Below are 57,671 nucleotides of genomic sequence, written 5' to 3'. Positions count from 1 at the left end.
CCGACGAACGGTTCATCTGCTCGGCGAGCGGTTTGGTGGCCAGGTTCCAGACGAATTCGCCGGTGGCTTCTATGTTGGTGACGCTGTCTTTACGACCTTCGCTGCAAAAACCGATGATCGCCGGGAAGGTGGCGAACGCGCCGAAGAAACTGTATGGCGCGAGATTCAAAGTACCTTCGGCGTCGCGCGACGAAATCCAGCCGATCAGCCGCGGTGCGACGATGGCTTTGAAGGGATCGTGCGCAAGGCCGTGGCCCGTGGCGGGATCGTAGAAGTAGTGGGACATGGCGCTGAGTCGGCTTGACGGATTGAGCCTGGATTGTGGGCTAGAGGGCATTTATACAGCAGAGCGGCGACCGCTGCTGGGCATGCAACGGCGGCGCGGCATGTCGTTGCTTTTGCCGCGAGGCATGTCGTTGGGATTGCCGCGTGGCATCTCGGTGAACTTGCCGCACCGCATCTCGTTACTTTTGCCGCCCGGCATGCCATGGCATTTCCCGCAAGGCACCCCGCGCCATTTCCGGTGACGCCGTGATGATGCGCAAGAAGCCTCGACCCCGTTCCGGCAATCAGCCGCCGTCGCCGTGTCCGTTCATCAACCGCGACTGATCACGCGGCGGCGTCCTTCTTTCACCTGCGCCAGATGCGCGTCGTCCCATTCGTAGAAACCGGCGCCACTGCGCACGCCCACGCGCCCCGCGTCGACCTGCTCGCGCAATAAGTCGAGCACGTCTTCGTCTTTGGCCAGTTCGGGCATCAGATGCGTGGAGATATCGAGGAAGGTGTCGAGCCCGCCCATGTCCGCGCCCTCGAGCGGCCCAACGATCCCCCAGCGGCGTCCGAGCGACGCCTTCATCACGCGGTCGACCACGTCAGGCGTCGCCGCCCCGGAGCGGACAATGTTCAACGCCTCGCGCAGCACCGCGAACTGCAAGCGGTTGCCGACGAAGCCCGGAATCGCCTTCGCCAGCACCACCGGCTCCATGCCGATCGCGCTCATCAACGCGGCGGTCTGCTGGGTTACTTCCGGCGCGGTCGCCGTGCCAGGCACGACTTCGACGAGCGGAATCATGTGCGGCGGGTTCCAGAAATGCGCGATCACGAAGCGCTCTTTCGCGCGCAACGGCGTGACCAGTTGATCGGGCGGGAAACCGCTGGTATTGCTCGCGAGAATCGCATCATCGGAGAGCAACTCCGTCAGCGCCGCATACAGGCGATGCTTCAGTTCGAGCACTTCGGGAATCGCCTCGATCACGAATTGCGCCGACGCCATCACGTCGAGGTGCGCATGGGTTTCGATGCGCGCCAACGCCGCTTGCCGCGCCGCCTGATCGATGCGCCCGGCGTCGATCAGCTCGTCGAGCACCGCTTCCGCCTTCGAAGCAACGCTCGCAAGACGCGCCGGATCGACGTCGTGGACGATCGTTCTGTGTCCGTGCAGCGCGCTTTGCGTCGCAATGCCGACGCCCATCAATCCTGTGCCAACTACCCCTATGACTGCCTTGTCCACGCCGCTCTCCCGCTGCCGTCGATAAAAGCTTCGAAGCATAGCGCAGCGCGCCGATTCTCAAGGCCGAACGCGACAAAGCCGGTCTTCCGCGAGGAAGGACCGGCTTTGTGCGCTTCACGCCGCGTCGCGCGGCGCCGTCATGCAGCCATTAGTAGCGCTGCGGCGGCGGACGATGGTCGCCGTGGTGGTGCGGGTCGTAATCGTGCGGGTGGTGGCGCATCCAGTCGTCATGATCCCAGTAGCGATGGCCGTCGTAGTAACGATCGCCATGCCAGCCGATATTGATCGACACGCCTACCGGCGTCATGTGCGGCTGACCGTAGACCGCCGGTCCCGGACCGTTCTCCACGACCACCCGTTCCTGGGCGAATGCGCTGCCGGCTGCGAGCAGCGCGCCGCCCGCCAGCAGCGTTGCAATGATCGAACGCGATGTCTTGTTAAAGGTTTTCATAGTGACCTCCCATCAAAGTTTTGTATCAAGCCGGCGTCCGTGCTCGATCGGCCTCGAACTGCAATCTCAGGCTCGAACCAGACGCCGTACGCTTGAGACCAACTTTAGCGGCGCAAACCGCGTGAAGACGTGAGCACTTGTAAGCGCTCATTTCAAAGAAAGGGACGGATGAACGGGCTGCGTTTTAGCGGTCAACGCCCGTCCGTCAGGCCATGCGAGATGATTTGACCGTGCGGCAAACCGGCGCAGTGTCAGCCGCCGTTACATTCATTTCGCGGTAGAAATATTCGGACAGCAGGCCTGCGGGAAAAAAATTGGCGCCAAAAAACAAAAGCCACGGTACGCGTTTCGCGAACTGTGGCTTCAATCAAGCGATGCGCACCCGAAGTGCGCGCCCGAACGCGATAATCCGCGCCTCAGGCCGGTGCAGCGTGGCTTTTAGTCGGTCAGCTTGATGCCGAACAACGTGGCTTGTGCCCTGCGCACGCGTTCTGCTTCGCGGCTGCGTGCTTCGTACGAGTACTCAGCGTCCAGCGGCAGATGGGGCGACGCAAAGAGGTCGCTGACCTTTTGGAACAATGCAAAGATGAAGCTCATGGCGACTCCCGGTTGGTTACTGCATTAGCTAGGGTTTTCCCTTAAGAAACATTATAGGGTTTTCCCTAGAGCAACGCTAGTGCAATGCAGCAATTTTTTGGCGTGGCGTCTTGTCACGGCGCATTTCTCACATTGTGCGTCGCATCATGACAACGTCCCCGTTTTCGGGCATTCAGGGCCGGAAAGGAGCGCCGCGCGCAGCGCGGTCTTTACGCGATTTCTGTTGAAACCGGCTTTGAGAGGGGAAGGGAGCGAGAAAACCGCCGGTCGGCGATCGTTGTTCGGATCGCCGCGGCCGGTGCGTTGCCGGCGCGGCGGTCACTGACCATCACTGCGGAATAACCGCTTTCGGCCTATGCGAATGCTGCGCCCGCGCGGCGCGTTTAGTATGCGCCAACGTGACGGCAGCTTGCGCAGGCGTGGCGGCGGCGGCCGCGCCGGAAGCGGCACTGGCGGCCGCTGCATTCGCCATCGCCATGTGCGTGTCGAGCAAACTCGCCATCGCCGCTTGCTGGTTCTGCATCATCTGTTCGATACGATGCTGCTGGGCAGTCGTTTCACGCGTCAGGCGCATCAGCAACACGGTCTGCGTGATGCCGATCGCAACCGTCACCAGCAACGCGCCCACCACGATCGACAGCATCCACTTCATGCGGCGCGAATGATCGGTCGCGGCGCGGCGCTGATCGGCGATCACGCCATACAGCGCGTCGACGGTATCGGCGAAGGCGGTGGCCCGCGCGCGATCGAGTTCCGGCGCGGCGCGCAGCGCGGCCGCGGCCGCTTCGGCGCGCCGGGCTTCGCGCCACGGCGCGCCGAACTCGGCGCTCGCTTGTGCGGATGCCGATGAATTCGTCGATGTCTGCGCGGCAGGCGTCGGCTCGGCGGATGCAGCGCTCGCCTGCGCCGAAGCGGGTTCATCCACCGTATTCGGGGGTTCAACTGAAGTCGCTTCTCGCGAAGCCGATGCCGATGCCGATGCCGCCTTGGCGAAAGTCGCAGCAAAACGTTGCGGCGCCTTGCTGCCACCCAGGGTCTGCGCGGACGCGGCATCCGTCGACGCCCCCGTCGTCGCCCCCGCCTCGGACGCCTGGCGCAGCGCGGTCACGCTGCGCGCCACGGTTGCTGCCGCCATGGCTGGCGTCAACGGGGCCGCCGGTTTCTCGTCGGCATTAGCATCCGTTGCCGGCTTCGTGTCGCACAAAGCCAGTTCGCCGACCGGCGAAGCCGTCGTCGCCAGCGGCTCCATTTCAAGCCCGCTCAGTTGCGCGTTGACCGGCATCGGCTCATCGGACTTCGCGGCGCGGGGCGCGCGGCGTGCCGGGCGCGCGTCGAGCGACCCGCTGTCGCCGGCATCGATCGCGCCGACCGCCGCCAGCACCACATCGGGTAACTCGAAACCGTGCAGCGTGCCTTGCCGGATGTCGATATTCATCGCTTCCAGCGTGGCGCGGGTGGGATCGTCGGGGAACAGGTCGAGCGTGCTGTCGTCGCGAGAGGCGTCGCTCAGTTGCGCGAGACGTTGTGCAGAGCGCGCGGCGCGCGCCAGCTTGTTTTCAGTTTCGGTCGAGACGGTGGCCTGACGCCGCTTCTTCGAAACTGTGCGCGAAGGCCGGGACTGCGTGGATGCTACGGAATCTGCCATAGAGAAAAAAGCGGTCGTCGCCGGAAAGCGGGCGCCGAGCACCGCTCGTCAATGCCGTTGGAATTTTTCGAGACCGCATTGTCGCATGGCCGCCCGCGCCCGCCGAAGCCATTCGCCGAGGATTCTACGTTTTCACGAAGTCGCGTCGTCCTGCCGGAACTGCTTCACGCCGTGCAGTTGTCGCAAGCGGCCGCAGATCGCCTCATATTCCGTATTCGACACGCGATGCAAGGTGATCATCACCTCGTCGCACTCGGGCGCGTCCTCGCCTTGCTGCATCACGAACTGTTTGACGCGCGGGCTTGCGGCGCCGAGTTCGTCGTGCAGCGAGTGGAAGGTCATGGTGCCGCGCTCGACGATCATCGTCAGTTGGCGCCGCTGCTTGACCGTGATGAAGCGGCGCTCGAGCGGCTTGATGCCGGCAAGGATGATCAGAATGATGATGGTCGCCGCGATCGACGCGGTGTACAGCCCGCCGCCCACCGCCAGCCCGATGGCGGCGACCGACCAGAGGCTCGCCGCCGTTGTCAGGCCGCGCACGATCTCGCCGCGCAGCAGGATCGAACCCGCGCCGAGAAAGCCGATGCCCGATACGACCTGCGCGGCCATCCGCGACGGGTCGAGCACCACGTGCTCGCCGCCCAGCACTTCGGCAAAACCGTAGGCCGAGACGATCATGATGAGCGTCGAACCGACGCACACCAGCATGTGCGTTCGTAGACCCGCGGCCCACGAAAGCCGCTCCCGCTCGAAGCCGATGACACTGCCGAGCGCCGCGGCCAGCCCCAGACGGGCGATGAGTTCGAGATTCCCCAACATTGTTTTTCCTCCTTATCGGCAATTATTTGAGATGTTTTCCGCACCGGCGCCGGAGTGCCGGCGGGACCTGTTTGCTTTATGCTAGGCCGCACGCCGCGAGGCGGGTTGCCAGGCGGTTGCCAGGCGGTTGCCACGCAGGTTGAGCCGGTCGCACTGCGAGTCGTCGTGCTGATTTCGGCTTGGCGGCCGGCAAAGCAGGTAGCATCCGCGCTCACCAGCAGGTTGGCCGGCGAATGCGCCGCGCTGCAACTTTGGCTACGGCACGCGCCCGTAGGCCCTTCGAAATACGCGTTTGACCAATTTGACTATGCAGAGCACGAACCCTTCCGCCGCTTCCACCATCGCCCTCGCGAAGAGGCTGCGCGACCACTTCACAGGCGTGGTGCTGCCCATGTGGCGGGGCCCGGGATTCAACGCCGCACTCAAGCTGCCCTACGAAGCGGTTAGCGCTGAAGGCCATCAGCCGCTACCTGCCGAGCGTTTCCGGGCCATGGCCTGCGCGCGGCAATTGTTCGTCTTCTCCCAAGCAGGCGACGAAGCTCACGCGCAGGTGCTGTTCGACTCGTTGGCGCGTACCTTTCAGGACACCCGCCACGGCGGATGGTTCTACAGCGTCGATTCGCAAGGCGCACCGCTCGATACCACCAAGGATCTGTACACGCACGCATTCGTCGTGTTTGCATGCGCGGAATATGGCCGGCGCTCCGGCAATCCCGACGCGCTGGAACTCGTGCATCGCACGTCGGCGGTGATCCAGTCGAACTTCGCCGCCGAAGGCGATCTGTTCAACGCCGCGCTGACCGCGGACTTCGCCGGCGTGACGGGCACGCCGATCCAGAATCCTTTGATGCACCTGACCGAAGCCTGGCTGGCCGCTCGCGAAGCCACACACGACAACGCTTTCGACGCCGCGTTGCGGCGCCTCGCCGGCGCGGTCGCCCGTCACTTCCTGCACGCGCCTACGGGTTGCATCGCGGAACTGCCGATCGGTGCGGCCGAGAACCGTCTGGAACCCGGTCATCAGTTCGAATGGTTCTGGCTGGTCAAGCAGGCGGGCGCCGTGTTCGAAGGTTCCGGTCTTGCCGAAGCGATGCCGCGAGCGTTCAGCTTCGCGCAGCAACATGGGGTGGACGGGGAGACAGGCGGCGTGTGCGCCTCGCTTGATGAAACCGGGCGGATGAAGGACGCGACCCAGCGGATCTGGGCGCAAACCGAGTATCTGCGTGCGCTGGCAAGCCAGGACGAACAGATAGCGCTCGCCGCGCTGCCCCGGCAAATCGAACGGTTCCAACAACGCTTCCTGCGTCCGCAGGGCTGGTTCGAGTGCAAAACGCCGGCCGGTGAGGTGGCCCGGGCAGACATGCCGTCGACCACGCCTTACCACCTGGCGACCGCCTATGAGGCCTTGCCGGCGTAAGGCCGCCGGTGAGACGCGCATCGTGCGGCTGTCTTGTGTCCGCCAACCAACCTGTCCGACGCTCCCGAGGCCGCTAAAAACTTGACCAACCCCGGTAGCGTCCGCGACTTGGGCACCCGAGCGATCGCGAAGCCGGCTGGCGCCGGCCGCGATCTCACGACGTCATGACGGGTCCGGACAAAAAGCCGACCGCCTGGCCGATCAGTACTCTTCGCGCTGCCAGGTGCTCCAACCGGAGTCGGCAGATTTAAAACGCATATAAGTTGCGCTTTGCCCGGTGGGGGTGTCCGACACGTCGCCATGCGGCTTGCGATCGGTCGTGTGGAGGGCGAAAGCCTGGCGGTCCGCGGTATCGACCGTAATACGGCCGATCGGGTCCGGGGCGCCTTCTTGAGGGGATTTAGACTCCAATATCGCCAGATAGGGGGTCAAACGACTCCAGAACGAGGTAAGTTCTTCTTGCAAATAATGTGTCAATGTTTTTCCTGGAAGAGTAATACAAGCAGTTTACCCTACCGGGCGGAGCGGCCTTCCAATTGCTTCCCAAGCCCGAAAAATGCCGATGCGGGGGAATACCCGAATACTGGTTGGTTGGCGTCCGTCATAAAGACGTGATACAACTCCTACTTCGCGCTCGATCTCGCGTTGAGAAATAGCGGTCGCGAATGCAACACACAACATTTACTGGATTAAAAATGGCAACAGGTACTGTGAAGTGGTTTAACGATGCAAAGGGCTTTGGCTTCATCACGCCGGACGACGGCGGCGAAGACCTGTTCGCGCACTTTTCGGAAGTTCAAGGCAGCGGCTTCAAGTCCCTGCAGGAAAACCAAAAAGTGACGTTTGAAGTTAAGCAAGGCCCGAAGGGCAAGCAAGCTGCGAACATCCAGCCGGCCTAAGTACCGTCAGGTACGTTGAGGCACCCTTAGGCGCTTGCGTCTAATGCAAAATGGCCCGCTTTGGCGGGCCATTTTCTTTGTCTGACGGTTTGGTTTTTAGCGCTTGCGCGGGCTAAATCGCGCGCATGCCGGACAACGAAAAATCGGCTGATGGGCCACGCGCTTCGTCGAATTGTTGCGTGCGCAACACAGATTCCGAAATTTCGAACACGGAAACCGCCTGCTTCAACTGCTGCGTCTGCTGATGCAGCGATGCCGCCGCTGCCGCGGCCTGTTCGACGAGCGCCGCGTTCTGCTGCGTCATCTCATCCATCTGTACTACCGCCTGGTTGACCTGTTCGATACCCGTGCTCTGCTCGAGCGACGATGCGCTGATTTCCGCCATCATCTGCGTGACGCGCGAAATCGAGGCGGACACGTTGCTCATCGCTTCCCCGGCATGCTCGACCAGCGCCGAACCGCCCTGAATCTCGGCGACCGATTCGCTGATCAGCGTCTTGATTTCCTTCGCCGACTGCGCGCTGCGCTGCGCGAGGCCGCGCACCTCGCCCGCCACCACGGCGAAGCCGCGCCCCTGCTCGCCGGCGCGGGCCGCTTCCACGGCCGCATTCAGCGCAAGAATATTGGTCTGGAACGCAATGCCGTCGATCACCGAAATGATCTCGGCGATCTTGTCCGAGCTCTGCGCGATGCCGCGCATCTTGTCGACCACCTCGTTGACCACTTCGCTGCCGCGCGAGGTCGCCTCGAGCGCGGTCTCGGCGAGCACGTTGGCTTCGCGGGCGTGCTCGGCGTTCTGACGCACGGTGGCGGTCAATTCCTCCATGCTCGACGCGGTTTCTTCCAGCGAAGCCGCCTGGCTTTCCGTGCGCGCCGACAAGTCGGCGTTGCCGGTCGCGATTTCGTCGGCGCCGAGGTGGATCGAGTCCGCGGATTCGCGCACGGTTTGCACGGTACGCGCGACGCTCGCCTGCATTTTCGCGAGGCCCGAGAACAGCCGGCCGATCTCATTGGTGCCGCGCGCGGCGATCGGCTGGTTGAGGCGGCCTTGCGCGATACGGTCGAAGTGTCGGCCCGCTTCTTCCAACGGCGCCACCACGCCCCGGCGCAGCGCCGCATAGACGGCGAACGTGCCGGCCACCAGCGCCAGCAGGATCACGAGGCTGACGGCGCGAAACGTCGCCATGCGCGTATCGATCGAATCGAGCGATGCGCGGCTCGCCGCGTTGCCGAACTGCACGAAGTTATGCGACTCGCCGAGGTAGGCGTCCTGGAACGACTGGGTCGGCTGGTCGAGAAAGGCCTGAATGTTGTTCGCGTCGAGAAACTGCACCAGTTCTGCGAGCGCGTCGTGCAGCTTCTTGTAGCGCTCGGCCAGGGCCGCGGCACGGGCGCCGTTCTCGTCGCCGGTCTTGGGGGCGCTCATGAAGGCCGCGAACGACTGGTCGGCGGCCGTCAACTGTTCGCGAGCGTGCTGCACGATGTCGGTCGGCTCGGAGCCACCCCGCACCATGCGCGTGCCGGCGCGCGAGAGATTGATGCGCGCGTCCATCAGATGCTGGGTCGTTTCGTTGACCGCGTCCACCTGCTTCAAGGCGATGTTGGACAGATCGTTCACGTCGTCATGGGTACGCGTGAGCGACCAGAACCCCAAACCGACCGTGACAAGCTGGAAAACGCAGAAAGCGGCCAGAACACACAACAGGCCGGATGCGACCTTGATCTTGCTGAACATCGTGAATACCTGAAGGCAAAGAATAACGGGAGCTACGTCAGGGTTAACGGCATCGCCGAGCCGCGCTTGAGACCAATTCCATCAAAGATCGTCTTACGCCCCCTTTACATCGGCCAACTTCACCATTGCAATCACTTCGCACAACAATGCATGGAGCAAATTACCGATTCCCCTTGACGCGGCGCGTGCGCGCTTCCTAGAGTGGGTAGGGACTGCACGACGCAGGCCAGTGCAGATTGCCATCGCGGGCTATGCCCGAAGGACTCACAATGACCGACCTCCTCGACCGGGCGCGCGGCGCACTGCATGCCCAGCCGTTCAGCATGCTGTTGGGCGCAGAGTTGATGCACACGGGCACCAACGAACTCACGCTGAGTCTGCCGATCCGCGACGAGTTGCGGCAACAGCACGGCTTCGTGCATGGCGGCGTCATCAGCTATCTCGTCGACAATGCACTGACGTTCGCCGGTGCGCTGCTGCTCGGGCCCAAAGTCGTGACCGGGGAATACAAGATCAATTACCTGCGCCCGGCCATCAACGGCACGCTGATCGCGCGCGCAAAGGTCGTCTATGCGGGCCAGCATCAGGCCACCTGCCAATGCAACGTGTTCGTGATGGAAGGCAACCGCGAAAAGCTGATTGCCGTCGCGCAGGGCACCGTGAACCGGATCAGCGAAAGCGGCGAACACGAACACGGCAACTGAGACCGTAGCCTTTCCTGAAGCACATCGCGCCCTCATCGAGGCGCTTGTTCACGTTTCGTCATTTAGCTAATATACGAAACGTTATTCTCCGATGGCTCCATTCGGCGCACTGCCTCATGACAGACGACCTCACGCGCATCAACGCGCTCGCGAATGCCAGCCGGCTCGCCGTCATGCGCTGGCTGAAAGAGCCGACGCTGCATTTCCCGTATCAGGACCACGCCGATATCGAAACGGTCGGCGTATGCTGCACGTTCATCACCGACAAGCTCGGCATCGCACCCGCCACGACCACGCGCCACATGCGCATCCTCGCCGATGCGGGACTCGTTCGCGCGCAGCGGATCGGCAAATTCACCTATTACAAACGCATCGACGCCGAGTTGCAGAAGCTCGGCCGCGACCTCGCCAATCTGTAGGCGCGCGGTATTCACGAGACCGCGCCGCCACCTTCCCGACAGCTTAGGAGCCACATGGACGAACTCACACTTGCCACCGACGCGGACCAGCGCGCGCACGCTTACCTTGCCGGTATCGGCAAACGCCGGGTGTTTCCGGACGCCGCCGCGCTTCAGCAACTCGCGGCCTTCGATGAAGCCTTCCCGCAACACGGCCACGCGCCCGTCGACGTACTGCGCCTGCTCGACGAAAGCGGATCGCCTGGCACGGTCGCGTCGAACGATCCGCGCTACTACGGCTTCGTGATCGGCGCGGTGTTGCCGGCCGCGGCGGCGGCCGAACGTTTGATGGGCGCGTGGGACCAGTGCGCGTCGACCTTCGACAACTCGCCGGTCGCGGCCACCATCGAGAAGATCGCGGCGCGCTGGGTGCTCGACGCCCTCGATTTGCCGCGCGACGCGGCGATCGGCTTCGGCACCAGCGCGACGGCGTGCACGCTCGTGTGCATCGCGGCCGCGCGGCGCGCGCTGCTCGCACGCAAGGGTTGGGATTTCGACAACGACGGCCTGGACGGCGCGCCGCCGGTGCGCGTCGTGATCTCCGAGATGGCGCATATCACGGTGAAAAAGGCGTTGCGCGTGCTCGGCTTCGGCATGAAGCGCGTGATCGCCGCGCCCGTGGATGCGCATGGCCGCATCGATCCCGCGCAGTTGCCGCCGTTCGACGACATGACGATCTTCTGCGTGCAAGCCGGCGAAGTGAACACCGGTGAATTCGATTCGTTCGCGGAAGTGATTCCTCGCGCCAAGGCGGCCGGCGCGTGGGTTCATGTGGATGGCGCGTTCGGCCTGTGGGCGCGCGCCTCGTCGAAACGGGCGCTGACCGAGGGCATCGACGGGGCGGATAGCTGGACCACCGACGGCCACAAGTGGCTCAACACACCGTACGACGGCGCAATGGCGATCTGCCGCGACGCGCGCGCGATCTCGGCGGCGATGAACAGTGACGCGGTCTATCTGAGCGGCGCGCATGACGCGCAGAAGAATTTGAACCTGGAGTTCTCGCGCCGCGCGCGCGGCATTCCGATTTGGGCCGCCTTGCGTTCGCTCGGCCGCAGCGGCGTGCAGGAGATGGTCGACCGGCATTGCGCGCAGGCTTCGCGAATTGCCGAAGGTCTGCGCGCCGCCGGCTTCGAGGTGTTGAACCGTGTCGTGCTGAACCAGGTGCTGGCGCGGGCGAAGACCGATGCGCAGACCGTCGCGATTCGCGAAGCGGCGCAGGCGTCGGGCGAAACGTGGTTCGGCCAGACTGTCTGGCAAGGCCGGCCGGCGTTTCGCATCAGCGTGTCGTCGTGGCGCACGGAAGACAAGCACGTCGATCAGTTGGTGGCGTTGCTTGCGCGTTTGCTCGCCGAGCAGCGCGCCTGAGCGACGCGCCGGCGGCACGCCTGTCGATCGTCGAGCGGCTCCGCTCGCGCAACGGCTCACGGAGCAGCGCCATCAAACCGCAGCGGCGCACACAAAAAAGGCGGTTCCTGCTCGACACAGGAACCGCCTTTCTTCATGCAGCCAAACTCGCCAGCGAGACTTACTCCGCCGCGTAGGTCTTCTGCGTTTGCTCGCCCAGACCTTCAATTCCCAGGCGAATCGTCTGGCCCGGCTTCAGGTACACCGGATTCGGCTTCACGCCCATGCCGACGCCCGGCGGCGTGCCGGTCGAAATCACGTCGCCCGGTTGCAGGCTCATGCACTGCGATACGTACGAGACCAGCTTCGCGACGCCGAACACCATCGTCTTCGTGCTGCCGTTCTGATAGCGATGGCCGTCCACTTCGAGCCACAGGCTCAGGTTCTGCGGGTCGGCGACTTCATCGCGCGTCACCACCCACGGGCCGATCGGGCCGAACGTATCAAAACCCTTGCCCTTGTCCCACGTCCCGCCCTTTTCGATCTGCCATTCGCGTTCCGACACGTCGTTGATCACGCAGTAACCGGCGACGTAATCGAGCGCGTTGGCTTCGTCGATATATTTCGCCGGCTTGCCGATCACCACGCCGAGTTCCACTTCCCAATCGGTCTTCTTCGAGCCGCGCGGAATTTCCACGTCGTCGTTCGGGCCACTGATCGCGCTCGTCCACTTGTTGAAGATGACCGGTTCGGCCGGCACCGGCAGATTCGATTCGGCCGCGTGATCCGCGTAATTCAAGCCGATACAGATGAACTTGCCGATCTTGCCGACGCACGGACCCATGCGCGGATTGCCTTCGACCAGCGGCAGCGAGGCCGGATCGAGCGCGCGCAGCTTGGCGAGGCCTTCGTCGGTTAGCGCGGCGCCGTCGATATCGGCGACCACTTTCGACAGATCGCGAATCTTGCCTTGTGCGTCGAGCAAGCCCGGCTTTTCCTGGCCCTTCGGCCCATAACGAAGCAGTTTCATCCTGACACTTCCTTTGAGTGGTGTTCGGTTCGTGGTTCAGCTTGGGTCGGCGTACCTCAGTTCGACCAGCCGCCGTCGATCACATGCGCGTGGCCCGTGGTGAACGACGATTCGTCGGACGCGAGATACAGCGCCAATGCGGCGATCTCTTCCGGCCTGCCGATACGGCCCATCGGCTGACGGGCGACAAAGGCCGCCTGCACGGCGTCCAGCGTCGCGCCCTGTGCCTGAGCCTGGTCGACGATCCGCTGTTCGAGCGACGGCGAAGCCACCGTGCCCGGGCAGATCGCGTTACAGCGTACACCACGCGTGATGAAGTCGGCAGCAACGGATTTGGTCAGCCCGATCACCGCGGCCTTGGAGGCGCTGTACGCGAAGCGGTTCGGCACGCCCTTCACGCTCGACGCCGCCGACGACATATTGATGATCGAACCGCCGCCGTTGTCCAGCATGGCGGGCAGGAACGCGCGGATCGTGCGGTACATCGCCTTCGCGTTCAGGTCGAACGCGAAGTCCCAATCCTCTTCGCTGCATTCGAGAATGTTGCCCGCATGCACGAAGCCCGCGCAGTTGAACAGCACGTCGATCGCGCCCAGTTCGGCGGCCAGCGCCTTGATCGCCGCGTTGTCACGCACGTCGAGCTTGCGGGCGTCGACCGGCTTGCCGGCAAGTCCGTCGATGCGGATGTCAGTGGCGATCACACGCGCGCCTTCGCGTGCGAAGAGTTCGGCGGTGGCGAGTCCGATGCCTTGTCCTGCCGCCGTGATCAGGGCCGTCTTGCCGGCCAGTCTTTGTGTCATCTACGACTCCAGTTGAATGGGCTGTGCATTTGCTTTTGCTTCTGCTGCTTGTCTCTTCCAGAAATCAAAGTCGATAAAACGCAGCGGCATTGCCGCCGAAAACGGCTTCGCGCTCGCCTTCGCTCAAGGAGCCGAGCAGCGTATTCGCCACCGAATGCCAGAGCAGATAGTCGCCGTTCAGATCGAGCACCGGCCAGTCGCTGCCCCACATCAACCGCGCCGGCCCGAACGACCTCAACAGATGCTCGACATACGGCTGTAGCGTTGCCTCGGTCCAACCGGGCGAGGCCTCAGTCACGAGACCCGACAGTTTGCAATGCACATTCGGCAGTTTCGCGAGCCGCGTAATCGCGTCGGCCCAGCCTGGATAACCGGCGTGCCCGTAGCGGATGGGCGGCTTCGCCCCGTGATCGACCACGATACGCAGCGCCGGAAAGCGCGCCGCGAACGTTTCGAAAGGCTCGACGTGTCGCGCGTAAATCAAGCCGTCGAACGCGAGGTCGTGTGCGATCAGCGCTTCGATCGCGGGGGCGAGATCGGGGTTGGTGATCCAGGTATCGTCGGGCAAATCCTGCAGCATCGGCCGCACGCCCTTGAACTTCGGCTCGTGCGCCAGCGCTTCGATCACGGCCGGCGCCGTGGGCAACAATAGCGGCACCCAGCCGACCACCCCGGCAATCGACGACTCATGCCGCGCGAGGTCCAGCAAATAGCGTGTTTCGTCGATGGTCGGGGCCGCCTGCACCACCACCGTCCGTTCAATGCCCACGCGCTCTCGCAACGGTTTGAGATCCGCCGGGCCAAACGTCCGGTACAAAATCTTCAGTTCCGGCGTGAGCCACTCGTAGTCGCCGCGAGCGGGGTCCCAATAGTGCTGGTGGGCATCGATAAGCATCGTCAAATCAACTCTCCGGCGCGGGCGCGCGGTTGTCGAGCAAGCCTTCGTCACGCAACGCGGACCACAAACCCGCGGGGATCGGCTGCTCGAACGACGCCGCGTTCTCGCGCAATTCGTCGGCACTGCGCGCGCCGGTCAACACCGTGGCGACCGCCGGATGCGCATACGGAAACTGCAAGGCGGCGGCCGCCAGCGGCACACCGTGCGCACGGCACACCGCTTCGAGCCGCGCGACGCGCTCGATCACTTCGCGCGGCGCCTCGCCGTAATTGAATTTCAGATCACCTTCGACGCCGCGCGCCAGAATGCCCGAGTTGAACGCGCCGCCTAACAGGATGCTGACGCCGCGTTCTTCACAGGCCGGCAACAGGTCGTCGAGCGTGGTCTGTTCGAGCAGCGTATAACGGCCCGCGAGCAACGCGCAATCGATATCGAACTCGGCCATCGCATCGAGTATTACCGCGCCTTCATTGACGCCGAGTCCGACGGCCTTGATCGCGCCCGCCGAGCGCAATCTGTCCAGCGCGCGAAACCCGCCGCCTTCGGTCAGTTGCCGCCAGTAATGGGGATGATTGTCGCCATGCGTGGCGCGGCCGATATCGTGCACCAGCAGAATGTCGATATCGACGATACCGAGGCGCTGCTGGCTGTCTTCGAACGAGCGCAGAATGCCGTCGTGCGTATAGTCGTAAATGGCTTCGAAAGGGAGCGGGTTTTGCCAGCCTTCCTTGTCGTCGAAAGGCGTGGTGCGCGGCACGAAGCGGCGGCCCACCTTGGTGGACAGCACGTAGTCGCCGCGCGGATAGCGCCGCAAGACGTCGCCCAGGCGATGCTCGGCCTTCGTGTTGCCGTAATGCGGCGCGGTGTCGAAATAACGCACGCCGGCGTCCCACGCGGCGGCGATGGTGGCGTGGGCTTCTTCATCGGACAGGTCGCGGTAGAGGCCGCCCAAGGGCGCCGTGCCGAGTCCCAATCCGCTCACCTGCACCGCCCCACGGCCGATGCGGCGCCGCTGCCCGATCTTCGATGCGATCGTTGCCGTCATTCAGCGCGTCTCCAGTATCGACCGGAGTTGACGCTTCAGCGCTGACTCCGGTTCCATTCGTGTTTTACCATGCACGCGCAGCATGTGCCCGCAGCGTGTACGACCTGCTTGCCGGAAGGCCTGCTGACAAACCGCTCAGTGCGGCTCGATCGCGACGACCCGGTGCTGCGGCGCGGCGCTCGAGGGCAAACAAGCCGGGCCGACCGGATCGAACGTCTTGTAGGTCAGGATGAATTCCTGATGGCCGAGCGTTTCCGACTTCGAGGCCGCGCCACCCGACACCGCCACGGTTTGCTCGAACACTTCGCGGCCTACTTCGTCGAGTGTGCCGCGGCCCTCGAGAATACGACCCGCGTCGACATCCATGTCGCCGGCGAGGTTGCGATACGTCGCCGGATTCGCGCACACCTTGATGACCGGCGAAATCGCCGAGCCGACCACCGAGCCGCGCCCGGTCGTGAACAGAATCACATGCGCGCCACAGGCGATCAGTTCGCCGATCTCCGCGTTGTCGCTGATGTTCGGAAAGCCGAAGCGCGGTTCGCCGTCGGGCACCACGTCGAGCAGATACAGGCCGCCGGTTGGCGGAATGTCGCCGGGTTTGACGATGCCGACAATCGGCGACGCCCCGCTCTTGGCATAGGCGCCCAGCGACTTTTCTTCCTGCGTGGTGAGGCCGCCGTCGGCGTTGCCGACCGCAAAACTGCCGTGGCCGAGAATCGAGTAATAGCGCGCTGCCTTCGCGACACAGGCAACGATCTCTTCACCAAGTTCGGGCCGTGACGCGCGCGTTTTCATATGGAACTCGCAACCCACCAGCTCGCCGGTTTCTTCGAAAATGCACGTCGCGCCCGCGTCGATCAGATGGTCGAACGCGCGGCCCACGGCCGGATTCGCGGTGATGCCGCTGGTCCCGTCCGAGCCGCCGCAAATAGTGCCGATCACCAGTTCGCTCAGCGCCATCGGTACTTTCTCTTGCGCGGCGAGTTGCCCGCGCACACCGCGAATCCAGTCGACGCCGTATTGAATCGTGCTGCGCGTGCCGCCCTTTTCCTGGATGGTCAGCACTTCGACGGGACGGCCGCTTGCGCGCACCACGTCCACCAGATAGTGCTTGTTCATGCTCTCGCAACCGAGCGAGACGAACAACACCGCGCCCACGTTGGGATGCGTGGTGAGCCGCTCGAGCATTTTTTCGGCATAGCTGTTCGGATAGCAGCCGGGAAAGCCGATCAGATGCACTGGCGGTTCGCGTTCGGCGGAAGGATCGTCGAACGCATCGAGCGGTTCGCGAAACTGCGTGACGATCTCGCGCGCGACGTGATGCGCGCATTCGACCAGGTAAGCCACCGCCACCACATTGCGGATGCCCTTGCGGCCGTCGCGGCGCAGGTAACCCTGCAGCGTGGGCTGCTGCGATGCGGCGGATGGAGATGCTACGGAAGTGTCAGTCATGATCATTCCAGCGCGGCGTCAAGGCCACGACATTGTGCTCACATCAGTGATGGACGAACTCGTGGCCCGCGTCGTGCGTATAGGTGGGCAGGTAGTCGCTCTCGAGATTGTGCGTATGCAGATGCGCACCGCGCGCCACTGCTTCCGTCACGTGACCGATCACTGCGCCGTAGCGCAGCACCTTGTCGTCTTTCGCGAGTTCATGGCGCGCCACCTTGTGACCGAGTTCGATGGTTTTGGTGAGCGTCACGCGCTCGCCTTCAATCTCGACCTGCGTGCCGCCGTCCAGCCGCGCCGCCGCGATCAGGCAGTTGTCGGCGGGGCTGAGCAGGATCAGGCGTGGGTCCGTTTGCATGGGGCGGCTGGTCAAGTGAGGTCTCCGGAATGCGTGTGCATTAGTTCTGGCCTTCGCCGCTTGCGAGGCGCGCCACCATCAGCGAGCCCAGGATGATCGCGCCGTAGATCGCCTGGATCCAGAAAGACGGCACCTGGGCAAGCGTCAGCAGGTTCTGCACGACGCCGAGCAGCAGCACGCCGGTGAGCGCACCGAACATGGTGCCCTTGCCGCCGTCGAGCGAAATGCCGCCGATCACCGCTGCCGCGAACACCGTGAAGATCATGCCGTTGCCCTGATTCGCGTTGATCGCGCCGACATAGCCGGTCACGATCAAACCGCCCAGCGACGCGAGCACGCTGCCGAGCACGAACACGCCCCACGTAATGCGCTCAACGCGAATCCCCGCGGCGCGCGCCGCCTCGGGATTGCCGCCGATCGCGTACAACGCGCGACCCAGCCGGTGATAGCGCAACACGAAGGCCGCGATCGCGAACGCCACCGCCGCAAGCCACACGGACAGCGGCAAACCGAACACGATGGTGGTCGCGAGCGTGAAGAACGACGGCGGCATATCGAACAGCGTGCCGCCCTTGGTCGCACCGACCAGCATGCCGCGCAGCACGATGAGCATGGCCAGCGTGACGATGAACGCGTTCAGCCGCAAACGCACCACCAGAAAGCCGTTGATGAAACCGATCACCGCGCCGACCGCCACGATGGCCAGCAAGCCGGCTGCCGCAGGCCATTGCAGGCCGAAGCCCGCGGACGCCGCCGGCATCACCAGCATCGCGCCCACGGCGGGCGCAATGCCAACCGTCGATTCGAGCGACAAATCGAACTTGCCGGTCAGCACGATCAGCGATTCGGCGAGCACGACCAACGCCAACGCCGCCGAGGCGCCCAGTACGCTGATGAGATTCGCTTTGGTCAAAAAGCTGGGGCTGACAAATGCGCCGATCACGATCAGCAATGCGAGCGCGGGCAGCAATGCCAACTCGCGCAGGCGCGCGAGTTCGGAGCGCGCGCGTTTGCCGCGAGTGGACTGCGCCAGCGGCTGAGCCTGAGCTTGCGCGGTGCCGAAAGCGGGACTGGGCACACTATTCTTCATGGAGACTGACTCCTTCAACGGATGCGATCAGGTCGTGGTCCTGCCAACCCGCCGGAAATTCGGCCGCGACACGGCCACGGAACATGACCAGCACGCGGTCACAGGTGCGCAGATCGTCGAGTTCGCCGGACACGACCAGCACGGCCTTGCCCTCTTCGCGCACGCGATCCACGACGGAGAGCAGTGCTTCTTTCGATTTCACGTCGACGCCCGCCGTGGGATCGATCAGCACCAACACATTGGGATTGGTGGCGAGCGCACGCGCCATCACCACCTTCTGCTGATTGCCGCCCGACAGGCCGGACACCACATGCTCCGGACCTTGCGCAACGATGCCGAGCGCGTCGATCATCTTCTGGCCAAACGCGTTCTTCTTCGCCGGCGGGGCGATGCCGAACTTGCCGAGCAAACGCGCGATCGTCATCGAGGCGTTTTCCGCGACCGATTGCGTGAGCACGAGGCCTTCGTGATGACGATCCTTCGGCACACAGCCAATGCCGTGCGCGAGCGCCGCGGGCACGTTGCCGGGCGGCAAGGTCTTGCCATCCACCCGGATCGCGCCGCGTTTGGCGGCACGCAGGCCGGCAATCGCTTCGGCCACGCTCGTACGGCCGCTGCTCGTCGCGCCGGTCAGGCCAACCACTTCGCCGCGCCTGACGGTGAACGACACGCCTTCGTAATCGGCGCCCGCGAGGCCGTCGACGTGCAGCGCGATCGCCGTGTCGGCGGGCAATGCGTCGCGCGCCGCCGCGTCGGCGACGGCCAGACCGCCGCGTTCGCCGGTCATCGCTTCGATCAACTGTTCGCGCGGCAGCGCTGAAACCGGTGCGCTGACGATATGCCGCGCGTCGCGCAGCACCGTCACGGCCTGGCAGATTTCATAGACTTCCTGAAGATGGTGCGAGATGAACAGGAAGGTCACGCCTTCGCGCTGCAACTCGCTGATGCGCCGGAACAGGCGCTTGATTTCGTCGCCGTCGAGCTGCGCGGTCGGTTCGTCGAGAATGATGAAGCGCGCGCCGTACGACAGCGCACGCGCGATTTCCACGAGCTGCCGTGCCTCCACCGTCAGATCGCCGGCGCGGGCGTCTTCGCGCACGTCGATCTTCCAGTGATCGAGCAGCTCGCGCGCGTCGCGCCGCATGGCTTGCCAATCGATCACGCCGCCGCGCAGCGGCTGCCGGTTGATAAACAGATTCTCCGCGACGCTCAGGTCGCGGATGATCGTCGAATGCTGATAGACACACGCCACGCGCTCGCGCCACGCGTCGCGATCCGCGATCGACGGCGCGGCCGCGCCGCTGAAACGCACCTCGCCGGTGTCGGGCTTGCGCAGGCCGGTGAGGATCGACACCAGCGTCGATTTACCCGCGCCGTTGCGCCCGACGAGCGCATGCGACTCGCCGGGCATCACGCGGATGCTCACGTCTTTCAGCGCGGCCGTCGAACCGAAGCGTTTGGTGACTTCGAACGCTTCGACGACGGGCACGGAGGGCGTGGAATCGCTCATTTGACGGTATTGCCCCACAAGGCTTTGTCGTCGACATTCGACTTCGTCACGAGCGGTGCGGGCAGTTGGTCTTCCAGAATGCCCGGCGCCAGCTGGATGATGTTGCTGCCGTGATCGGTCGGGCCCGGCTTGAAGGTCTGCCCTGCCAGTGCCGCCTTGATATAGAACAGCCCGTATTTCGCGTACGAATCGGCGGGCTGCGACACGGTTGCGTCGATATCGCCGCGGCGGATCGCGTCGAACTCCTGAGGAATGCCGTCGTTGCTGACGATCACGACGTGCTTCGCGTCGCCGACAGGAAAGAGCATTTGCTTGCGGCGCAGGGTTTGCAACGTCGGCGACAGATAGACGCCGCCAGCCTGCATGTAAATGCCTTTCACGTCAGGATTCGCGGTCAGCAGGCTGTCGAGCGCGGTCGCCGCGACGTCGCCTTTCCAGGCTGCGGGAATCTCCAGCACCGACACGCCAGGATAGCCCTTCATGCATGAGCGGAACGCTTCGGACCGGTCGCGTCCGTTGACCGAGGCGAGGTCGCCCATGATCTGCACGACCTTGCCCGACTTCACGTGATCGCCAATGTACTTGCAGGCCTTTTCGCCATACGCACGATTGTCGGCGCGGACCACCATCGCAACCTTGCCTTGTGTGGGCGCGACGTCCACTGCGACCACGGGCACGTTCTTCGCCGCGGCGGCGTCGAGCGCGCGGCTGATCGCCGCCGAATCCAGCGGGCCGACCACGATGCCCTTCGCACCGAGGTTCAGCAGGTTGTTCATGTCCGTGATCTGCTGCGCGGGATCGCCGTTTGAATTGACGGGCGCAAGAATGTCGAGGCCCATGTCCTTCGCGTACTTGGGCAGATAGTTGTTGTACGACTGCCAGAACGGCGACGTGAGCAGCGGCAGGCCGAGGCCGATCTTGCCTGCGTCGGCGGCCTGCGCGGCGCCGGTCACGCCAAGGCCGGCAAGACAGACGGCGGCCGCTGCGGCGGATAGCGAACTGCGGAACAAACTGCGAGCCGCGTGCGGCCCTTTCGCGAACGACATGGTTGTCTCCTGATATGCGTTGTTGAACTGCGTGAACCGACACGGAATGCCAGCACTTCGTCCTGCGCTTTCTTATCGAGGGCTCCCAAACCTGCCGATTCGCGCCAGGCCCCCGAGGGTGCGCGAACAATTTGGGATAACCCAGTGTTTTTCTTGTCGAGTATTGGCGTGCGTTCATTCACCAATGAACGTATTATTCATATACGGACTTTTCGAAGTCAAGCAATGTGCACTGCACCAAGCGTCCGTGTTTTCCCTGGACCGGTGTCATCTCGCACGAGATTCGTCACGCACTTACACTCACGCGCCAGATAATGAGAACTGCACACGGAACCTCGCTCACGATGGACGCAGAAGACAAAGACGACGCCGACCGTTATCGTGCCCCGGCGCTCGACAAGGGCCTCGACATCCTCGAACTGCTCGCCGAGCAGAAGGAAGGCCTGACGCGCGCCGAAATCACCAAGCTGCTGGGACGCAACGCGAGCGAGATGTATCGCATGCTCGAACGGCTGGTCGCGCGCCAGTACGTGGTGCGCTCGGCGGCGGGCGACCGCTATTCGCTCAGTCTCAAGCTGTACGCGCTCGCCCATCGTCATCCGCCGATGAACCGTCTGATCTCCGAAGCGCTGCCGCTCATGCAGCGCTTTGCCGATGCTGCCGAACAATCGTGTCACCTCGTGGTGTACGACCGCGGCAATCTGCTGGTGATCGCGCAGGTGGATGGCCCCGGTACGTGGGGTATGTCGGTGCGGCTCGGTTCGCGCGTCGGCCTGATCGATACGGGGTCGGGCCGCGTGATGCTCGCGTTTCAGAGCGTCGAGCAGCGCGAACAGATGCTGGCCGAACATACCAAGGTGAAGGGCGAGGTGACGATCGACCGTGACGCGCTCGAACAGGCTTGCGCGCGGATTCGCGCGGCGGGCTTCTCGCAGAAAGACAGCCAGCAGACGTTCGGCGTGACCGACGTCACGTTTCCGATCCAGGGGCCGTCCGGCCAGGCGATCGCGGCCCTCACCTGTCCGTATCTGCGGCGTATCGACGAATACGTCGCGCCGACGCTGGAAGCCGCCACCGCGCTGCTGCGCGAGACGGTAGAGGCGTTGTCGATGTTTCGTGAGAATGCCGCGTAGCGTGACGAACCGTCGCGTGTATTCACCGGGCTAAACAAGTACTATGCGAGGCCGCCCGAATTCCCTCAGGCAGTGGCGAATTCACTCGCATACGAAACTCTGCCATGCACGAGTACTCTCCCCGAATTGCACGTCGTCGATGTCTCGCTGTTGCCACTCTGGGAGCCGCCGCGCTCGCCGCACTGACAGTTAGCATGCCTGCTGATGCATTTCCACAGTGCACGGTCACCGGGAACGGATCCGTCGACTTTGGCACGATAGCGGTGCCGCACGATGCGCCAATTGGTTCATCGATTGGTCCGCCCGTGTCCATCACGTTGTTGGTAAGCTGTCCGCGTAATGACTATGATGGCGGACACGGATATTTTCTCCAGTACGCCGCCTACGCAGCTGTAAACGCATCCGTTCGCGATGTGTGGGATACGAGCTTGACGGGCATCGGAGTCCGGGTCACCGACGTCACTTATAACAACGCAATTCTGTCGCGTACACGGGAGGGGGATTTTGCGCCGGCCGTCGGGTCCGGGGTTACGTATAACGCCAACTATGTTTTCACATTTCAACTCGTGAAAACTTCGGCTGAAGCAAGCAACGGACAAATCCTCAACCTGGTGTTGGCGTTGCTGAAAAGTCACGACATTAGTCACAATGTCGACTCCGCGCCTCTCAACACTTTGTCGATCGGTACAACGACAATCGCCGCGAGTACCTGCGACGCGACGACGCCGTCTCTCACCGTCTCGCTACCGCCGGTCGCTGCGAATGCATTTCCCGCGCGGGGTGCAACGGCCGGCAATACGAATTTCAGCATTGGTCTGTCCTGCCAGCCTGGCGTCAACGTTTTCGTTACGCTGACCGACGCTACAGATTCGGGCAACACAACGAGCAATCTGACACTCACAGGCGATTCGACCGCCTCGGGAGTCAGCCTGCGTGTGCTGGACAGTGGCGGATCGCCGGTGAGCTTCGGACCAGACTCGGCGGCACCGGGTACGACACATCAATGGCTAGTCGGCCCGTCCGCGGACACGACTAGCATCCCGCTGACGGCCCAATACGTTGCAACCGGCAGCGTTGTACCAGGCACGGTAAATGGGCGCTTGACCTTTACGCTGAGCTATCAATAAGCCAGCACACGGACTGGAAAATCGCCCGGTCCCGCACATGGTTTAGAATGGCGACCCTCTCAAAAATCACGCCGCATGGGTTCGCTCATGCGCGCCCATCGATAAGCAATGGCGAAACTTCTGACCGATTCCGAATTCCAGCGTTTTTCCGAACTCCAGCAGAAGCAGTCGAGCTTCACGATCACGCCTGAAGAAGCCGACGAACTGCGCGACATCGTCGCTCACGCGCAAAAGCGCCGTGATGATCGCGCGGCGGCGATGCAAAGCATCGAGACCTTTATTCAGCAATTCGACATCAGCCCGGACGAGCTGTTTTCGCCGGAGCAGATCGGCGAGGCCGCGCGCACGTATGGCCTGATTCCGGCCGCGAAGAAAGAACGCGTGCTGCCGCCGCAATTCACGTTCAACGGCAAGCCGTACCAGTGGACCGCGCGTCCGCTGCCGGACGATATTCGCGTACCGCTGTTCGATGCGTTCAAGGCCGGTGAGTCGGTCAAGTCGTTCATCGCGACGCCGAAGGATGCGAGCCGTTGCGCGGCGACCATCGCGCGCCTGGAGCGCGAGACCGGCGCGGTGTATGGCGATGCATGGCTTGAAGAACTGTCGGTGACGCGCACGCAAGTCGACGAAGCTGCGGCCAAGCTGGCGGCCTGAGGCGGTTTAGCTCATTCACGCTTCCCGCGGCGAGATGCGTTCAGCGCCTCTCGCCGCTTCGATCACCGCTGCAATTGCCGCAGTTGCCGCGGCCGCGCCGCCGGCCCGTTGTACCGGCGACGCGACGGTGATCCATTTAACTCTGCGCTGTTGGCGCACCACCTTCCGCGCTTGCGTCGCCCGGTTCATCCAGCGCCATACGAAAGCCAACGACACCCGGATCCTCCGTCCGCGTAATCGTGAAGCCGCAAGCTTTGGCGAGCGAGATCATCGCCACATTCTCGCGCAGTGCCTCGCCGATCAGCCAATGCGTGCCGCGCGCCCGCGCGTATTTGATGATCCGGTCCATCAGCAATTGGCCGAGACGCCGGCCTTTCTGGTCCGAGCGCACCGCCACCGCGAATTCGGCCGTTTCGTTGTCGGGATCGGCGACCGCGCGCACCACGCCCAGTGTCCGCGAGAAACCTTCTTCGCTTCGCACGGTGGCGATCAGCGCCATTTCGCGGTCGTAGTCGATCTGCGTCATGCGCGCGAGTTGCGAGTGGTCGAAGCTGCTCACCGCGCCGAAAAATCGCAGGCGCAAATCTTCAGGCGTCATCGCTTCGACGAAGTCATGATGCGCGGCCTCGTCTTCCGGCCGAATCGGCCGCACCGTCACCCGCAAACCCTGCCAGTCCAGCGTCTCTTCGAAGCGGCGCGGATAAGGCACGATCGCGAGGCGGCTGCGCTTCGCCGCGACGCTCAATGAAGGATCGACCACCGTCACCTGATCGCGATACACCCTGAGCGTCAGCGTAAGTCCGACGAGTTCCTTGACGTCGCACACGGCTTGCGAGAGCCCCGTGAGCGCGGCCAATGCCGGTTCCGGCGCAACCAGCCGCGCGTACCGCGAGCGCGCGACGATGTCACGTGCGAGCATGGGATTGAGCGGCGGCAAGCCGTAAACCCGCAGCGGCTCGGCCAGGCCATCAACCGACGGCGCCGTGAAGCGGAATACGGGGCCGAAGTTGTCGTCGTCGTGAAGTTCGACGATGAGGTCGACTACGGGCTTGCCGGCTGATCCAGAGTTGGCTTCCGTGCCATCGGCGGCCTGCGGCGCCGTCTCCACGCGCAATCCGAATCGCTCCAGAAACCGCGCCGCCGCTTCGCCGGTGAGTTGGTGCTCACCTGCGGCGAGCGCTTCGCGTGCCTGGGCTTGAGCCGCGTCGATTGCGGCGGGGATTTGCGCCGGCAAACCCTCGGGCGTCTGCATCAGCAGTTCGCGTCCCATCCGATAATCGACCAGCCGCGCGAAGGCGCGCGCCAGCCGCTGCGGTGTCGTATGAACGGGAATGCCCTGCGCATGGAGCGCGTCGCGCGTGGCGGCATCCACGCCGCCGAAAAAGCACGCGAGCAAACCGCGATACGCGAAGCGCTGATTCGCGATCAGGGCTTGCGCCACTTCGCCCACCGGTGCGCTGTGCGTCGACGCATGCACGACGAACGCCGTGCCCGTACTGCGCTGGTTCGCGAGCAGTTCGAGGGCGGTCCCGAAATGCTCGGGGCGCGCGTCGTCGCCGAGCCGCAGTGGATTGCCGCCGATCGCATGCGGCAATGCCTGTTTCAATGCCTCGGACGCTTCGTCGGGCCACGGCGCGAGCGTATCGCCGGCCGCCGCGAAGGCATCGCAGGCGAGCGTGGCGAGGCCGCTGTCGCTCGTAATCAGCGTGGCCGTTGCACCCGCCGCCACGCGGCCCACGCCCAACGTCTCAATTTCGTCGAGCAAGTCGTCGAGCGAATCGACCCGCACCATGCCCGCACGGCGGAACGCAGCGGTGTAGAGTCCGTCGGCGGGATCGGCGCGGCCGGAGCGCAGCGCCAGCACCGGCTTGTTGCGCGCCGCCGCGCGAGCGGCCGACATGAACTTGCGCGCCGCGCGCACGCTGTCCAGTTCGAGCAGGATGGCGCGTGTGCCAGGGTCGCTGGCCAGATAGTCGAGCACATCGCCCGCGTCCACGTCCGCCTCGCCGCCGAGCGCCACGGCGTGCGAAAAGCCGAGGCCGCGCGCCCGCGCCCAGCCGAGCACGGCATTGGTCAGCGCGTTCGACTGCGATACCCACGCGACGCCGCCCGGCTTCACCGTGCACGACGGCGCGCCCAGATGGGCGCGCAGCGCCGGCGACACCACGCCGAGACTGCCCGGCCCGACGATCCGCAGCAGATTGGGCCGCGCTGCCGAGAGCGCATGCCGCAGCGCGAGCCGGTCGTCATCGCTGCGCACCTCGCCGACAATGATCGCCGCGCGCGTGCCTAAGCCACCGAGCTGACGGATGATGCCGGGCCACGTCGCCGGCGGCGTGCAGATCACCGCGACTGTGGGCGCTTCCGGCAGGTCGCCGGTCTCGCCGATCACGGCATGGCCGCCGAGCGTCTGATACTTCGGATTGACAGGCCAGAGCGGCCCGTCGAAGCCCCCTTCCAGCACGCGCGTCCACACCATCGCGCCGGTGCTGCCGGGCCGCTCGGAGGCACCGATCACGGCGACGGATTTGGGTCGAAACAAGGCGTCGAGATTGCGAACGGTCACGGGCGCTCCAGGACTGGGGACAGCGAGCCGCGTGGCGGCCGGGCATGCGTCTCCGTCAGCATAGGCGAAGTCGGGCGCTCGCGCGGCGCTTCTCCGCGAACACGGCGGTTGCGGCGCATCGCCGACGACAGCCCAGGGCGTGCAGCGGATATTTCTTATCGAGATCAAGCAAAATGACAGAGGCAAATGCGACAATCGCCAGGCCGCCACGATGGCGGCCTATTTTGAATAATCGCTGGCCCATGGTGATTCAAATCATGCGCGCAGGAGACGCTCCCAAGGACGTGTGCTTGAGAGACAACGCGCGGCTGGCGACGCACCACGAACTCGATCCGCCGTTCCGCCCGATATCCGCCGGCCGGACTGTGGACGACTAAAAGCAAGAGAAGGTGATTTATGCGGCGCTTGCCATCGCTGATCGCGTTGCGCTTCTTTGAAGAGACGGCCCGTCACATGAGTTTCAATCGCGCGGCCATTGCACTGTGCGTAACCCAAGGCGCCGTGAGCCGGCAAATCAAGCTGCTCGAAGAATCGCTCGGCGCGAAACTGTTCGAGCGCGACCACAAGGGCATTCGTCTGACGCAAGCCGGCCTGCAATTGCTGCCGTGCCTGTCCGAAGCTTTCGATACGATCGAGCGCGGCTTTCGTCAGATTTCGGTGGCCAAGGGGCGGCGGCGCCTCGTACTCGCCGTACCGCCCACTTTCGCCACGCAATGGTTTTCGCCGAAGCTCGGTTCGCTCGCGGTGGAGTTGCCCGACGTCGAACTGTCGGTTCGCACGGAAGCGCACGGCGACTTTCACTGTCAGATCCGCTTCGGCCGGCACGCGCTGCCGGACGGGCATTCCGAATTGCTGATGACCGAGCGCCATGTGCTCGTGGGCACACCTCGCCTGCTTGATCAACCGCTCGACGCGCTGCTCGAACGCATGCCGGCGTTGCATGTGCTGCACAACGACGCGCGGCTCGACCTGTGGCCGAACTGGCTCGCCAAGGCGGGCAGGCCCGCGCGTTACGCGGACAACGGCATCGAGTTCTCGACACTCGAGCAGGCGATTCGCGCGGCGAGCAAAGGCGCGGGCCTGGCGGTCGTGGACCGGAACATGATTGTGGAAGAATTGGCGGACGGCAGTCTCGCGCAGTTTTCGGATGTTGAAGTGAGCGGGCCGTTCGGGTACTGGCTCGATATTCCGCAGCGGCACGTGGGGCTCGAACATGTGCAGGCGTTGTCGGGGTGGCTGCGGGAAGAGGTGTTGATGGTGGATTCGCGGTGAGGAGTTGCTATTAGGCGTTGTGTTGTGCTGTGCTGTGCTGTGCTGTGCTGTGCTGGCACTTCCGCATCATGGGAATGGTGCGTCGAAGGGGCCCCGTGGTCCGGATGACTATGTTCTCTCGCACTTTCAAGCGGTGATTTACGCCTTACGCTCGAATTCCCAGAGAGCGGGCTGCGGTCGTAGTGCGCCGTGTGCATCCGGCGCGAAGACCTCAGGCATGCGGTCTCCCTTCTGCACTAGCACACCCGGCACATTGTGGCCGTGTGCCTTCCAGATACCGGTTTCGGGGCAAACCTGTCCGGTACGTACAGACACAGGCCCGGTCAGCGCGGCCGGCCGAGAGTGCTGGCGTGCGTCGAATTCACGCGCGAAGTTCACCAAATCCTTCGGATACAGAAGATGGTCGCGAAACGAGGTGTCGTCGAGTTCGAGCAGATATGCTGCTGCGGCAGCCTCCATCGCCCAGTAGCCAACGTAGCTCCCACCAGTTCCAGACTGGTTCAGATAGCCATCTCGGTAGCCGGGAGCATCCTTCAAGGCCGGGTACCAGTCGTCAAGATATGTCGAGATATCTGCAATGCTTTCGCCGTCTGTATCGCGATAGAAACTGTTGATGAGCGTGCGATACGGTTTATCCTGAAACCACTTATCCACATCGAATCGTCCTTCGATGCCATAGGCGAGAAGGTCCTCGTACAAAGTATCCTGCGCGCAATACGACGGGTCCAACATCCCGGTTATTCTCGGCAACAAGTCTCGCCGATGGAGAAGGTAACTCAAGCCGATTAATTGCATGGCCTGTTCATAATCTCCGATTTCGCCGAACATGAACGGGGGAGACGTCGAATCATCATCCGCAATTCGGCGCAACGCCGTGTACTCTTCATAGGCGCCCACAACATCTTCCAGTTCCGTCCGCATTGGCTGAATGTCTTCGCCGCCGGTGTATCGGAGCAGTAGCCCCCTGAGTCTGTCCGAGGCGCGCGACCAAGCTGCACCCGCACGCCGCTCCGACTCAGTCCCATTGGCAGGAAGTGTTTGGCTCCAGTAATCGACCGACTCTCTGAGAAAGTCCTTCAACCAGCGAAAGTACTTTTCACTCAGAAAGCGCTGTCGTCGACTTGTCGAAAAATCATCCATACGTGCACTCACAAAGTTCTGTTGTTCACCGCCATCGCTTTCCGCTTGACCGCAACGGCAACTTCCTCGTCACGATAGTGGTGCGTTGCCGGGACGTCGTGGTCATGATGCCCGTGCTCGTCGCCCTGAAACAACGCAGTTTCGTGGGCAACCGCGCTGGGCAGGTGAAACGGAACATAGAGGATATGTCGTGCATATCCTGACGACTGAATCTCTCTAGAAAGTACATCGCCCACCGCGCTGGACAAATTCTGACGAATCCAGTCATCGCTCATTTGTACAATGACACCACCACCGCCGCGAACATCTGGCGTTGTATTGCCAACCCGGTCTGTCGGCGCAGGAGTCTGCTTGCCAGGAGGACGTTTTCCGCCAGACGGCTTGCCGGACCCGGCAGAAACGGCGGATGCTGTCTGCGCGGCTGGCGGCTCCAGCAACTCCTCCGCGTCGGGACGCACCACATTCTTTACGCGAGACATGGCGGTTCCAAGCTTCGGCGTGATGTTCCGCTTGCCGTCCGGATTCTTTAACGGCCGGTCTACCTTGGATGACTTCGCCTCGACAATGGCATAGGGCTTGCCCTCGTTGCTCGCCGGTTTCGCGCGCCAGACTCCGTCGATGCCTTTACCTCGAGGGCGCAGGTCAAAGAGCTTGTTCAGCTTGCCGTGGTCATTCAACTTGCCTGGCGTCTCGGCGCCAGGTTCGCGCGACCACCGGCCCATCAGGCCCTGGTCGTGTGTTTCCCAGCCGCTGCCCCAACCAAGTTTCTCATAGCAATAATAGTCGGCGATGTGCTCGCCGAGGATGCCGGTAATGCCGTTTGTGATGTCGGCCACCGCGAGCTTCGCGTTCACGACACCCGGACTCGACGATGCGGACGGCCGGTTATGTCCCTGTTCGGCCTCGACCCCCACCTTGCCCGGCTTCTGCGTTTCTCTACGGCGCTCGAGCGTCGTCTCCGCCGACGAGTTCGGCTGCTTCTTCTTCCAGTGGAGGAGCTTGCGCTCGAGGAATTGCGTCAGCCAGTACGGCAGATTTGTCTTGACCCACACGAGCGCCTGCCTGAAGGTGGCCTGCGCCGCGACGGGCATTTCCTTAAACAACCATGACTTTTCGGTGTGCTCACGGGCACCAGTCAACACAGTCATGAGGACCGACGCGTCGAACAGCTTGTCGACCAATTCTTCAGGGCTCGTTTGAACCCCTGCACGCTGCAGAACCAGTCGCAGGATGTCGAAAAGGAGAGGGCCGTAGATGTCGGACTTGTGATTGACGAGACGGAACGTGCGCTTCACGCCGGCGCCGACCACAGGCACCCATCCGACCACGGCAAACACGAGGTCAATGCATGCTTCGACCTTGACCATCTCGTCGGTGCTGTCCCGACTATTCCACGCCGTCCAGACACTCCCGCTTGTGTCATACACGTTCTGTGCGACGTAGAAGAGCGGGAACGCATTCGAAGCCATCGACAGGACAATCTGCTCAACCGCGTCCTCAATCGCCTGTTGGTCGTTATCGCTCATTGCAGGTCCGGACGGCCAGAGAAACGGTTAAAGAGACTCGCGAGATTGTCGTGAGTAATTTCGTCATGACCCGCTGCGTGGAGTTCCTTCAGAACGTCGTCCGGCCCGAGGTCCTTTGCCTCCGGAAGAGGTGCCCAGGTGAAGGGACGTGCATCTTCACCGAAGAATGCTTTCACGGGGCCGGGTGGTACATCGTGCAGCACCGCATAGCCATTTGCATCGAGCTTGCCAGACATGACCCCGCCGTTTTCGAACATCACCTTGTACGGCGCATTCGGCACGGGCCTCAGCGAATCGTCGGCGAGATTCAGTTCAAGCTTGTTGTGCAGGTCCCCGTTCGGCAGAACTGGCAGGTCGTAGCTGGACTGCGTGGGTCCACTCAACGAATGCTGGCTGCCTTTGATGTCGATCTTTCCCGGAGCGTGAATTTCGATGTTTCCGCCGGCGATGCGAATGTGAGCACCGCCTGAGGTCAGGAGGATCTCCTGCTTCGCCGCAATTTCGATCTTTTCGGTCGCGGACAACAGCTTCACCGTCTTCTGCGCCGTCAATTCGACATTGTCGGCGTGCGCCCGAATCTCGACGTTGCCCTTCGCGGCGAAGAGTTTCATGCCGGCGTTCTGCGCAAAGAGACTGATGCTCTGGGCAACGCTCGCGATAAGCGACCTGCCGGTCGCAATATGGGCGCTCTGGCCGCTCACGATATTCAATTGCTCGTCAGCGGCGACGTGAGCAGTTTGCTGCGTCGACAGCGCGATGCCGGATGGGCTGGCGAAGAGCATGACAGGTTGTCCGAACGCATTCGCATTGCCCGTACCGCCGCCTGCCGTCCGGCCGCCCGAGGTTGCGCCTGAAATGCTGCCCTGCGTGGCCTCGGTGAATGCCTTCAGCGCGTCGTAGCCGTCCTTCAGGCTCCCCGCCTGATGGGTGGCGCTGGCTTCAGACAACACTTCAAGCACGCTTTCCGTATTGACGAGCTGTTGTTGTGCCTGCCTGACTTCGAGCTGCTGAGCCGTGCTCCCGGTGGCGGGGTGCGTCGAGAGGTACAGTCCCTTTCCGGCGCTGATAGCGCCGTAGGCATCGGACTTCAGCTCGAAGCCATTGCCGAGATACCGACCCCGGATGTTGCCCGTCTGCTCGATGAGATAGCCCAGTTGCAGGTATGCGTTGGTGCTGGACGAATGTAGGCGGGTGCGGTTCTGACCGGTCGCGTCATCCATGACAAGCTCGTTATAACCGCTGCCCTGGTATTCTTTGGACCGGTAACCTGAGAGCAGTCCATTCGAATGCCATTGCGGCTTGGTGGCACCGTTGTACACGCGCCCCGTCACAATCGGGCGGTCGCAGTCGCCGCCCACCCAGTCAATGATGACCTCTTCGCCAATGCGCGGAATATGAACCGCACCATATCCCCCGCCGGTGTCTGAATAGGCGGCCCGCACCCAGCATGACGCTTTCTCGTCGCCATCGTTCAGCCGGTCCCAGTGCATGCGCACCTTGATCCGGTTGAGCGCGTCGGTGTGGACCTCCTCATTCGCCGGCCCCGCCACTGTCGCCGTCTGCAGATACATGACGGGTTTGTGGTGCTCCAGGGGACTGTGATAGGGAACGGCGCGGCGCTGGGCTTCGATTTCGATCAGAAAGAATCCTACGCTCCCGTCGGCATGACGGACGATGTGCGTCTGACCTGTGACAGCGGGCGCGGCGCGCTTCGCCGCAAGCTCATGCTTCAGGCTATGCGGAAAGTCAGGCCCGTAGCTGGACACCGGTAAGTTGTTCTCAATGAACCAGGCCGTCTCGATGATCGCGAACTGCCGGTCATGCTCGCTGTCCCCGTCGTGCTCGGGATGGTCGGTCAGTTCAAACCACCGGCCGACATCCACTCGCCGAACCGCTCCGGCGCCGTAGAAGCGCTTTGCCTGCGACTCCCATTCCTCCATGCGCACTTTGGACAGTTGATCGCCGCGCTCCTGCTCGCCAAACGTGTATGCGCCCGTGTATTCATACACCTCCGTCTGCCGGGGCAGGTTACCCTGACCGTGCAGCGTGGAAATACTTGTACCCTTCGGACTGGCTGTAGGTGACGGTGACTTGTAATCGAACGTGCGGGTCGTCAGCGCACTGCTCTGCAGAGTGCGCGTACCGCCCCACTGCACAAACCCGTCCGCCTCGCTGCATGTGTCGGCACGATAGAACGACACGGTCCGCGGTGACAGCGCCGGCAGTGAAAACGTACTGTTCACGATGACCAACGTGTGCGACTGGCCGTCCGTCGCCTGTTCGAAATAGCCGTACAGCCCCTCCGCCTCCATCAGGCGATGAACGAAACTCCAGTCATCTTCGTACTGGACACAAAAGGAGCGCGAAGCAAGCTGCTTTTGCAAATCAAAGCGAAAAGCGCCTCGCGCCTGTGGATGCATCTTGAATACATCGGTCAATATCTCATCGGCCGATTTATCCTGCCAGATTCGCGCGTCTTGACGGAAACGCAGGAAATGCAACCATGGCGCAAATACGATTTGATAGCTGGTTAGTCCGCTATCTGAACCGAGTCGGCGCGCGGTGTGAACATAACCGTGATGCGGTAAATAAGATGCATCACTCTGCTGGACCCATAAGGTAACGGACTGCGCAATCAGTCCCTTGAGTTCAATACCAGCGGATGTTGAAATGACATCTACTGTGAAGTCATATTGGCGGCCAAGCCTCGAACGAGCCACGACGCGCTGCGGCAGCAAGACGTTGTCGCCAACCGGCGTGTCCAGTTTTAACAGTCGGCCCTGTTGAATCAGGCCTCCGGATAGCATCCTGATTATGTCTCGCGCGCCCATAAGGCCTCATCTTATTCAATGACAGCGCATCGGCGCTTCGCGCTAGTTTATAAAATGCCAGATGAAATTCACAGTATAGAATTGTCAAATTTGTACATTTTTACATTAAAGATAGAAAATATTATTGGATGAAAAATCCAATTAAAATGCAGATTATTCCCAATCTAAAAGTAAATAGCGCATTTAATTTATAACAAAGAAATCTTCTCAAAATTGAGAAGTTTCTGTTCATGCAATGCGAATGGAAGAAAATCAAACCGGCATGCGGCCGGCAAAACTGCTGCGCCCAAAGGCCGGCTCCCGCTACCGTCTGCCGATAGCGGCCAGGCGCTATCGCCGCATCACCCATTTGCTATGACTACACGGACGGTCGAGAGTCGAAGCGTGCAAGGCTAGCGGGCGTGGCCGTCGCTTCGTCCGCGCCGGGGCTCTCCGCGAGAAACGGAGGTGCTCAGAGATCGGCGACTAGCGGGAAATGACGGTACAACGCCGATTTCCCGGCGAAGTACCGCACGCGGCGCCGAGGAGTTCCGGACCGCCGCACGAAAAAGCTCTACTTTAAGAACGAAGGCTTGATTCGAAAGCCGTCCGCCTGTAGGGTTACAAAAAAGTCCTCACGCTTACGGCGACTAACCTATTGATAGTACTCGCCGGGAGCCTCGTTGCGACCAAGAGATGTTTTCAGTTGCTAGCAGGTCCAGCGTACCGGAGTTCGAAAACTGCAACAACAAAGTTTTCATCCGGCCGAGCCTACACGGCCTCGCTAACACGGCATTCTCGCCACGAGCTAGTTCTCCTTCGCATTGCATACAAGTCTTTCAATAAATTCATCAACAACCAGCGAAGTTTCGCGCGGCGGAGCACTCGAGCTCACACGCAATCTCGACGCCGTGAGGGGAATCTCTGGCGGCCAGTGCTCGTATGTCCATTTCGCGCGCCGACACTGAAAAGCCTCAACGGTCTCTGTAACCAGACTCAGCTCTCTCGCCGTTTTAGGAAGCTTTTGAGCGCGGAGGAATACGTTCAAGGAGCGGATGCCAACAAGCCTCTCGATGGCCATTCTCGTCACTCGCTGCGGCGGTTCGTCAGCTAAAATGCTCTCCGCCGCCAAACGTACCTGCTTGCTAATGTGCAAATCACGCGAGACCCAATCCACTTTCCTCGTTTTAGGGCTGGTAGTTGCCCGTGAGACATGAGCTGCTTTGCTAAAGCGCATCTTCGCTGCTAATTCGGGTGTTCCTGCGAAACTACGACGGTCTCCGCTACCACGAAGTATCGTTCCAACACGCGTTGGATTAATCTCCAAAAGGCGGGAGATAGCCGCCCGAGAATATCCCTTAGCGAAAAGCTCGTGCACTTTATTGACAAAAATGTCGCCGCATCTAGTGACCGTCAACTTGATTGGCTGCCCATCGGCGTCGACATCATTCAAGCGAGCTGTGAACTCGTAGCCGCATCCGCAAAGAAAACGTCCTGCTCGCCCGAATCTTTGATGTTTGACAGTCGTATAGCTTGTTATGGTTGGTGTACCAAAATGGTCGGCGGCTCGATTTTTACAACGCCAAGGACCGCTACAAATTACTACCTCGCTAGGATTTGTCACCACACAATCGCCAAGAAAGTAAGCTACTAAAACCCGCCGCAAAGAATGATGGTCCCTTCTACCAATTTTCACATTTGTTCTTACCCAATTTTTGACATCCCCCGCTTCGAATGTACAGTGAAGCAGTTCTAGCAACTTATCCCCGTAGAAATTTTTAAATTCACCATCCAATTTCAGTCCGTCAAGCAAATAGCTATTCTTCATGAAACCAGCACGGTGCAGTCTGTCAAGACACAAAACTCGCTGCTCACTCAACGTACCGGAGAACCTATCCTGGAGCAAGGCAACGCCGAGTTCAGAGATACGCAATAGCCGCGCCTGTTCGCTTCCTGATATCCCAGGCAAATAAGGTCGTGTTCTCATGTTTAAATCTGCGCCATGCAGCTCAGACTGATGCCCATGAACGGGTCGAATCTCGATATCCGTTTCAACAAGGATTTCTGCATGCCGAGCACAAAAATGCACGCCTTGCAATTGATGCGAACGACGCCAATACGTCTCGCCCCTAATTTTCGCATCCTCATCAAGACAGGCTCGACAAGTCCGCATATACTTGGGCATAGGAATGCCGCAAAAAGCCAATCCCAATCGGCTATATATACTCCCTCGTAATGCGTCCTCGCGCATCATCAAATCCGCCAATTCCTGCTGGCGGTCCGGACCTACGAACGCTGCGTAGTAGGGTAGAAGTGTTCTATTCCACACAATCTCGTCGACTGTTTCAGGGACCAATTCCCCAACACATCTCTTAAATTCCCGTAGACGGAGAGGGAACTCAACGGGAACATGACGAGCAATCGGACCATACACATCTCGCAAGGTCTCAATCCACGACCTGGCCATCGTATGGCGATGATGGCGAACAATTGCGCTGCAAAAAAGTTCGTCTTCGTAGAACGGTGGAAAATAGCCAATCATCCACAAACTCCAAAATCTCGAGGATAGTGAGTGAACTGCGAGAGATATGTTGTGGAAGCATTTAGGTAACGGTACTGTCTACGGTTACCACTCTCGCGTGCGGGAGCGCCTAGCAACGAGCCATTTCCGTCAAGCGTCGAATAACGCATAAGGCCCAACTACTGCTCCAGCTTTCGCGAATGCGTCATATGCCACGCCGGCGCTCCCAACCGTCCACGCGATGCGCCGCAAATCATCCGGTGGTAAACAGTCCATGTTGGAAGCAGCTTTCTTCCTACTCGCCCTTGAGCTCGCCCGGCCTGTGGACGGCTCTCTCGTCCGCAATTCGACTTGTGCATCTTTGCAGCCTCTTTCAGACGCGCCAAAAACGACATTGGCCGCCAACTCTGCACTCGCTGCATCCATCCCCGCATCTTTCATCAATTGGACCATCTTGCTCCGGCGCAGCTTTTCGTCATCCTCGACCGCGCGACGCAATTCGATGACGTCAACCCTGTCCTGCAGGACCAGTTGCTCACGCGCCAATTGCTGCTCGAAATCCAAGGGCCGCAGGTCATCGAACTTGGCGATACTCAGAATGTCTCCCGACTTCAATGCATCCAACATTGGCTTCAACAACTTGAACTCCTCGTCCGCTACCTCGTTCATCAGCTCCGGCGTGACTGCCTCCACTTTGTTGGCCATGGCCCGGTACTGCGAAAGCACGTAGAGTTTCACTGCCAGGTCTGCGACGCCTTGAGTACGCTCATAAAGAACGTCGGCCACCTCGGTAGTGAAATCGGTTATATGCGTTGTCCACTGATAACGCCACAATGCTTTCATCAAATAATCCCACTCTTTGTCACGCTCGAACCGAGGCCAGATTAGCGCCCCCATTCCGGCCCCTCGTCTTGCTTGACGAAAATCGACCTGCAACAAATGTTGTGCAGACATCGTCCCGACAAGAACAATAGGTGCCTCAGACAGATTAACTAGGGTCACAAAGAAATTGAGCATTTTCTCGACACCTTGCTGGCCAGCGGGGCGGATATGTTGAAGCTCGTCGAAAACGATGAGACCGATGGCGTGAAGACGCGCAATCTGGGCAACCTCAAGCAGCCGTTGCTCGGTCGTTACCCCCCGACCACCGAAGCGGCGTGCGTATTCAGTCCCGAGAACCTTGTCAACGTTCTTAAAAAAAGACAGACAGAGCTGCTTCACACTACCGTCGTGCGGGCATTCAACGATAATCCATGGAATCTGATAAATCTGGTGTTCTGGATGCCATATGACCTGAGGATATCGGGCGAGACTTCGCTTAAGGGTGCGGGTTTTTCCGGTCCCTGACACGCCGATGAGCGACATGGACATAGAGGGTGCCGGGCTTGCAAGAAGACTTCCATCAAAAACCTCTCCCTGACTCATCCGATAGATTTTCTGCATACGCGCCCTGAGTTCTGGCGTCTTCGGATTTCGCTTACGATATCCGGCCCGCATCATCATGTCGATGCGCATACCAATGTCTATGTGTCGTCCGAGCGGCTGGAAGAAGTCGAACAGCCGCCAAATCATCTGGCCGCGCATAGCCCGGGGAAGATTACGCTCAGATTCATCATACGGTGGAAATTCCTGCAGCGTTTGAAGCAAGAGTTTCTGCGAAGCCATTGCGGGTAGCGCTTCAATAAACGGATTTCCTGCGTACTCCGGGAGTGTTGCTGGAAGATATTGCGCTTCGACAGCGGCGCAATTCCGCAGCGGACCCAGCTCGAAAGATGCTTCTTTCATATGCTATTCGTCATCAGAGAGTTCAAATATGGAAGGCATCGCATAGCTCGCCTTTGATAGCTGCGGAATTGGCACGACGTTGTCGGATGTGACGCAATCAGACTGGCCGAAAGTAAAACTCTCCGTTTTTCGCTGCGCACTTCTCTCACGCTCGCCGTTACCTTTTATGTTTCCAGTACGCTCTGCCTTGCTACGTTTGTCTAGGCCCGACTGCTCCTTCCTATTCCTTGCCCCCTCGACAATGCGAGAAATCTCTTCTTCGCGATTGATTTTCTCTTCAAGAATGCCGTGTTCCGCTTCGGCCTCTCTCCGCCGTGACCTTCTTTGCACGCTGAGCAATTCCTGAAGCGACAGCCCATATTGCTCCGCGTCCTTGGTTGAAAGGCGGCAGACCTTGAATAGCCTTCTATCGCGTGGGTCGTGCAAGAGAATTTCATCCAGATTTCTAGGGTCATACGAAATATCAACCTTCCATTTACCGTCGCGCCGAGCCTTCGAAAACCACCCCTGCTCTAACGCGTATTGAGACAAATAGTGTCGCGAATGAAACTCAATTCCGGAGGCTGTAACAGTGGCCTTCGCCGTATGCATCAAGGCGAACCGCAGCGTGTCACGGTCGAATCTTTTAAGAGAGCCCGAACGCTTTTTAATGCCCCATTTCCAAAGTTCGTTCGGCGACGGCACGACGCCGTCACGCGACATTTCTAGCGTCAGCGGATAACCATCGATGATGGAAGCATTGTGCTCGAGAACTGAGTGGATAATTACGCGGAGAAAGTCGTCGAGGGTCAGCGTTGCGTCAAGCCGATAGTCGCGACCTCCACGCTCATGATAGTCAACATCGATATAGCCGTCGACCAGAGGCGCAAACTTCGTATGCAGTGAACGAAAATTGCGCTCAACGATACCCTTCCAGTCTGCGCGGTAAGGCGGTGTATTCTCGACCTTAACGTGAAGGACATTCGACAACCTTTCCGCGAGCTTCGATTCCAGCTCACCCCGGTCACCCAGAAGAACACTACTCAAACTTTCGCAAGGCCACTGCTCCGACTCAATCTCGATTCCATATTGCGCACAAAATTCCACTTTGTTCGAGCCGGCATTGAGCAACGCCATCATCGCCGCCGCCCAGGAAGCCTTTTCGACGCCTACATATATGCCGGCAATCATGCGAGACCACACATCGATAACAACATACAACACAGGACGACCAATGATGTCCTTCGGGCTCGCCTTCGACACAAGATATACGTCAGCGATAGTCGCATCTATCTGGTAGCGAAAACCCGGTCCGATTGCCTCATTAGTCGAATTTCCAAGAAGCGGACGGAGCGTCTTCTCCCAAAACTTTCTCCCTTTTCGCGCAACTACTTCTTGCCGTAGATTCCTCGTTTTCCGAAACCAGTAATCGAAGCTCCGATATGAGGGAATGCGGTCTACGTCACGAAGAATGAGTCGTCCTCCCTCTTCCGCGACGCAGTCGGAGAAAAATTTCCGTAGCATCGTACGGTAGACCCCACGCAAGGTCGCCTTCGGATTTTTAAGGTAGTAGTTTTTAATTACCACCTCGAATATCCTCCTGACCTCCTCGTCGACGTTCATTCCTGTTCCAGGACTGATGGAACGTGGTCGCCCTCGCTTCACGTCACTGGTTGCCTTGTCTTTTCCTAGGCCGCCGCACCTGTCCCAATCGCTGAGTAGGGCATTGCGGGTCATTCCCCGCTTCCAGTAATCAAGCAACCAGTTACGCACAGTATCCGGATGAACACCATGGACGGTGGCTGCGCTCGCAATCATTTTTGCACGAGTATCCGAAGCAAACACAGCTGGTTCGTCGCAGACCATCCCAGCAACGCATGCCCACGCGCGGTCTCGTCGGTCCCGAGAAGCGTTGCTAATCGCCTCTTCGACTGGCAGTCGAATATATGGGTCGTCGACAAGTAGCTCTAATCGTCCATCATCGCGAAGACCCTCCCACTCTGACCGCTTCACCCACTGGGGCATCGTCCGTTTGGCATCAACGTCGATTGCGACAAGGGCATCGGCTGACGAAGAAACCCAGAGCACCCGCATGCGGATGCCGGGCTCGACCAAGCTAACCAGCTCGTTTCGTAGGAATGTCAAGAGTGCTCCTACGCCGCGTGGCGAGCGGTAGCACCTTCGCTGCTTCCGGCCGTCACTGCGTGAAATGCCTTCTCGCGGAGACTAAGCGTTCCCATCTCGGCTTGCCATAGCTTCGTTTGAGCGGACGAAACCAGGACCCGACGTGCGAGCAGGTGTCGCGCAACCATCAGATGCGTACCCTCCGCGCAATTGCATCGAGCGTCGAGTTCATTGCACGCATCGTTTAACGGCATAGAGCGATAAGCGTCGGAGCTGACAGCCGACGCAATCCTGAATTTCGCGTCGTCGATAAAGCCGTATCGTGGCTCCTTGATATCCTCAAGGTCCCAACATCCGTACATCCAGTCCAACGCTTCGACACGGTCCGAGTCCAGTTCCCGCTCGGTGCTAATGTGCCATTCGATATCGCCTTGGGCCTTCCAGTATCGCCGCTCAATTTCAAGCTTCTCCACGACCCGAGGGTCATCGAGTTTCGCTGCTGGTTTAATCGCCCAGGCGAATAGCCGTCTCCCTCCCGCGTTTTCGACCACACACAGAAAATCGGTGGTCATGACCTGGATGTGCCCCGTACCCGGCTCACGTGGATGGGCAATACCTGCCTCTTCGGCAATAGTCTGCGTCCGCTCCAAATCAAGAGGAAACTGCTCCCGAATATCGGTCACCGCTTCTGCCCAATCAAGCAGTAGAAAGTGGCGGTACTCGATGTCAGAGAGTAGATGATGAACTCTCTTCGTGGTCCATCCGAACGGACGATGAACACGACCTTCACTGGGAACGTCCTGAATCGTAAGCCACGGCTTGTAGTCGGCTCCAGTCCCCGTCCCGCGTCCCTCGCGGATGTACCGTTCACGCTTGGCGCTATCGATTCCGTATCTGCGTTTAGCCACTATGCGGGCCTCCCGATTTTCGCCAGCCGTCACTGCGAGCGCTCAGCGCTAGGTGCAGAGAAGCAAACCATCGTTCGACCGCCGGTTTTCCATTGACGTGAGCGGCCATCCCGTGGCAGCTTTGCTCACATTCGACTGATTTCCGGATGTCTCCGAGGACTATATCCTGCGCATCATTAAGCCTCTCGCTCTCGAATTTATCGAATTGCAATTTCCTCATGTCCTTGGACGCAGTAATTTTCCGCTCCATTTCAAAGTCGTACAAGATACTCTCCATCAATATAAATCGCTGCATTCACAACTACACTTACGCAAGTGAGATAAAGACCATGTTAATCCTTACCTCCGCGAAATTACAGTGGTTAAAAAATCACGCAAATGCTGAGACGACGCCTATGTCTCGCATTGAAAACAAACCGGCAAGACAAGAAACTGATTTGAAAACATCTGCCAATTGAAAACACTAGAGATATATTTATATTGAATTCAATGAAATACCAGCTCGACACCAATATCAATGAGCGTTGATAACATTTTTATAAACGACGTCATAATTTGTAATTATCGAATTATCGGGCTCATGCATACACAAAATAATGTTGCATTCCCGCAACGAATGCCGCTTGGATTCGGTAACTGGGTATCGAGAAAGCAGCGGACATGCTAGGACGTTAGGCCCCGGCTCCGCTCGATAGTCGTCCGGCTGCGCCTGCGACGGCACAGGAGGAACTGATTTTCAGTGGAGACGGGGGTGCCGGCGAGAAGCGTGAACAGGCAGAGCAGCACCTGCAATCGATGCGAGCCAGAGTAGTGCTCCACTCATCGGAAATGTGCTCCGGGGCTGCCCCCCCGACTCGAAGGAGCGATTTCACCCATGAAGCAACGGGTTGCGACTACGGCTCGACGACAAACCTAAAATCGAGGGCTTAGCAGCCCTCTTGGGGCCATTCGTCCACCGAGCTCCGAAAGGCGGCTCAGGTCCGGCGGCCCCACGCAATCCACTATGTACGACGGAAAGGGGTAACCAGCGGAAGCCAGTATTGGAGGCCCCGCCGACTGCCCGATTCGGCAAAGCTCACTGACGCTAACTTAAACCGGCACTACCGGACACATGCCAAGGTATGCACAACGCCCGCAATGTCTGCCGGGCTTTGCGCTGCGGTCGTTTTCATCAAGGCGCAGAGCAGCCTTATATGCCCCGGTACGGGTGGGCGCTTTGCTCAGTTCGACGTCGATTTCTTTCTCCGCAACCAACGTGTGAAGCACCATCGGCCCCGATTGCGCGTCGACAAGGTCGAGAAGCATCGGCCTCAGCGTATCTTTTGCCTTGTCGGCCCCCCGGGCCGAAAATCGAATCAGGTGGTATTCCGGCCCAGAATTCTCAATCACCCAAGGCAGCTTCACTTCAATTCCGCCGATTCTCGCGACGAGCGAATCGCGTAACAGTCCCTCGTTGCGCCGAAGAACATCCAGCCCCCGGCGACACGCAATGACGGCGTCCCGGTGGAGTCCAGCGTCCTCTGTTTTCGAAGGGAGCAGGTGGCCGTCCCAAGCGGCAGCAAACGCATCCTTCGGCGTAGCACTGCCTTGAGCGATGGTTTGGAGCGTCTCCATTACGGCCCAACGGGCCCGTATTGAAACGTCCGTGTCCTGCTCACGTCTAAGCCCGAGGTTATAGCGGTAATGATGCTGCAAAGGACAACGGATATAAGCTTCAAACTCAACCAACGAAACACACTTCGGCGGATGTGTCCCAATTGCACCTGTGGCTGACTTAACCACGGCAGGTGCAATGCCCGAATCAAACTTTGTTCGTTGATAGTATTGCTTGCAATTACGAATCTGCGCCAGTCTCTCGCTCGATTTGCTAACGCCGCTTTCGTAAAGTTGAAGGCGGAGCTTGGCTCGAGACAATGCGACGTAGAAGAGATTGTTTCTCTCAATCGCCGACTCGAAGGCGAACTCTTCATCTGAGCTGCCCAACACCGCCGGAGGAACGAGGTGGGTAATCGGCTCAGACGCTCCCCATCTCGGCAGTTCGGACCCAAAAAACGCCGGGTCCACATAGCCAACGTGGACCGACGTAAATTCTAGTCCTTTGCTGCCGTGGACAGTGAGCAGACGTACCGCATCCATCTCAGAAGCTTCTGGTGGAAGCTCTCTGTCTGAATACGTCTCGCCAATGCGTTGTCGCAACTGCTGCCGCAGTAAAAACCGCGATAAACGAGCCTGTCGAACGTCTCCGTCTCCATTTCGAACGGAGTAAGCAAATTGCCAAAGGGCAATCCGAATAGTCTGCGCTTCGAGAGAACCGTCATCAGGATGGGGAGCATTAAACCGACGTTCCAGGAGCAAATCACAGACGAATTGCCATGGATTGGTGTTGCGGGTGATGCCACGCAGCAATGCAGCCAGGTTCTCACTGGCCGCGCATCCCATCGCTGACATTCCCTCAAACGTCTTTCCGAGCCACCGACCTCTCTGCCACGCGACATTGCCGTGCGAGAGTTCGAGCAGTTTTTGAATGTCCCCCCACGGCATCGAGAGACCCGGGATGTTTGCCAAGCCAACCAGCGCTCGAGGCTCCCTTTCACAAAACAACTGCATAAGGCAAACCATGCGCTTTACTTCAGGACGCTGCGCCAACTCCCCAATGTGCAAGACAGGAATGTTGGACCGACGAAGATAGTCCGACATGAATTCAACATCAGCAGTACGCTTGCAGAGAATTGCGTGATGTCGAAACGCTATACCTTCGCCTTCGTCGTTTTGCTTCAATACTTCCTGCGCAATCGCCTCGGCGATATCCGTTCTCTCGTCGCACGAAATCAGTTGAGGTAAGAATGAGCTCTGACCTTTGACTGCGGTCATTTCGTCTAGCGGCAGTTGGGCCTGCAATGTGTGAACCCGGCCAGCTTCGGAGAACAGGTCTAGAATTTCCTGCGAGCTTCTTCGGTTTGAGTCGAGCGAGTATTTTTTCGCACTGGACGTATCACCGTTTGCCTTAAATGACTGTTCGAACTTCATCAGGCTTCGTACTGACGCACCTCGCCAGTGATGTATCGCCTGACGAACGTCACCCACTACCCATAGCGATTTTGCTCGCAAAGCAAGCTGACGCACCAGCATCACCATCGCTTCGGTGACGTCTTGATATTCGTCTACGAGCACGTGTTCGAAGTGGTTTGCAAACTCAGCAACGCTATCTCTGTCATCTCGAATCCGCAGCGCAGGCGTGGCAACCAAGTCGACAAAGTCGACCATTCGCGCCTCCGAGAGCACACGCTCATGGAGCTCATACAGCGTAGCGATGTCCTCGCGTTCGCGCTCAAGCTCCTCTGGAGCAGGTTCAAGCGCCTTCAGTCTCTTTCTATACTCGTCCGGACTAACAAGCTCTTCCTTGAGTCGCTGGATGCATTTGAGGACCGCCTGAAGCCACTCATAAGGGTCCTCGACTCGCAGGTAATACTGCAAATCGACAGATGGTAGATTGCGCACAAGAAGCGTTACCTCGTGCAACTTGTCCGCAACGAGCACATCCTGGTCAAGGCCGAAATGTTGATGGTATTTTCGGAGGAACTCGAGACCAAATGCATGGAACGTCCCCGCCCAGATATCAGCGGCGCGCTCTATACCTGCGACACGAAGCCTCTCAACGAGTTCAAAAGCTGCTTTGTTTGTGAACGTGAGAACCAGAATGCGACTGGGGTCTACATTCTGCTGCTCAATCAGGTATTTGACTCTGTGAACCAGTGTGGTCGTCTTGCCAGTTCCTGGACCAGCAACAACATTCACAAATCTCTCTGGAGCCTCCGCAGCCGCCTTTTGGTCTGGGCTGGGAGCGGGCAAATCGCGAGGCGCAGCCGTCGCTGCCTTAGGAAGCAAAACGCCGTCCAGCATCTGCTGCCTGACCAACTCCAAGGGAAGCACAAGATTCTGTGCAATCTCACGAGGGCCGTGCCCTTGATTCCACAGAGTTGCTGCTACCTCTCGAGGCAGCAGCAACTCCCGGGCGAAGACATTTGCCTGCAGCTCCTGACGCTCGCGGGCACCATAAGCTTCAACCTTTATTGCTGCCGGCGTCCCTTCGCTTCCCAATAGCGCTTTGATGTCAGCAATGGTCAACTCTGGTTTGTCAGCGTCGAGTTTCCAATGTCCTAGTTCGTGTGCGACCAGATACGCATATTCATCGTCACTGACTGTATTCCGGACGTAGATGAAGCATTCTTTTCTCCGCAGGACAGCACCGCCACCGCCAAGCGCGGCATAGCTTGCCGGGACCTTCTCAATACACAGTTCAAGCTCGTCCTCTACGAACGAAAGTAGCTCAAGGCTGCCTGGCAGACCTGTCGCACAGTGCGTCAACAATTGCTGCCGGAGCTTATTGGCTTCGGTACGTGCCCGCTCGAATGGGTTCATGAATGACGTTATTCTTTGAACTTCATCAGTCTGATAGTTTCGTCATTGGATAACTCCAATGACCTGACTGCATCTTCCCATTTTTGAGGTTCAAGGTGTATGTGAGGCTTTCCCTCTTCGGATTTGAATGCTGGAACAGCAGATTCATCGAATGATTCGATGAGCACCTGCTTCAGTGCAATTCGAGATACGTCCAGATTTGTCGATATCGCATCAAGCAACTTTGGAGGTGTCTCGATAGTTCCCGAGAGCATTCCACTGACTAGAGATGCATAGCTTCCTATCCCTACGTCCACTGCCAATCGCCGAACCTTTGGTCCTTTTACAGTAGCAATAGCAGCTCGGGCCAATGCAAGTTCTGCCTCAGTGGCAGCCGACTGAGCAAGTCTTTGTTGCCGAGAGAGTGAATTGACCATACACATTGCAACAAGCTGGGACGATGATTTCCCATACTCCTTGGCAGTGAGTTTCAATCGGATAGATAAATGACGGTTCAATCTCACCATCCATTGAACAGTGTCATCTCCATCCAGAGCGGTCAATCTCGACTCATAACTAGAGAGCAGCTTTGTGGGACTATCGCTTCTGCTCCTCTTCTCAAATTCCTCAAACCCTTCCGCCACGAGTTCGCGTGCGACAGCAGCAACTGAATCCCCCCGAAGGTCTGCCAATTGGCCCACAGCCACTTGCAATGCCCTCTTGCTGCTTACGCCAATGGTGTCTTGCCGCTCTTTCGTACGGCTCGCTTCATTAGCATGGTGCTGAGATTCGCTATGCATAACTGCCTCCGTGGGCTCATTACCTTTATCGAGTATTTTTTGGTATTCAGTGTCCCAGCCTGTCTGGCTGTGTGCCCCTAGCACTTTGGAATTGAGAGTACTCATCATTTCCAATGCCGCTGCCTCCGCTGAGCCAGCCGATACATCTAGCACCTCCTCATTCGGAAGAGTGACGGTACAGCGGACAGCCGAATCCCGAGCATCCGAACGGAATTTCGCGTTCGCAGACAAGACGCAAATCAGTTGCGCCCATTGAGCAATCAAATGGGCCGCGCGCTTGGCATCAGTTTGGGGCAGAATCTTGGCTCGCATGCTGGACAGTGTGATGGTTTGTATTTAGTATAAGCATGTATCAACAATATATCAAACACGGGGGCCACCCTGATTCACGCTGAATTTTCCGCCGCTGTCAGAGCGGCTGTGCACCAATGGCGTGCAGGGGCCACGTTTGAGGATGCGTGCGAATCCCTCGCGGAGCCCGTCAGCCTTGGCAAGAAACTAAGCGCAGCCGTATCCGCCGAACTCGCGCGGACAGGCACGGACTTGAACGCTCTTCGAGAGCGGGCGTGGACAGAGGCGTTTCTCCACTTGCCCCGCACCTTTGAAGTGGTGAGCCTACCTGCGACGCCAGAAGGGTTTCTGCCACTTCCCGATGCAGAAGGTACGCTTCTCGCAAGGGCGTCGTCGATTGCCGCAATTGCGACGCTCGGGCTCGACACCGTTTCGTACGGCTCCGAGAACAATGGTGAGTTGTTTGTCAACCTCGTCATCATCCCGGGTGAAGGTTACTTCTCGGATAAGTCCCGCAGTTCGATGGACGGTCATACAGACGCGGTGAGCTTCCCGGTGCGTGGCCGGTTGGATAGTGAGGAAGCACGTATTGCACCCTCGCCGGACTTTGTTTGCCTGTCCGGTCTGCGAAACCCGACGAATGCGGAAACGACCGTGATGCCGCTCTCGCAGATTCTGCCGCAGCTTACGGACGACCAGATTTCAGAGTTGAAGAAGCCGCAGTTCATTATTCGGGCGCAAGGCACGTTCCGGGATGGGACGCAGCGCATCCTCGGAGAGGAACACCTGGTCGACGGCGGTGAGCTTCTTTTCGACGTCGATGGCCAACTGTGGGTTCGTTTCAGCCACAGTAACGCAGGCGCAGACGAAGAAGAAGGGGCGGCTGCAGATGCCGTCAAGGCGTTCGCAGCGGCGTGCAAGACCTGCGCGATTGGCGTCGCAATCTCGCCAGGTGACATTTTGCTCGTCAACAACCGTATTGGCCTGCACGGGCGAACGACCGTCGACGGTGAAGCCGGCGGCGAGTCGCGCTGGCTTCTGCGGACCTACGGGCTAGACACATCAGGTCTGAAACCGCAGCAGCGCTACGAAGATTCGCTTCATAAGCTCTTTCCCTGATGAGACGGGCCGCGATTTCGCGGCTTCGCGCCCAAGCGGGGCTATCGCAGTCCGCAGCCTCCATCTACTTGAAAGGCCCACTGTCCGAGAGTCGAGCTAGCTTCGGGTCACACAAACGGCGTTACAAGCGGCATAGATTGCCAAGTCCGATGTCGGGACGGACGCCACCGCCAACTTAATCGCCGCGCACCAGCGACGCGTCCGCGCGGTAAAACACGGCGACGCCCTTGGCAACAATTGAGACGCAGACGGACTCACCCCGCGCAATGGGTCCTCCAAATCACAAGTGCAGGATGGTCTAGTTGGCCACTTCCGGTAAAGCCAAGTTGCCTAGTTACGTCACGTACCCCCCAACATATCTACGGCTACACGACCGAGGCGCTGTCGATAGGCGGCAAGGGGCCGATTACCGCCACGAACCACGATTTACCGACGGGAGCTTACCTACTTCCGATTCATCGCTTCCCGAACCCAGGGCGGTGTGAACATGTCACATATCTCAGCAAACGCGCTGTTAGGCCCCTCCACCCTCGCATCGGGAAACGTCCAAGCGTGCCCTGTGCTCCGTTCATCGAGTACGATGCCGACCGGGTGTAGTTGCAACGAAAAATGTATCTCCGAGGAGCCTCGTTCTGACAAATGCGACATGAATTGACCATTCAGGTCCAGTACATATTCAGCGAGGGCGCGCAGGTCTTGACGAAGTCGAATGAGCATATCGGTCACCTTGCCCGGAGTCGATGCTGAGGTAACTCCGCGCCCGGGCGCAAAAAACGCCTTACCATCCAAGAACAAAGGAGCATCAACACCTCCTCTACGAAGAGCGTCTCGCTCTGCATCCGTTGGCGACGTTCCCGCCAATACCCCCTTCAACTCGAACTGCGCCAGTACTTCGGGCCAATTCCTAGCCACAATTCGGATGAGCTCCTCACGCGAGAAACGGAGCTTGTCCCCCGAATGTGGCAAAACATCAATAAAGAGAGCGAAGTCCGGTCCGAACAACACGAAGAGTAGCTGTCCGCTCCGGGCCGAAAAATATTTGCCCTCAATGCGTTCGTCAGACACGTGAAGATGGTGAATCCCCCAGTCAGCCCATAGGAGGTCCGTCCGTTCTGCCCTTCGCTTACCACTAGAATCGTTTCGCAGAAGGCCCTTGCTCTGGTACGGATTGATGTCGTCACCGTTGCGTATCGCCTCGACCAACGCCGCGAGCGCTCCGGCTGTCTTTTGGTCCAGTGTCTTTGGGAATTTGTCCGACAGGTATATTGTTCGGGGCCGAGGGTCCACGACCCTGAGTCGAAAATCGAACCACCGAACAAGAGGTGACTGCGGACCACCACCTCGCTTGTGGCGAACCCCGAACCCTTCGTTGAGTTGCGTGGCGATAAGAGCGACGTTACGTTGGAATTCGTCGCAGAGTTCTTCTCGTGTTTGCACGGTTAGTCTTGTCCGTCCAATAGGTGTTCAGCCAGCCGTTCGGCCGGCAGCCGAGGAGATGAGGCTTGCCACCTCTATCGGGCGTCGCCTCGGCCTCTAACACTGGACGGAGGCTTCTTCGCTGGAGCACGCGATTTCTTGCTCGATAGCGATTTACGTGTCACCGCGCCATCCTCAGTGCCGGTGACGGCCCTACCCTCGACTCCTGGACCTTCCGTTGCTGGGGAAATCTTTACTGCGTTAGCTCGTTCCTTCGCTGTCGATTGCCTCTCCGATACCAAGTCAGCTTCTATAGCATCGAGAGCTTTGCGCAGGCGCACGATATCCTCAAGAGTGTCCTTTTTCAGGACAGCACGCGGGTCAACCGACTCCTCATCAGGCGAATTAGAGCTCCTAGAAATCGCCGTAATTCTGACGATGTTGAGCTCTTTCATTAGCTCGCGTTCAAGTTTACTCAGATTGCGCACCGCCACATTCCGTTCGTCTCTCTCGTCTGGCAATCGCAGCACCAACATGGAACTGAGCAAAGCGGCCGAACTTGCCCTGAGCGCATCGACGGGGTCTTTGTAGTCTTCGAGACCGCCAAAAACGAAAAAGCCCTCTTTTCGAAGCGAGCGTAAGAGTTTGAGCGCACTACCGTACTCCTCCATCGGATTGGCGCGCCCCCTGAACGTCGCTCGATGCTCCCATAGCTTTAGAATCATCTCGCACGCCTCGCGGCGTGCGGCGATACCAACAGGCGAGGCGGGTTCGCACTCGGCCTTTACAATCAATTCCGCGATGTAATGGAGAAGCCACACTGTAAGTGTGTCGGGGTTACCGTGTTGCTTCAGCTCATCAACCAGAAATTTTCCAAGCTCCAACGTGTCCTGAGGCATCGAAGATGTCACCTTGACTTGTGAGGAGGAGGTACCGGACGAAGTATGAATCTTCTTTCGTCCTTTCGCTATACCGGCTTTCATCGTCAAACTTCCTATACGTTTTGACCTTTATGAGCAAGTCACATTGCTCTTTAAGCAATACCTCTTGCAGAGTATGCCCTCTACAATGCACACGCGCCCCACGTGAGCGAACGAAATCTTCTTCGTCTCTGCGATGTCGCTCTGGAATTTCATCCGCCCACTGCTCAGCATAGAAAATAAACTCAGACGTCGCCTTCTTCTCCCAACCGTAAGCGAACTCGTCGCTCGGCACTAGTTTCAGAGTCTTCCGAGTTTGTTTGCCCGGCTGCATGAAGTGCGGGGACATCCCAGCCGCAAAGTCATCCTTCTCGTCAAGACCCGCCCGACCATCACTCTGCTCAAGCCATCCTTTAAGCTTGAACGGTGCGTCGTCTATTTCATCCTCTTTGTTATCCGACGACGGCAAATAATATCCATGAGCATCTCCAGACGACTGCAACGCTCGAAGTAACGCTGGCGCACCTTTCGGCCCCACAAGACAAGATGTAACACGTACGGATTCGTGCAAACTGCCCCAATAGCAGTCGTAATCCGCGTACACGGCGTACCACCCATTCCGACTGCCCAAACCCAGCAGTCCGAGAACTTCCGTCATCGAGGGTTCGCGAACCCAATCCACGTAGTGGTCAGCCGGTATCCAGAATCGGCGCTCAAGTGGCTTCGGACTTCGCAAGTCCGACAACCACTTCACAGGTCCAACAGTGACGACGCTGCGAAGCTCGTCTGCCAGACGCTCCTCATCATTGTCGTAATCGCTAGAAGCGAGTGGATGTGACGTCAATAGTTCCCCGGCCGCGCACCACATAGCGTTCCATTCCAGGTGTGTATGAAAACGTTCGATGCGCGGCAGTTGACCATGGCTATGACGAGTTTCATAAGGATATCGCTTGAACTTCTCCTTGCGCGACTCTTCGTCCCATCTCCACGGATTGGATGTGACACCCCACTTGTCTACAATCCAACGCTCGGCTTCAGCGACGAAGTCAGCGAGCGATACATTGGCGAACGCCTGCGCCAATCCCGGATACCAATATCGAAGCGTGTCAAGTGCATCAAAGTGAAACCGACGCTCACCAGACTTCTCGGCAGCCGATTCATCGTAGCTCAGGTGCGTCGGACGCCGTCTTTTTCTCAAGTGAGAAACGTTGACCTTAGCAAGAGAGTTGCGTTGACTCCTCGCCAACGTCAATGCTCCTGCTTCCACCAACGCTGCGATGCCCTGCTTAGCGAACTCACGGACGACCAAATGCGGAAATGCCGCATCGTCTAGAATTGACAGCAGAAATGTAGCGTACTTACAGGCAACTATTGGACGGTCTTCGCATGCCCGAGACACCGCTATTGTCAACCAGAGACGAGCGGCAAGCCAGTAAAACGCGGCTCCCTCCGCTCTAAAGCTTGTTTCGGATGTAACGTGGTACTGCATGACCATATGGTCAAGAACATTCGATTGTTCGAGCCAGAACAGGCTCCTCGTAGCGTGCGCAGCGCGCCAACGCATCGCGAGGTCGGCATCGCTGAGATAGGCATAAATAAGTCGCGCAAACGCCTCGTCAACCTGATTTGGAATATTGACAGACTCGAAGCGGTCCTCCGGGCGTACCTTCTCGGTGAGTCGTTCGACATAACGATTAACAAAACTGGCAACATCTCCGTGACTCACCAGAACGGCAATTATTTCAAGGAGGTCGTAGATGCCGTTAGCGTCGAATTCTTCGATGTTTTCCGACAATCCGGCCAAGATGGCTGGATAGACGTTCTCCTCTGATACGCAACTTGCTTCTATCAAAAGGCTCAGCAATGGCTTCGAGCGCCATGCTCGGATAAACATCCTTAGCTTCGCAGAAATTAGCCTCGGCAAACCGTGATGGCACCAGTCCCGAACTGCCACAGAGTTCCCATACCAGCCAATGACGGCATCGGTGAGAGCCTCAATCAGTTCGTACCTTGTATCGCCTTGGAGCGCAATCTCTGAAAGATTCTGAAGATAAGAAACACGCGCGTTCTCTGGCACTCTACGCTGAACTCTCTCGTACAAGTCGCGGTGAACCGCGTAGAGAGAAAGTTCATCTCTAGCCTTGTCAGCAGCCGCATCGACAAACGTGGCGATGTCAGGAGCGGAACGAACATTGAGATTCTCCCAATCAAGGGCGTCTAAGAATTCACGAAGCTTCTCATCCGGATTCTTGCCGTCCGCACTCGCCGCCTCCACGTCGGTCCGGTCGCGCTTTCGTGCAGTCTTCAAGAACTCCTTGCGATATGCAAGATACGTCACCCAACGACGGCGTAGCTCGGTTGGTACCCCTGCAATAATAGCGTCGTCGACATTATTCCGTGGATTGGGACTACGACGGAGCGCCTCACATTCGGCCAAAATCTCGTGAACGGCAAAGCGAGCGTTATCATCAAGCTTTGATGCCGCGTATACAACACCTGAAACGAGGCCTTCCGGCACTTCGCTAAAGAGGTAACTACTAGCCGCCACATATTGCGCCGGTATTGCACCAGTCTTCACACCGGCGACTAGAACCTCGCTTAGTGCTTCGGAGATGCCAGCAAGTCCCTCGTCGTCCCACCGCGACGCCACCGCCATCGCCACAGGTGCATTCAATTCAGCCAGTCCTCGACAAAGCGGTCTCCAGGGGAAGTGGTCGTAGTCGCGAAGGCGTGTCCCGACCACTGTTCCGAATGAGGCCAATCCCAGCGCTGCATTTCGAGACTGCGTAGGCGTAAGTGCTTTGGACGAAACATTTGACAGAGTCTCAAACGTCCCAAGCAGCCGCATTTCCGCGATATCTACGTCTTCAAGAACTAGTACCGCTTTACTGAAAAGACTTCCCGATGTTTCCGGACTGCACTCCAGTAGCAACCGTGAGAGTTCGAATAGAGATGCTGCCTTCTCCGACGAGGTCGTCCTCAAATCAGTGATTCTAGGCAAGCACATATTGGCGAACATAGTTAGCGCACCAGATACCTCCGGACGCCAGGAGAAGGGACGCAATACACGCGCTTCGCGGCCACCGAAAGTAGCCTGACTCGAGCTAATCAACTCTGACGACGTCGAATAGTGGTCCGATGCGTCCATTGTCGAATGCGAGCGCAGCAGTCATTGCGTCAGCTACGACGAAGTGCATGCCGCGCGCACCTGTTCGAGATGACAGGTAGCTCGCGGCTTCGAGAGCCTTCGACCATCTAGCCTTAGCGGCACCGGCGAACTCTTCCAACTGACCGGTCACCACATACCGCGCGCGAGCCTGATAGAACGGAAGATAAGCGCGAAAGAACTCAATAGCGTCCGAGCGCTTCTGGTGTTCATCGTACGTGAGTTCACTATCGGAACTCCAGCCCATTGCTGTGGCACTCTCGACGTCGAGCAGTCCGTCGAGCGTCAAGCTCCCTTCGTCTAGCTCCGACAGAAGACTCTCAGCCCTCAAAATTACATCGATTAACCCGTGTTGCGATAACTCAAGGTGTCGCCAACGCGGTCGGTCGCCTTGGGCCATCTCGGTAAGTGCGGTATGGACGATGTCGATACCTTCACCGTTGCGTGCAAGAAGCTCGCAGAGGGTAAGGCAGTCTCCGAAGAGACCCGTATATGCCGCTCGACGCTGCCCCGTGGATTCGCGGAGCTTTCCCCGGACCTGCAGTCTCTTCAGCAATAAGCCGACCATGTCCAAATCAATCTGCCTCCCGGCTTTCGCCAGCAAGCTAGTGACATAGACTTTCGCCTCCGCAGGCATCTTGGGGTCGGCGAGAAGACCTTCGACCAGTTCGAAGTTGCCCTCCCCGAGCAACGCTGTGACAAACGCACGAAAAATCTCTTCACGTCGTGGACCGTGCCGCCGGAACCGACGCAACACCGCATCAACCCCGGTCCTCGCAGCTTCAGCACGATAGAACGCTGCCACATCAGCGGCAGTGGGCTGCTGTGAATACTCACGATACTCTCTATCGTCTGCTTGCTTATCCCTCCACGCCAAGAAAAAACGGCGCGCACGCTCAACCTGGAGAGACAAATTTCGCTTCGCATCTTCGGCCATTAAGTGACACAGGACCGGTCCGTTGGCTTGGACGAATCTCTCATCGGACAGAACCAATCTGTCCAGAGATTCTCGCGCGTACCTAGCCGACAGGTCAGGATTGAGCGCTAACGCCTTCGCAATCGCATCACTTGTTCTAAGCGCCTCAGCTCCCACCATCAGGATATACATGCTCTCGCTCGGGCTGCCACTGCGCGCGCAAACTCGGAGCGCACCCCGCATCCTTTCCAATTGACAGAGTCGTCGTTCAACCGGGTCCGCAAACAGCCGCCCCTCAGGCTCCTGTGTCGCGACCCTGAGAGCGTCTGCGTCTCTTCCCGCAACGATTAGTGCTTGCACGACATGGCGACAAGCGTAGGCACTGTCCTTCTCGTTCGCGAGGAGCCGCTCAGCAATCTTTGCCCGCACCAGCGGCGATTTGGAACTGCCACGTTGCGCAACGAAGTGTTCGAAATCCTCGTCCGAAAACGAAACGCAGTCATCTTTGATAACGAGCGTCCTACCCAAGTCTTCGCATAGGTCCTTCGCCCGTACAAAGTCTTTGTCGATGGTGAACGCTAATTCCACCAACGGAATCGGTCGAGGCAGCGAAATGAGCGCAGCGCACAAGACCGGAATGGAACCGGCATCGCCGCCTTTTCGCCATGCGTTCTCGAACGCTTGCTCAAATATTTCGTCTAACCCTTTTCCGCTGGGAAGCAGATATTGCATCGCTTCACCCGGAACCCTCGATAGCTCAAACGCGTATGCCTGAACACGCGGCACACCGCGCGTCAGCTCGTGAAATTCACGCGTCCAGTGTACGTCAGGTTCCGGAATATGTATGGCGACGTTGGCTTCAGTCTCACTCAGACTGAATGATTCAATGAGCTGCCCCTTGAAATTCATGGGCAGTTCGAGCTCCGCTAGCCGAGCCGTCCGCGCGGAGACGAGGATTCGAACATTGCTGGGTAGGTCGCCAAGTGAAGCTAGCTCGTTGACAAAGCAGTGGTCGTTACGCCGCTTCGCTGCCGCGACGGCGTTGTCCGCTGCGTCTACCGCAACGACCAGCAGGGCTGGCGGATTGCTCTCGTAGAGAATCTGCGCACCTTGGTCCAGTCTGTCCTTGAACGCCTTTGCTGCGTTACCTCGCTCAGAGATGCGCAGCAACCGAGGCACACGGAGGTCTACTGCAAGTTCATTCGAAAGTTGAGTGAACGCTTCTTGAGGACGATGTCGCGGCGCGCTATCGTCAAGGTAGCTACCCCCGCCGTAGCAGTCGTACTGGATGCAGATGCTTCCCGGCGGAAGCATCGTCGCAATTTGGGTAATCGTGGTCGTCTTACCGCAGCCCGCACCACCATGTAACGCTATCCTCTGCACACCATTGACGAGGTTTGAGACAACCGCCCTAGCAATTGGGCGCTCGATAGCCTGAGACACCGGTACTACGCGGTTAGGGCAAGGGTAGAGTGCTGTGTCAGAGCTTACGTCAAGGCGAGACAAAACAGTCGCTTCGGTGATGGGCGCACGGCTTGACTCGGGCAGCATTGCGTCGCTGATGAACCGATGCAGCTCGAGGTGCGACGGCTTGGAGTCTCCTTCGATGAGACGGTCTAAACACTCGATTGCCTTGCGTTCTTGCTCAAAGTTTGATTCCGCACCGCACTCGGAAAAATCCAGCAGGGATGCGAATAAGTTAAATTGCGCAGCGGTGAGACCGGTTGCCGTCCGCAACTTATGACCGTCTTTTCTTGCTTTCGACCTTTCCGCCGCATCCACGGGTCTCGACCTTCCGAGCGCCAAGAACACGTCAGGCGACACATTCTGATTGCTTACTAGACGAATGGCGTATTGAAGCAATGAATTCTGACCGGTACGAACGCCTTCAGCAGCCAGGAACGCTTCTGCAAGCTTCCTGATGACAGAATTGTTCCCTCTCTTCGCGCTGTTGCTGCTCAGACGAGCTACGGTCCACAGCGCCTCAGGGCTCGCGGATGAATACTTGAGTTGAGCGAATTCCGCCCACGTGGCCTCGCTCAGGTTGTGTCCCCCTGACATGAGGCACACATCGACGGCGGTCCACGTCCCTTCGTTAGGGGATGCAGATTCGCGCGGTACGCCTTCGACGGTGATTGCTTGGTAGCGCGGGTTCGGTTCGAGTAGTGAAAGCGCTTTCCGTAACGCCCAGAGTTCATGAAACCGGTCTCCGGCGTTAGAAGCTCGAGCGCCCGCGATGTCTCTTTCAACGCCTTTTGCCATAGTCTATTCTCTCATCCAATGTGACTAGAGCCGTCGTTCCCTTAGTTCCTGGGAAACACTCAGCACTGCGCGCTATCGACCCTGAGCGGTCGAGAGCACGACATGCGGTAATTCTTCGTCTTCTACCGTCGTCTCAATTGGTTCAATCCTGAGCCGATAGCTCAGTCGTGGTCGCCAGCGCGCGCGGCATCCACTCTGTCTCGCACGTGTGCGACAGCGCCTTCGGAGTGGAGAACACCATAAAACACCATCGAATACCAATTGTTCGGTGTTCTGTGCTCCTTGTCCGAGGCCTTTAGCCGCTGTTCCAGACCACGACGTACATCCTCAACAGTCACGTGCTCTTCATGGAGGTCAAACAGAAGAGCCTCCGGGTCACGATGAAATGTCGCCCATTTTTCGGACGCCCATGTGAGGAGGCTACTACGTTTTAGAATCGACTCTATGTGAAAGCGTAACGCGAGTACCTGCTCGGGAGTCAACTCTTGCTCGATTCCTTGAATCGTTGCTAAAGGCGATTTCAGCTCACCAGAGAATTGTACATACGCTAGACGACGCTCCAAGACATCGTCAAAGTAAGGATGCAGGGTTCGCTCCCCGTTCACCTCACCGCGATATCGGGTACCTCGCTTGCTATTGCAATCGCAAGCGGGAACGAGGTTAGGTGCAAAAATCGCAAATTCTGGATACACGTCTTTTGGAAATACATGGTCTAACGTACCTGCCTTCAGACTTCCGCACATGGCACATACGTCCGGCGAACCAGAAGTGCGAAGCGTGTCAAGAAATTCAAGACATTTCGGCGGCGACGCATAATGGCCTTTCAAGGCCTCGATGAGCGCTGGAGGCAACGGCAGAGGAGCATGCACGGTCCATGGGTCACCTCGACCCGCCACGTACTCGTTGTAACGCGCTTTCATGGCATTCAGCTGGACTGCGAGCAGAGGATAACTGTTTAGGCGCTCGTTCAGCGACATTTCCTCTAAGAGACCAGCGTCATTTTGCGGCGTCGGAACAAGCTTCTTCATTGACCTTGTTCCTTGCGCTTCTTAATTTCTCTTCGAAGTGCCATCACCGCCTCGGTTGACACCTCCCCTTCAATAGTTTCAAGCCATTTCTCGGCCACGCCAGCATCTTCTCCAAGATGTGCTTCCAACTGACCGATAAGCCGGTTCACGATGTCGTCGCCGAAGACAAAATGCGAAATCGCACCGACGTCCGCCCCAAACGTCCGTAATCGCGGTTTCGTTATCTCAACCACCTGGCTGGTGTCGTCAAGCCGGATGATATGAACCTGAGAATGCGGAACCTCTCGAACCAGATACGCAGAATGAGTAGCGATGATTGCAATTGAACCAGAGAGCTCCAGTACTCTATCCAGCATGGCCACCAAGCCGGTAATCAGATTCGGATGGAGATGAGTCTCCGGCTCGTCCATCAAGATGAGGGCCCCATTCTCAGCGTAAACACACAGCTGCGCAGCGAGCCTCACGAAGGATTGTTGACCGCTACTCAGAGGCAAGGACTTATTGCCGACTCTTCGCCTTAATTCCCCTCCCAAGTCGACCTGCATTCGAACCTTTGCAGTAGCTTGCTCCCCACCTGTCCAAAGGCGAGATAGACTAATTTCTTGCGCGACCCCTGTCGCGTTCGGCTTCGCATTAAGCACCAATTCATCGAAATCAAGTATCTGCGCGATACTCTCCGCGAAGATACTCCAGCGAAAGTTTTCACCAATCCGACGCACGTCTCGAGAGAGCTTCACCAATACTTCCGCTATTGTCTCTCGCTTATCAGAGGCGTTAGCCGAAACTCGCTTGTATACGTATCCGTTGGGAATTAAGGGCTCTTCCGGAAATGTCGCTTCTGCTTCGCCTGGCGTACACACAGCGACAATCCGACTCAGCCTAGAGCGTGTTAGGCACTTTGCGGGAGACCTAGTATCCTGGCGGGATGAAAAGAGCAGATCGCAAAGGGTATCCGACCGATGTGTCCGACGAAGAATGGAGCTTCGCAGCACCCTATCT

43 protein-coding genes (1 of these 43 running past the window's edge) are annotated in these 57,671 nt (G+C 59.2%); 10 read left to right on the top strand and 33 right to left on the bottom strand.

Translation table 11 applies throughout. The features are described from left to right. The 6 genes from AC57B1_RS28475 to AC57B1_RS28450 all read right to left on the bottom strand — a co-directional run. A protein-coding gene (locus tag AC57B1_RS28475) for a flavin reductase family protein (protein ID WP_496419366.1) crosses the window boundary here: on the bottom strand, positions 1-286 show its beginning. It extends 326 nt beyond the left edge of the window; only the first 286 of its 612 coding nucleotides appear in the window; its start codon is at positions 284-286; its stop codon lies off the left edge, out of view. Positions 287-595: 309 nt separating this feature from the next. After that, positions 596-1,549 (bottom strand): 3-hydroxyacyl-CoA dehydrogenase family protein, encoded by a 954-nt coding sequence (locus AC57B1_RS28470; RefSeq protein WP_496419365.1) that lies wholly within the window; start codon positions 1,547-1,549, stop codon positions 596-598. 109 nt (positions 1,550-1,658) lie between these two features. Continuing rightward, positions 1,659-1,961 carry a hypothetical protein gene (locus tag AC57B1_RS28465; RefSeq protein ID WP_408352403.1) on the bottom strand — a complete coding sequence of 101 codons (303 nt, stop codon included), beginning with the start codon at positions 1,959-1,961 and terminating at the stop codon, positions 1,659-1,661. Positions 1,962-2,399: 438 nt separating this feature from the next. Beyond that, positions 2,400-2,558, bottom strand: a complete 159-nt coding sequence (locus tag AC57B1_RS28460) for a hypothetical protein (protein ID WP_177205136.1) — start codon at positions 2,556-2,558, stop codon at positions 2,400-2,402. Positions 2,559-2,886: 328 nt separating this feature from the next. Continuing rightward, positions 2,887-4,203, bottom strand: a complete 1,317-nt coding sequence (locus AC57B1_RS28455) for a hypothetical protein (protein WP_496419364.1) — start codon at positions 4,201-4,203, stop codon at positions 2,887-2,889. Positions 4,204-4,335: 132 nt separating this feature from the next. Beyond that, a complete protein-coding gene (locus AC57B1_RS28450) occupies positions 4,336-5,022 on the bottom strand; it encodes an MgtC/SapB family protein (protein WP_496419363.1) in 687 nt (228 codons plus the stop codon). Between the two features lie 307 nt (positions 5,023-5,329). On the opposite strand from AC57B1_RS28450, the gene AC57B1_RS28445 reads away from it, so the two are divergent. After that, positions 5,330-6,439 carry an AGE family epimerase/isomerase gene (locus AC57B1_RS28445; protein ID WP_408352397.1) on the top strand — a complete coding sequence of 370 codons (1,110 nt, stop codon included), beginning with the start codon at positions 5,330-5,332 and terminating at the stop codon, positions 6,437-6,439. A gap of 201 nt (positions 6,440-6,640) precedes the next feature. Here the strand turns inward: AC57B1_RS28445 and AC57B1_RS28440 are convergent, their stop codons facing one another. After that, on the bottom strand, positions 6,641-6,916 hold the full coding sequence (locus AC57B1_RS28440) for a hypothetical protein (RefSeq protein ID WP_408294537.1): 276 nt from the start codon (positions 6,914-6,916) through the stop codon (positions 6,641-6,643). A gap of 218 nt (positions 6,917-7,134) precedes the next feature. On the opposite strand from AC57B1_RS28440, the gene AC57B1_RS28435 reads away from it, so the two are divergent. Continuing rightward, on the top strand, positions 7,135-7,338 hold the full coding sequence (locus tag AC57B1_RS28435) for a cold-shock protein (protein WP_007178724.1): 204 nt from the start codon (positions 7,135-7,137) through the stop codon (positions 7,336-7,338). A gap of 112 nt (positions 7,339-7,450) precedes the next feature. Here AC57B1_RS28435 and AC57B1_RS28430 read toward each other — a convergent pair whose 3' ends face one another. After that, positions 7,451-9,073, bottom strand: a complete 1,623-nt coding sequence (locus AC57B1_RS28430) for a methyl-accepting chemotaxis protein (RefSeq protein ID WP_496419362.1) — start codon at positions 9,071-9,073, stop codon at positions 7,451-7,453. 269 nt (positions 9,074-9,342) lie between these two features. Between AC57B1_RS28430 and AC57B1_RS28425 the strand changes: the two genes are divergently transcribed. The 3 genes from AC57B1_RS28425 (at position 9,343) to AC57B1_RS28415 (ending at position 11,603) form a co-directional block, all read left to right on the top strand. After that, positions 9,343-9,777: a PaaI family thioesterase gene (locus AC57B1_RS28425; protein ID WP_091805101.1), complete on the top strand. Its 435-nt coding sequence runs from the start codon at positions 9,343-9,345 to the stop codon at positions 9,775-9,777. Between the two features lie 116 nt (positions 9,778-9,893). Then, complete coding sequence (locus AC57B1_RS28420; protein ID WP_091805103.1) at positions 9,894-10,196, top strand: ArsR/SmtB family transcription factor; 303 nt, start codon at positions 9,894-9,896, stop codon at positions 10,194-10,196. Between the two features lie 54 nt (positions 10,197-10,250). Further along, positions 10,251-11,603: a pyridoxal phosphate-dependent decarboxylase family protein gene (locus AC57B1_RS28415; protein WP_496419361.1), complete on the top strand. Its 1,353-nt coding sequence runs from the start codon at positions 10,251-10,253 to the stop codon at positions 11,601-11,603. A gap of 160 nt (positions 11,604-11,763) precedes the next feature. Here AC57B1_RS28415 and AC57B1_RS28410 read toward each other — a convergent pair whose 3' ends face one another. The 9 genes from AC57B1_RS28410 to AC57B1_RS28370 all read right to left on the bottom strand — a co-directional run bounded on the left by AC57B1_RS28410 (position 11,764) and on the right by AC57B1_RS28370 (position 20,811). Further along, a complete protein-coding gene (locus tag AC57B1_RS28410; RefSeq protein WP_408352389.1) occupies positions 11,764-12,612 on the bottom strand; it encodes an ureidoglycolate lyase in 849 nt (282 codons plus the stop codon). A 56-nt stretch (positions 12,613-12,668) separates the two neighbouring features. Further along, positions 12,669-13,412 (bottom strand): SDR family oxidoreductase, encoded by a 744-nt coding sequence (locus AC57B1_RS28405; RefSeq protein ID WP_408185064.1) that lies wholly within the window; start codon positions 13,410-13,412, stop codon positions 12,669-12,671. A gap of 64 nt (positions 13,413-13,476) precedes the next feature. Next, positions 13,477-14,307 carry an amidohydrolase family protein gene (locus AC57B1_RS28400; RefSeq protein ID WP_496419443.1) on the bottom strand — a complete coding sequence of 277 codons (831 nt, stop codon included), beginning with the start codon at positions 14,305-14,307 and terminating at the stop codon, positions 13,477-13,479. Between the two features lie 7 nt (positions 14,308-14,314). Next, entirely contained in the window at positions 14,315-15,355 is a 1,041-nt protein-coding gene (locus tag AC57B1_RS28395; protein WP_496419360.1) for an aldo/keto reductase, read from the bottom strand. A 135-nt stretch (positions 15,356-15,490) separates the two neighbouring features. Further along, entirely contained in the window at positions 15,491-16,810 is a 1,320-nt protein-coding gene (locus AC57B1_RS28390; RefSeq protein WP_408352387.1) for a UxaA family hydrolase, read from the bottom strand. 43 nt (positions 16,811-16,853) lie between these two features. Next, positions 16,854-17,180: a UxaA family hydrolase gene (locus AC57B1_RS28385; protein ID WP_177205137.1), complete on the bottom strand. Its 327-nt coding sequence runs from the start codon at positions 17,178-17,180 to the stop codon at positions 16,854-16,856. Positions 17,181-17,205: 25 nt separating this feature from the next. Further along, positions 17,206-18,255 carry an ABC transporter permease gene (locus AC57B1_RS28380; RefSeq protein ID WP_091805124.1) on the bottom strand — a complete coding sequence of 350 codons (1,050 nt, stop codon included), beginning with the start codon at positions 18,253-18,255 and terminating at the stop codon, positions 17,206-17,208. Next, on the bottom strand, positions 18,245-19,765 hold the full coding sequence (locus AC57B1_RS28375) for a sugar ABC transporter ATP-binding protein (protein ID WP_408294557.1): 1,521 nt from the start codon (positions 19,763-19,765) through the stop codon (positions 18,245-18,247). The genes AC57B1_RS28380 and AC57B1_RS28375 overlap by 11 nt, the downstream gene beginning before the upstream one ends. Then, positions 19,762-20,811: a sugar ABC transporter substrate-binding protein gene (locus tag AC57B1_RS28370; protein ID WP_408185060.1), complete on the bottom strand. Its 1,050-nt coding sequence runs from the start codon at positions 20,809-20,811 to the stop codon at positions 19,762-19,764. Before AC57B1_RS28370 ends, AC57B1_RS28375 begins: the two co-directional genes overlap by 4 nt. Before the next feature lie 344 nt (positions 20,812-21,155). Here AC57B1_RS28370 and AC57B1_RS28365 point away from each other — a divergent pair, with 344 nt between their 5' ends. The 3 genes from AC57B1_RS28365 to AC57B1_RS28355 all read left to right on the top strand — a co-directional run bounded on the left by AC57B1_RS28365 (position 21,156) and on the right by AC57B1_RS28355 (position 23,725). After that, on the top strand, positions 21,156-21,944 hold the full coding sequence (locus AC57B1_RS28365) for an IclR family transcriptional regulator (RefSeq protein WP_496419359.1): 789 nt from the start codon (positions 21,156-21,158) through the stop codon (positions 21,942-21,944). Positions 21,945-22,138: 194 nt separating this feature from the next. Then, a complete protein-coding gene (locus AC57B1_RS28360; protein WP_496419358.1) occupies positions 22,139-23,071 on the top strand; it encodes a fimbrial protein in 933 nt (310 codons plus the stop codon). A gap of 108 nt (positions 23,072-23,179) precedes the next feature. Then, the gene (locus AC57B1_RS28355; protein ID WP_091805141.1) at positions 23,180-23,725 is read left to right on the top strand and encodes a hypothetical protein; all 546 of its coding nucleotides are present in this window, start codon (positions 23,180-23,182) and stop codon (positions 23,723-23,725) included. A gap of 136 nt (positions 23,726-23,861) precedes the next feature. Here AC57B1_RS28355 and AC57B1_RS28350 read toward each other — a convergent pair whose 3' ends face one another. Further along, a complete protein-coding gene (locus tag AC57B1_RS28350; RefSeq protein WP_496419357.1) occupies positions 23,862-26,291 on the bottom strand; it encodes a bifunctional acetate--CoA ligase family protein/GNAT family N-acetyltransferase in 2,430 nt (809 codons plus the stop codon). A gap of 396 nt (positions 26,292-26,687) precedes the next feature. On the opposite strand from AC57B1_RS28350, the gene AC57B1_RS28345 reads away from it, so the two are divergent. Continuing rightward, a complete protein-coding gene (locus AC57B1_RS28345; protein WP_496419356.1) occupies positions 26,688-27,563 on the top strand; it encodes a LysR family transcriptional regulator in 876 nt (291 codons plus the stop codon). Positions 27,564-27,701: 138 nt separating this feature from the next. Here the strand turns inward: AC57B1_RS28345 and AC57B1_RS28340 are convergent, their stop codons facing one another. From AC57B1_RS28340 to AC57B1_RS28295, 10 genes are all read right to left on the bottom strand, one after another. Beyond that, a complete protein-coding gene (locus AC57B1_RS28340) occupies positions 27,702-28,703 on the bottom strand; it encodes a PoNe immunity protein domain-containing protein (protein WP_496419355.1) in 1,002 nt (333 codons plus the stop codon). Between the two features lie 8 nt (positions 28,704-28,711). Beyond that, positions 28,712-30,229, bottom strand: coding sequence for a hypothetical protein (locus tag AC57B1_RS28335; protein WP_496419354.1), 1,518 nt, complete (start codon positions 30,227-30,229; stop codon positions 28,712-28,714). Continuing rightward, positions 30,226-33,060: a type VI secretion system Vgr family protein gene (locus AC57B1_RS28330; protein ID WP_496419353.1), complete on the bottom strand. Its 2,835-nt coding sequence runs from the start codon at positions 33,058-33,060 to the stop codon at positions 30,226-30,228. The genes AC57B1_RS28335 and AC57B1_RS28330 overlap by 4 nt, the downstream gene beginning before the upstream one ends. Before the next feature lie 787 nt (positions 33,061-33,847). Further along, positions 33,848-35,581 carry a TnsD family Tn7-like transposition protein gene (locus AC57B1_RS28325; RefSeq protein WP_496419352.1) on the bottom strand — a complete coding sequence of 578 codons (1,734 nt, stop codon included), beginning with the start codon at positions 35,579-35,581 and terminating at the stop codon, positions 33,848-33,850. 129 nt (positions 35,582-35,710) lie between these two features. Further along, positions 35,711-37,345, bottom strand: coding sequence for an ATP-binding protein (locus AC57B1_RS28320; RefSeq protein WP_496419351.1), 1,635 nt, complete (start codon positions 37,343-37,345; stop codon positions 35,711-35,713). 3 nt (positions 37,346-37,348) lie between these two features. Beyond that, the gene (locus AC57B1_RS28315; RefSeq protein WP_496419350.1) at positions 37,349-39,469 is read right to left on the bottom strand and encodes a TnsB C-terminal domain-containing protein; all 2,121 of its coding nucleotides are present in this window, start codon (positions 39,467-39,469) and stop codon (positions 37,349-37,351) included. 8 nt (positions 39,470-39,477) lie between these two features. Further along, complete coding sequence (locus tag AC57B1_RS28310; RefSeq protein ID WP_496419349.1) at positions 39,478-40,356, bottom strand: TnsA endonuclease N-terminal domain-containing protein; 879 nt, start codon at positions 40,354-40,356, stop codon at positions 39,478-39,480. Beyond that, positions 40,349-40,621 carry a hypothetical protein gene (locus tag AC57B1_RS28305; RefSeq protein WP_496419348.1) on the bottom strand — a complete coding sequence of 91 codons (273 nt, stop codon included), beginning with the start codon at positions 40,619-40,621 and terminating at the stop codon, positions 40,349-40,351. Before AC57B1_RS28305 ends, AC57B1_RS28310 begins: the two co-directional genes overlap by 8 nt. A gap of 824 nt (positions 40,622-41,445) precedes the next feature. Next, positions 41,446-44,775, bottom strand: a complete 3,330-nt coding sequence (locus AC57B1_RS28300; RefSeq protein ID WP_496419347.1) for a UvrD-helicase domain-containing protein — start codon at positions 44,773-44,775, stop codon at positions 41,446-41,448. An 8-nt stretch (positions 44,776-44,783) separates the two neighbouring features. After that, a complete protein-coding gene (locus AC57B1_RS28295; protein WP_496419346.1) occupies positions 44,784-45,866 on the bottom strand; it encodes a hypothetical protein in 1,083 nt (360 codons plus the stop codon). Positions 45,867-46,142: 276 nt separating this feature from the next. On the opposite strand from AC57B1_RS28295, the gene AC57B1_RS28290 reads away from it, so the two are divergent. Next, positions 46,143-46,964: a TauD/TfdA family dioxygenase gene (locus AC57B1_RS28290; protein WP_496419345.1), complete on the top strand. Its 822-nt coding sequence runs from the start codon at positions 46,143-46,145 to the stop codon at positions 46,962-46,964. 1,511 nt (positions 46,965-48,475) lie between these two features. On the opposite strand, the gene AC57B1_RS28285 is transcribed toward AC57B1_RS28290, so the two are convergent. The 5 genes from AC57B1_RS28285 to AC57B1_RS28265 all read right to left on the bottom strand — a co-directional run bounded on the left by AC57B1_RS28285 (position 48,476) and on the right by AC57B1_RS28265 (position 57,409). Further along, positions 48,476-49,279, bottom strand: a complete 804-nt coding sequence (locus tag AC57B1_RS28285; protein ID WP_496419344.1) for a hypothetical protein — start codon at positions 49,277-49,279, stop codon at positions 48,476-48,478. Beyond that, on the bottom strand, positions 49,239-51,974 hold the full coding sequence (locus tag AC57B1_RS28280; RefSeq protein ID WP_496419343.1) for a hypothetical protein: 2,736 nt from the start codon (positions 51,972-51,974) through the stop codon (positions 49,239-49,241). The genes AC57B1_RS28285 and AC57B1_RS28280 overlap by 41 nt, the downstream gene beginning before the upstream one ends. 430 nt (positions 51,975-52,404) lie before the next feature. Beyond that, a complete protein-coding gene (locus tag AC57B1_RS28275; protein ID WP_496419342.1) occupies positions 52,405-55,644 on the bottom strand; it encodes a P-loop NTPase family protein in 3,240 nt (1,079 codons plus the stop codon). 161 nt (positions 55,645-55,805) lie between these two features. Then, a complete protein-coding gene (locus AC57B1_RS28270; protein ID WP_496419341.1) occupies positions 55,806-56,672 on the bottom strand; it encodes a hypothetical protein in 867 nt (288 codons plus the stop codon). After that, the gene (locus AC57B1_RS28265) at positions 56,669-57,409 is read right to left on the bottom strand and encodes an AAA family ATPase (RefSeq protein WP_496419340.1); all 741 of its coding nucleotides are present in this window, start codon (positions 57,407-57,409) and stop codon (positions 56,669-56,671) included. Before AC57B1_RS28265 ends, AC57B1_RS28270 begins: the two co-directional genes overlap by 4 nt. Positions 57,410-57,671: the final 262 nt, after the last annotated feature.

The sequence above is a fragment of the Paraburkholderia sp. BGA-UO-ETr-F21 genome (genome assembly GCF_059567925.1).
The sequence above is the reverse complement of the archived record's forward strand: the minus strand, read 5'-3'. Positions and strand labels throughout refer to the sequence as shown.

Bases quoted from the DNA above. Each gene is read 5' to 3' on its own strand.
- AC57B1_RS28345 (WP_496419356.1), top strand. From the start codon at position 26,688: ATGCGGCGCTTGCCATCGCTGATCGCGTTGCGCTTCTTTGAAGAGACG.
- AC57B1_RS28390 (WP_408352387.1), bottom strand. From the start codon at position 16,810: ATGACTGACACTTCCGTAGCATCTCCATCCGCCGCATCGCAGCAGCCC.
- AC57B1_RS28435 (WP_007178724.1), top strand. From the start codon at position 7,135: ATGGCAACAGGTACTGTGAAGTGGTTTAACGATGCAAAGGGCTTTGGC.
- AC57B1_RS28375 (WP_408294557.1), bottom strand. From the start codon at position 19,765: ATGAGCGATTCCACGCCCTCCGTGCCCGTCGTCGAAGCGTTCGAAGTC.
- AC57B1_RS28325 (WP_496419352.1), bottom strand. From the start codon at position 35,581: ATGATTGGCTATTTTCCACCGTTCTACGAAGACGAACTTTTTTGCAGC.
- AC57B1_RS28275 (WP_496419342.1), bottom strand. From the start codon at position 55,644: ATGGCAAAAGGCGTTGAAAGAGACATCGCGGGCGCTCGAGCTTCTAAC.
- AC57B1_RS28320 (WP_496419351.1), bottom strand. From the start codon at position 37,345: ATGAAAGAAGCATCTTTCGAGCTGGGTCCGCTGCGGAATTGCGCCGCT.
- AC57B1_RS28330 (WP_496419353.1), bottom strand. From the start codon at position 33,060: ATGGGCGCGCGAGACATAATCAGGATGCTATCCGGAGGCCTGATTCAA.
- AC57B1_RS28460 (WP_177205136.1), bottom strand. From the start codon at position 2,558: ATGAGCTTCATCTTTGCATTGTTCCAAAAGGTCAGCGACCTCTTTGCG.
- AC57B1_RS28415 (WP_496419361.1), top strand. From the start codon at position 10,251: ATGGACGAACTCACACTTGCCACCGACGCGGACCAGCGCGCGCACGCT.
- AC57B1_RS28400 (WP_496419443.1), bottom strand. From the start codon at position 14,307: ATGCTTATCGATGCCCACCAGCACTATTGGGACCCCGCTCGCGGCGAC.
- AC57B1_RS28410 (WP_408352389.1), bottom strand. From the start codon at position 12,612: ATGAAACTGCTTCGTTATGGGCCGAAGGGCCAGGAAAAGCCGGGCTTG.
- AC57B1_RS28420 (WP_091805103.1), top strand. From the start codon at position 9,894: ATGACAGACGACCTCACGCGCATCAACGCGCTCGCGAATGCCAGCCGG.
- AC57B1_RS28405 (WP_408185064.1), bottom strand. From the start codon at position 13,412: ATGACACAAAGACTGGCCGGCAAGACGGCCCTGATCACGGCGGCAGGA.
- AC57B1_RS28465 (WP_408352403.1), bottom strand. From the start codon at position 1,961: ATGAAAACCTTTAACAAGACATCGCGTTCGATCATTGCAACGCTGCTG.
- AC57B1_RS28295 (WP_496419346.1), bottom strand. From the start codon at position 45,866: ATGCGAGCCAAGATTCTGCCCCAAACTGATGCCAAGCGCGCGGCCCAT.
- AC57B1_RS28455 (WP_496419364.1), bottom strand. From the start codon at position 4,203: ATGGCAGATTCCGTAGCATCCACGCAGTCCCGGCCTTCGCGCACAGTT.
- AC57B1_RS28360 (WP_496419358.1), top strand. From the start codon at position 22,139: ATGCCTGCTGATGCATTTCCACAGTGCACGGTCACCGGGAACGGATCC.
- AC57B1_RS28340 (WP_496419355.1), bottom strand. From the start codon at position 28,703: ATGGATGATTTTTCGACAAGTCGACGACAGCGCTTTCTGAGTGAAAAG.
- AC57B1_RS28430 (WP_496419362.1), bottom strand. From the start codon at position 9,073: ATGTTCAGCAAGATCAAGGTCGCATCCGGCCTGTTGTGTGTTCTGGCC.
- AC57B1_RS28450 (WP_496419363.1), bottom strand. From the start codon at position 5,022: ATGTTGGGGAATCTCGAACTCATCGCCCGTCTGGGGCTGGCCGCGGCG.
- AC57B1_RS28370 (WP_408185060.1), bottom strand. From the start codon at position 20,811: ATGTCGTTCGCGAAAGGGCCGCACGCGGCTCGCAGTTTGTTCCGCAGT.
- AC57B1_RS28470 (WP_496419365.1), bottom strand. From the start codon at position 1,549: ATGCTTCGAAGCTTTTATCGACGGCAGCGGGAGAGCGGCGTGGACAAG.
- AC57B1_RS28300 (WP_496419347.1), bottom strand. From the start codon at position 44,775: ATGAACCCATTCGAGCGGGCACGTACCGAAGCCAATAAGCTCCGGCAG.
- AC57B1_RS28425 (WP_091805101.1), top strand. From the start codon at position 9,343: ATGACCGACCTCCTCGACCGGGCGCGCGGCGCACTGCATGCCCAGCCG.
- AC57B1_RS28355 (WP_091805141.1), top strand. From the start codon at position 23,180: ATGGCGAAACTTCTGACCGATTCCGAATTCCAGCGTTTTTCCGAACTC.
- AC57B1_RS28395 (WP_496419360.1), bottom strand. From the start codon at position 15,355: ATGACGGCAACGATCGCATCGAAGATCGGGCAGCGGCGCCGCATCGGC.
- AC57B1_RS28285 (WP_496419344.1), bottom strand. From the start codon at position 49,279: ATGCCTCAGGACACGTTGGAGCTTGGAAAATTTCTGGTTGATGAGCTG.
- AC57B1_RS28445 (WP_408352397.1), top strand. From the start codon at position 5,330: ATGCAGAGCACGAACCCTTCCGCCGCTTCCACCATCGCCCTCGCGAAG.
- AC57B1_RS28380 (WP_091805124.1), bottom strand. From the start codon at position 18,255: ATGAAGAATAGTGTGCCCAGTCCCGCTTTCGGCACCGCGCAAGCTCAG.
- AC57B1_RS28270 (WP_496419341.1), bottom strand. From the start codon at position 56,672: ATGAAGAAGCTTGTTCCGACGCCGCAAAATGACGCTGGTCTCTTAGAG.
- AC57B1_RS28365 (WP_496419359.1), top strand. From the start codon at position 21,156: ATGGACGCAGAAGACAAAGACGACGCCGACCGTTATCGTGCCCCGGCG.
- AC57B1_RS28335 (WP_496419354.1), bottom strand. From the start codon at position 30,229: ATGAGCGATAACGACCAACAGGCGATTGAGGACGCGGTTGAGCAGATT.